Raw genomic sequence first — 45123 nt, forward strand, 5'->3', positions numbered from 1 at the left:
GACGAAGACGAGCCAGTGCCCGGCGGAGGCCGTCTGCTGCGTCGCGGGCCGGGGGCTTGCGGGGGCGTCGGTGAGGAGGGAGGGCTGCGGTTCGCGGCTGCCGCCGCTCCTACGGGACTCCGTGCCAGTTTCGGTGGGTTCGCGGCTGCCGCCGCTCGTGGCGGATGCGAGGTGCGCGCTCGTTTGCGTTGCGGCGTCGAAGCGGGCGCGCAACGCGGCGAGGATGCGCTCGGGTTGAACGGTCTCGCGCACCGACAGCGCCTGCTGTTCCATGAAGGCAAGCGAGGTGTGACGCCAGTTTTCGCGCCGCGTGGTGGGCCAGCCCTCGTCGGCGAAGCGGCCGATTGCCTCGTCGCGCACGCGGGCGAGCCAGGGCAGCTTCGCGCCCGCAAGGCCGGCGGCGATCTCGCGATGGCGTCCGAGCCAGAAATCGACGGCGCTCATGGCCGTGCTCCCGGGGCGCCGCTGGCACGCTCGCCGCCCTTCGCCGTGTCGATCCAGCCGTAGCCGTGCTCTTCGAGTTCCAGCGCAAGCTCGCGCCCGCCCGAGCGCACGATGCGGCCCTGCGACAGCACGTGCACCTGGTCGGGGACGATGTAGTCGAGCAGGCGCTGGTAGTGGGTGATGACGATCATCGAGCGCTCGGGCGAGCGCAGGCGATTTACGCCGTCGGCGACGATCTTCAGCGCGTCGATGTCCAGGCCCGAGTCGGTTTCGTCGAGCACGGCGAGCTTCGGCTCGAGGAGCGCCATCTGCAGGATCTCGTTGCGCTTCTTCTCGCCGCCGGAGAAGCCCTCGTTCACCGAGCGCTGCATGAAGGCCTGGTCCAACTGCACCAGCTTGGACTTCTCCCGGGCCAGCTGGAGGAAGTCCATGGCGTCCAGCTCCTCCTGACCCTCGGTGCGCCGCCGGGCGTTGAGCGCCGTGCGCAGGAAGTGCAGGTTGCCCACGCCCGGAATCTCCACCGGGTACTGGAAGGCCATGAAGACGCCCGCGTGCGCCCGCGCCTCCGGCTGCATGGACAGCAGATCCTTCCCGTCGAAGAGCACCTCGCCCTTCGTCACCTCGTACGTCTCGCGGCCGGAGAGCACCTGCGACAGCGTGCTCTTCCCCGAGCCGTTGGGGCCCATGATGGCGTGCACCTCGCCGGGCATGAGCTCCAGGTCGATTCCCTTGAGGACCTCGCGGCCCGCCACGCGCACGTGCAGACCCTTGATGCTGAGCAGCGGCTTCATCCCACGCTCCCTTCCAGACTCACGCTGAGCAGCTTCTGCGCCTCCACGGCGAATTCCATGGGCAGCTCCTTGAAGACCTGCCGGCAGAAGCCATTGACGATCATCGATACGGCGTCTTCCTTCGAAATGCCCCGCTGCTGGCAGTAGAAGAGCTGGTCCTCGCCAATCTTCGACGTGGACGCCTCGTGCTCCACCTGCGCCGAGGAGTTCTTCACCTCGATGTACGGCAGCGTGTGGGCCCCGCATTGGCTCCCCAGCAGCAGCGAATCGCACTGGGTGTAGTTGCGCGCGCCCTCGGCGCTCTTGAGCACCTTCACCAGGCCCCGGTAGGTGTTCTGCCCGCGGCCCGCGGAAATCCCCTTGGAGACGATGGTGCTCTTCGAGTTGCGGCCGATGTGGATCATCTTCGTCCCCGTGTCCGCCTGCTGCCGGTGGTTGGCGAGCGCCACCGAGTAGAACTCGCCCACCGAGTCATCCCCCTTGAGGATGACGCTGGGGTACTTCCACGTGACGGCCGAGCCCGTCTCCACCTGCGTCCAGGAAATCTTCGAGCGGTGGTGGGCGATGCCGCGCTTGGTGACGAAGTTGTAGATGCCGCCGCGGCCCTCCTCGTCACCGGGGTACCAGTTCTGCACGGTGGAGTACTTGATGGTGGCCCCGTCCAGCGCGACGAGCTCCACCACGGCGGCGTGGAGCTGGTTGGTGTCGCGCATGGGCGCGGTGCAGCCCTCGAGGTAGCTCACGGAGGCGCCCTCGTCGGCGACGATGAGGGTGCGCTCGAACTGGCCGGTGTTCTCCGCGTTGATGCGGAAGTAGGTGGACAGCTCCATGGGGCAGCGCACGCCCTTGGGCACATAGACGAACGAGCCGTCGCTGAACACCGCCGAGTTGAGCGCCGCGAAGAAGTTGTCCGAGTGCGGCACCACCGTGCCCAGGTACTTCTTCACCAGCTCCGGGTGCTCGCGCACCGCCTCGGAGAAGGAGCAGAAGATGACGCCGGCCTTGGCCAGCTTGTCCTTGAAGGTGGTGGCCACCGACACCGAGTCGAACACGGCGTCCACCGCCACGTTCTGCATCAGCTTCTGCTCGTGCAGCGGGATGCCGAGCTTCTCGTACGTCTTGAGGATCTCGGGGTCCACCTGGTCCAGGCTGTCCAGCTTCGGCTTCTTCTTGGGGGCCGAGTAGTAGATGATGTCCTGGTAGTTGATGGGCGAGTACTCCGCCTTCTGCCAGCGCGGCTCCTTCATGGTGAGCCAGTGCCGGTAGGCGCGCAGCCGCCACTCGAGCATGAAGTCCGGCTCGCCCTTCTTGGCGGAGATGAGGCGGATGATGTCCTCGTCGAGGCCGGGGGGAATGGCCTCGGACTCCACGTCGGTGACGAAGCCGGCCTCGTACTGCCGTTTGGTGAGCTCCTGGATGCTCTGCGTGCTCATGAGTGGGCACCTCCGGCCGTGGTGGGGATGGGGTTCGGGTTCTGGGGGGGGGCGGCCGGGCGGGCGGGCACCCCGAGGCCCACGAGTCGAGGCGCCGGCGCGCACAGGTCCGCCAGCGTCAGCCGCCCGAGCGCGTCCTGGATGGTGCGGTTGATGACGCGCCAGTGGCCGCGCACCCGGCACACCGTCTCCAGCTCGCAGGTGCCGCTGGGCGCATGGGCGCCCTGGGCGCCACACTCGGTGAGGGAGACGGGGCCCTCGAGCGCGGAGATGATCTCCGTGAGGGGGATGTGCTCGGCGGGCCGGGACAGGCCGTAGCCGCCGCTGGCGCCACGGTGGGACACCAGCAGGCCGGCACCCTGCAGGCCCTTGAGCACCTTGCTCACCGAGGGCAGGGGCACACCGGTACCGGCCGCCAACTCCCTCGCCGTGCGCGTCTCACTCCCGGCGCGCGCCAGCTCGGTCAGCAGCACGATGCCGTAGTCGGTCATCTTGCTCATCCGGAGCATTCGGAATCTCTCCAGCCATCCGGCGCCCCCCGCTGTGGGGGCGCCTGTGCGTGTTGGCTCTTTAAACAGGACTAAGTTGGTCCGCATTAAAAATCGTGCCGTCAGCGCCCGGCGTGCTGGCTGCCCGGCGACTGGGAGTGAAGGGGCGGGAGTGGCCGCTCGCCTTCCTCGTGAGGACGGCCCCGGCGTACCACCTGGGAGGTACAGACACGGCGGCCGCCCTGGCGCATCTTGCGCGCCGACCGCTGGCCCTGGCCGGTGCGTCCCGGGACGGGCCTTCGAGAGGGGGAGAGGCCCGTCCCGGCGCCGTCTCCACCTTCCAGCACGCTCCCCCCTTTCATCGAGAAGACATGAACAGGTTTTTCGCAGGGGCCGTCCTCGCGCTGTCCATCCTGACTGGCTGCGGCGGTGACGACGACACTCCAGGAAATGGAAACACGGGAGGAGGCTCTGGCACCGGGCAGACGTGCAGCGCCTCGAACTGCACGGGCTGCTGCTTCAACAATGTCTGCCAGACGGGCAACACCGCCTCCGCCTGTGGCAAGGCGGGAGCCGCATGCTCGGCCTGTGGCTCCCTCCAGGTGTGCAGGACGGACCAGACGTGCGGCGTGGATCCGAACAGCGTCTGGCGCGTGCAGCCCGTCTCGGCCCGCATCACCTCCAGCAACAATGGCTCGTCCTGGGATGGCGATGCCTCCGCGCCGGATGTCGTCGTCGCGATGCGGTGCCCGGGCTCCACCACCTCCACCCAGACTCCCGAGGTGGAGAGCTACACCCCGGCGTGGACCACCGGCGGCTGCACCGCCAAGGCGAGCCAGCTCCTGGCCGAGCCGTGGGTGTTCCAGCTCTGGGACATCGACTTCAGCAGCGATGACACCATCACCGACTCCCTGGCGCTCCGAATCACCGAGGAGCACCTCACCGCGGGTACGGTCAACATCAATGCCTCGGGTGGGATGACGTCCATGACCCTCCAGTTGCAGAAGCAGCCCTGACGGCGGCGGATTCCGCACGAGCGTGGACGGGCATGGGATTCCAGGCCCGCCCATGCCACCGGACAGGCGCCTACTGCCGTTCCGCCAGCAAGAGGAGCGCGGCCTTGGAGACGAGCTCCGCCCTGTTCTCCACCTCCAGCTTCTTGCGGATGTTCTTCAGGTGCGTGTTCATCGTGTGCTGCTTGATGTTCAGGTGCACGGCGATGGACTCATAGAGCCAGTCCTGGAGCACATAGCCGACGATCTCGACCTCACGCCGGGTGAGCCGCGGCGGCAGCCAGGCCGTGGGCACGGGGAGCGAAGACGAGGGTTCTTCGAGCACCAGCGTCCACAGCCGTTGGCCCTGCTGTTCCGGCATCCGGATGAACGTCACCTTCAAGGCTCGGTCCTCGCGCACGCACGCCCAGCTGTCCGCCCCGGGCTCGCCGTCTTCCTCCAGGCGCCCGAGCCAGACCAGCCGCTCCACCCACTCTCTCGGGAGGCCCGAGGGGCCGAGCTCGGAGGGGGTGAACCACTCCTCCAGCAACGCGGTGACCCGGTCCGTGCGCAGCACCTCCACGAGGGCCGGGGTGAGCACGAGGCACTCCAGATTCCGCTGGTGCAGCAGCGCATCCGGGAACGGGCGGCCCTTCACCACGCCTCCGAGCATCCGGCAGTTACGAACCGTCCGCGCCAGGGAGGGCGTCAACCCTTGCAGGAGCGCCCGCTCGCGATCGGAGAATTCCAGGGCGTGCTCGCGGTAGATCGTCAATCCCCCGTGCCAGCCCTGTCTCATGTCCAGCCGCACCGACATGAGATGCTCCAGGGGGGTGTGCAGCTTTCGGCAGAGCTGGTAGGGCAAGCTGCGCACCAACACTGCGCGCGGACCCATCTCCGAGTCCCGGAACACCACGTTGGGCAGGTGTGACACCGTGCCACGCACGAAGTCACCGCCCGCCATCTCCCGATACCGGGCCAGGAACGCGGCCAGCCGGTCCGTCGTCACCCATTCATAACCGGCGGGGCGAGCCTGGTTGGACATGCACCACGCCGCGTGCTCCGCCGGGAGCAGTTGGAACAGCGCGCCCTCCATCCGGGACAGCACCACCGGAAGCTCCAGGGCGCTGGCCAGTGCCGCCTTCAGCTCCAGGGTGAGTGCCCGCTCGCGCGAGTCGAGATCCATGGATGTTCGTTCCTCCTCGGCGTTCATTCATCAGGATGTGTCCGATGATGAACGCCGAGGAGCCCCGGGTCTCTCCCTCCTGGGGAGTAGAACCCCTCCCCGTCCCGGCTACTCCACGAGGAGCCGCTTCACCGGGGCCGGATCCACCGCGACCATCAACGGCCGGGTGAAGCTGCTGAACGAGACGAGCGCCTGCCCGGGCGCGAGACTGGACACCTTGTTCCAGAGGCTCTCGTCGATGGTGCCCGCCGTCTTCTGCATCCGGGAGATGACCGCGCTGTCGGTGATCTTGTGGATGATGAAGTTGTTGAGCAGGCCCAGCACCTCGCTGGGAAGGTGCTGGGGCAGCTGGGTGACGAAGACGAGCCCCAACCACCGCTTGCGGCCACGCTTGGCGATCCGGGCCACCTGCTCGAACAGCACGGGCATCTGCGAGATGCGGCTGGCCGACAGGAACTCGTGCGCCTCCTCGATGATGATGAGCACCGGCGTGATGGCCTGTCCCTGCTCACTGGCCCGCTGGTAGCGCGCCTCCTGCATCTCCTGCAGCCCGCGGAGGATGTCCGCGATGACGAGGTTGTTGAGCTGCGGCGAGTCCGTATCCGACAAGTCGATCACCGACACCCGCCCCGGAGTCAGCATCGAGCCGTAGTCCACCCCGGGTGCCGAGCCGACATCGAACAGCTTGAGGCGGCGCAGGGAGTGGAGCTTGCTGGCCAGCGCCTTCCAGCTGATCTCGTTCCGGCTCGCATGGGCCATCACCCGGCCCATCACCCGGCCGAAGTGGTTCTTGAACTCGCTGTACAGCGGAGGAATGCTCGGCTGGACCGGCTCCGCGCCCTCCGCCTCGGCGCCCTCCCCCGCTTCCGAGGAGCTGCTCGACTTCCGGGACGAGGACTTCGAGCGGCTCCGGGTCTCCGCCTTCCCCTCGTCACTCAGGCTGTAGATATAGGTGCTCACGACGTCCAGCAGGTGCTGGATGGTCATGCGCGGATAGCCCGTGGACAGCTCGTCGAGTTCCAACACCTGCTGACGCTCCTCGGCGGTCCTCGGGTAGATGCCCAGCTCCTCCAGCAACAGCTTCGTGACGTCGTAGGCCTTGTGGAAACGCTCCTGCTGGGCCTCGGACAGGCCGAGGATCTCCGAGATGGCGTAGGGCGAGAGGCTCGAGAAGTTCAGCGCGAAGGGGTGCAGGTTCCTGTGCTTGGGATTGCGGCTGTCCCGGCCCATCAGGTGGTGGATGTGCAGCTCCTTCACCCCCTCGGGATTCTGCTTGCGGCGCCTGAGCGCCTCTCTCATCGCCGGGTCATCGGTGGGCTTGTCCACATGCGTGTATTCGCCCTCCACGTCGAAGACGATGGTGGCGATTCCCGCCTGCTGCGCCCGGTGGATGAGCGTCGCGACGGTCGTGGACTTGCCTCCGCCCGTCGTTCCGATGATGCCCGTGTGGCGGGGCAGGACGGACTTGTCCATGGGATCGAAGCGGGCTTCCATGTTCTTGTAGCCCACCACCATTCCCAGACGCAGGTCCCCCTTCATGCCGAGCACACGCTCGCTCTCCGCTTCATCGAGCAGGAAGACGGGGCTCTTCGGCCGGGGCCGGCGGCCCGGAGGCACCAGCTTCCCGTCGAGCTCCTCGCCGAGGATCTCGATCTCGGCACGCCCGTGGTAGTCGAAGGTATAGGTGAGCTTCTTGCCCTGGACCACCACGCCCACGGCGATGGTGGAGCTGGCGGAGACGGCATCCGGCTCGGCGAAGGGGCCACGGACCACCAGGCCCAGGTAGTTGTGCTTGTCCTCCTTGGACTTCACCCGCACGAGCGTCTGGGACGCCAACTTGTGGAGATCATCCCGCGTCATCAGGACGGTGACGAGGTTGTCCTGGCTCGAGCCGCTGTCGAAGTGGGTGAAGCCCACCGCCTGCTCGAGCTCGGGATCCAGCGTCTCGTTCACCCGGTGGGCGTCCTGCTGAAGCTCCTCGAACGCTCCGAACACCTCCTCCGGGAGCTCCCGGACGATCTCATTGGCCGGAACGTCCTTCTCCGGAACCGGTGGTGCCTTCTGCTCCACCGGCGTGGCGGGACGAGCACGCTCGCCACGAGTCGCGTCCGCCGCCGGAGGTGCCGCGGCCATCGTGGGAGCCGGCTGCGATGGACGCGCGGGCACACCACGCGCGGGGCCCGTCCCGGAAGAAGGTGACGGAGTGCCCTGGGCCGGCGTCTGCGAACCGGGAGCCGGCGGCCGGACGACGTTGGAACCTGGAGGAGCCGTGGGACGGGCAGGCACGGTCCGGGGAGCCGTGGTGGCCGGCGGAGTGGGCGCCCTGGGGGTGTTCGAAGGAGACGCCGGGCGGGTCGCGCCGTTGGAAGGCACACCCGTGCCCGGAGACTTCGGAGTCTTGTCATCAGCCATGTGTCTGGTTCTCCCGTCAGCGTCCGCCGAGGAGGTGATGCTTCGAGCCCGCGCGCGTGTAGGCGTCGTTCACCAGGCCCAGGAAGGTTTCCGAACCGAAGACGCCACGGCATGAGGCGTCCGCGACATCGAGGAGCATCGGGAAGCCCCGATCGGGCCGCACGATGCTGTCGGCCAGAGCCAGGTGGGCCGCGATGTGCACGTGCTCCCGGTGCGCGTAGAAGAGCCGCGGCGGAGTCTGCTCCGAGGCCCGGAACAGTCCGATGAAGACCTCCGGGCAGTACTCCTTCACGAAGGCGAGCGCCTCCTCCCCCATCCGGCCGTCGTAGTGCCACCGCCGGACGAAGTAGCTGCTGTCCTCCTCGAGCGTATGGAGGATGGCGTACTCGCCTGGCTTCAACGCACTGCCAATCGTCAGGTATCCCTCCTCGTCCAGTTCCCGGGGCACGAACACGAACTTCTTGTGGTGCCGGATGAGCCGCTTCATCACGTCGAGCGAGGCACTCAACAAAGGCCTGTAATTGGCGCCGGAGAGCATCTCCCGCGAGCAGGGATTGCCCGGTCCGATGAGCCATTCCGCCTGCGACCTGTCCAGGAGGAGGGCCCGCTCGGCATAGGCCCGGATGTAGCGGCGCATCAGCATGGACAGGTCGTCCCGCATACCGCGCTCGTGCCGCCGCTTCAGACAGTCCTGCACCACCTTCATCGTGTCCGGGGTGCGCGCGCTCACGTCCTTGCGGTACAGGCGCTGGGAGAAGGTGCCGGATACGCCCCCGTAGCCCACGATGGCCACGGCAATCTGGGTAATGCCCAGCGCCAGGCTGTCATGGAACGCGGCGATGCTACTCACCGCCTCCACCCGTCCCGTGAAGAGCCGACTCTCGAAAATGGTCTTCAACCTGTCGGGACTGGCTTCATAGACACCCGCCTCGGGAATCCGGGTCTGCCGCTTGAGGTCGGGAAAGACTTCCTGGCGGATGGTGGCGCGGATGTGCGCTTCCGCGGTCTCCGCACTGGAAACCTGCGTGCGGATGCGGGAGATCAATCGCTCGACCTCCCACCCCTTCTCCCAGGTGCGCAAATCGAGCGTGGTGGAGAGATCCTCCCCCAGGCTCTTCCGGTAATCCTCATCTCCGATGAATCCCCTCTCTCCATCTGGCGGATTGCCGTCTTCCATCGTTACCGCTCCTCCGTGGGCGTGAGCTTCAGAAAGAAGGGACGGCGCGAGGGTTCCCGCGCCAACAACAACCGGACGTAGGCCCGGGCCTCTCTCACCGGGAGCCCGAATCGCGAGGCCAGCTCGTGCTCCGCCTCCTGCCGGCCGAGGTCCCGCACCAGGGGAAGTGCTTCCCGAGCAGGAGCCAGCAGCTCATAGGTGAGGCGATCCGCCCGCAGCTCCGACTCCATGGCCTTGCCCGTGCAGGGGTCGCCCGAGGCATTGCGCTCGATGAACCGGACCTGGACGCCGGAAGGAATCCGCTGGAGCGTCAGGAACAGGGACTCGTGGGGAGCACTGGCGTCCGTGCGATCGAGGGCAGGACGGATATCCTCCCCCAGGGTACGAAATGCGCGGGCCCGAGGCAGATGGTGATCGAGCACGAAGTGCGCCACTTCGTGCACCAGGGTGAAGCGTTGCTGGAGCTCTTTGTCCTTCTCGTCGTAGAAGAGAGCTCCCCAGCCCGCATGCGCTACCATGCACCCATGCAGACGGCGGCTCGTGCGCGGCAACCCACCATGCGCGCGCCCCTTCGAGTCCAGCCAGTCTCGCGCCATGCCGCAGGTGAGACCCGGCATGGCCAACAGGCGAATGGGAAGCACCACGCTGATCTTCTTGGACAGCTCGCTCAGCGACGGGAAGGACGGCAGACGGCATGCGTCCACGGCTTCCTGCAGCCAGGTCTCAATCATGAGTTCGTCTCGTCGTCCTCGTCGGTGTGATCTCTCGCCGCGAGCAGGAAGGACTCCTCACCCTCCTCCTCCGCGTCCCGGCGCTCGGGAAGGACATCCAGGAACTCGACGTGCCGGATCACGGCCGCGAGCCGGTGGGGTTCCACCTCGAAACGCTTGCCGATCTCCTCCAGGTGCTCGGCGAAGTGCTCCTCGCTGGGACGCCGGCACAGGGACAACCACGCGAGCGTGTCCGGCGAGCAGCCCAGTTCCTCCGCGAGCGCCTCGGCGGACTTGTTCTCGTACTTGCGGTACTGCTCGAAGACATAGCCGAGCGTCCAGTCGTGCTGCCCGCTGCTCCGGGCCGCGACCGCGAGCCACTTAGGATTCGTCATCGGACTCCTCCTTTCCACCACGCTCCAGTGACTGCCCAAAACGCTCCAGCAACTTCATGAGGCGGTCCCGATGCCGCTTCACCTCGCGCTTCAGCTCGTCCCTCGGTAGCGGACCCAGTTCCAGTTCCTCCGCCAGCCGCTTGGTCGAGCCCTCTCCCATCAGGATGCGCCTGACGGCCTTCCGATCCCGCTCACTCTTCAGGACCTGGCGCTTTTCGAGCCGTTCCATGATGCGCTTCGCCTCCACGGAGTTCTCCACCACCTCCTTCGGAGACGTCGCCCTACGTTCGACATCACTGCCGTATTTTTGATTTCTCCGCTCCCGTGCGTCCGCCGCACGACGCTTGTCCAACGCCCGGTATTTGGCGGCCTGCGTCAGGTAGGCACCCAGACGACCCTTTCCCGGGTCATACCGCTTGGGATTGGTGAGGTAACTGAAGACCACATCGACCGCACACTGATTGGCGTCGTCCTCGTCACAGCCCAGATGCTTCGTCAAGACGTCGACGATCTGGTCCACGTACGTCTTGAAGACCTCGGTGGAAACCACGGGATCCTTCCGGAGCACACGCTCATGCAGAAGCTTCTCGTCCGTCGGTGGTGGTTGGCTCATCCCCTCTCCTCGCCAGGACTCATTCGCCCATGCGTTCATTGTGTCGCACCCCCTTCTTCGGTACCGGACCCCTGAAGTTCGACGGACGAGGTCTACGCGCGGCGGGAGAGGTTGGGGGAGATGGATCCCGCTGTCTGTACCCCTCCAGTGGTATGGACAAACGGCTGTTTCGGCGTTCCACGACACAAGCTTGCTGCCGTGGAGGCACCCGGCACGTACTTCCTGAGTGGTACAGACGCCGCCGCCGTCGTGACGCATCTTGCGCGTCGAGCACTGACAGGCACTGGTGCGCTCGAGGCGAACCGGAGCCCATCGGCAGCACATGGCCATGCTCCAGAGCAATGGCCAGGAGAACCCACATGCGCAAAGTAGGAACGACGTCGAGAGGTGGAGCCTTTTCCCAGAGTGAGATCGATGTCGTCTGGCAGAAGGGCACGGTTGTGACAGGCAAGCCCGCCGAGCAGTACAGAAAAGACGCGTGTGGCGCGTTGATGAAGAAGGACCAGTACGGCAACACCAGCAGTCCGATGGGCTGGGAAATCGATCACAGGAAGCCAGTCGCCAAAGGAGGCGGTGACGAACTGTCCAATCTCCAGCCTCTCCAGTGGGAGAACAATCGGCACAAGAGCGACGATTATCCGAACTGGACCTGTGCGGTTCGCGGGTGATGCGGATGAACCAGTTCCATTCGACAGGGTGGGTCGTCGTCGCCTTGCTGCTCCTGGCGGGCTGTTCATCCAGCTCGGCCCAGGTGACGGTCCTGCTTCGACGGGGGATATCGTCAAACACCGTGGCGAAGGTACAGGTCACGGTGAACGCCCCCGGAGAGGACGCCGTCACGAAGGACCTCACCGGGTCCTCGATTCAGTGGAGCGGGATCCTCTCCGGTCTCGCGGAAGGCACCGACAGGACCTTCGATGCCGTCGCGTTGGATGCCGGTGGGGCTCGGCTGTACACGGGCCGGGCGGCAGGCGTCGTCCTCGCGGACGGTGAGGACACACTCGTCTTCATCACCTTGGATGAGCTCACGGCCTCGACCGCGACCCAGCCCGAGGCACCCATCCTCACCTCCCTGACAGCACACCCGGCGGAAGTCCGCGCGGGCAGCACCGTCACGCTCCGCGCCACGGCCCGAGACCGGAATCCAGGTGACACCATCCGCCTGGAATGGACCGCGCCCGGTGGCGCCTTCTCGTCCCTCGCGGATGGCGCCATCTCCTGGACGGCGCCATCTTCCGGGGCCTCACTGCAGCTGGGTTGCACGGCGAGCGACACACAGGGGCTGAGCTCCTCCCTCTCCATTCCCATCAGCGTCCGCGCGGTCAGCAGTGCGGGGAGCGGTAGCGGCGGGAGGGTCTGCTGCAAGCACTGTGGAGGAAGCAGCAAGCCGTGCGGCGATAGCTGCATCAACTCCAGCTACACGTGCTCCAAACCCGCGGGATGTGCCTGCTACTGACAGCGAAGAGGGGGCACTGCCGCCACCCTCTTCGCGCTCTCAGCTTGGTTATCGACTCAAAGCCGCCCGGCAGATGAGCGCCGGCCGGCCCTCCACCCCGAGTTTGTCGAAGATGTTCTGCAGATGCTTCTTCACCGTTGCCAGCGCGAGGCCCAGGTGGTCGGCGATGAGTTGGTTGTCCCAACCCTGGAGCACATGGCTCACCACCTCGACTTCCCGCTCCGTGAGCAGCCGACGCCATGCCTCGGGAACCGGGATGGCACGCGGCAGTTCCTGGAACTCCAATGCCCAGAACTGTTGGCCACCCCGTATCGGCAGCCGGGTGAAGGTCACCCGCAGGTCCTCTCCCGCCAGGCCCCGCTCCTCACCCGCTCGCTCCCAGACGTCCAGGCCGGTTCCCCCGGCGCCTCCCCTGGCCGTCAGCATAGCGAGCCGCTCCACCAGCACCGTGGGAAGAGCCGAAGGACCCACCCGCTCGGACGGACGGAACCACTTCTCCAGCAACGCGGTGGTGGGCGGCGTCCGCAGTTCCTCGAGGAAGGGCTCGGCCCGCACGATGCACCTGGCTCCCCGGTGCTGGAAGAACGCGTCCAGCACCTGACCGCGCGCCGCCACCTCGCCGTACATCCGGCAATTGCGCACCGTCTGGGTCAGCAAGCGCGTCAGGCCCTGGAGACGCGCCTGCTCCCGTTTGGAGAATGGCCGGCGCCGCTCCCGGTAGAAGGTGAGGCCTCCATGGGCCCCGCCCTTCACGTCCAGCAACACCGACATCACGTGCTCCAGCGGCATGCCCAGCTCGCGGCAGTACTGGTACCACCGGCTGCGCTCCAGCACCTTGCGCCGCGGCACCATCTCCACGTCCCGCAACACCACGTTGGGCCTGCGCACCACCGCGCTGCGCACGAAGTCATGCTCGGCCAGCTCGGGGTAGTGGGCGAGGAACGGAGCCGGCATCTTCGTCACCCACCAGTCGTAATCCCCCGGCCGGCCCGGCCTGGAGACGCACAGCGCCATGTAGTCCGCCGGCAGCAGCCGGAGCAGCACGGCCTCGGCATTGGCGAACACCTCCGAGAGGTCCAGGGAACTGGTCAAAGCCTCCACCAGCTGGGAGGTGAGTGTCCGTTCACGTGACTCGCGATTCATCCGGTTGCTCCGTGGCAGGGGGTGGATGGGATACCCCTTTCCGTACAGACCTCGGGGCACCGCCGTCTCCCCCCCGTTCGGGGGGGTTGACACACCGGGCGGGGAAGACAGCGCCACGGCGCCCGCCGGATTCACGTGGAGAACAGATGCGGCCCCCCGTGCTGGCCGCTTCCACGCCCCCGCCTCAGGCTCCTCCTCCAGGAGGAAGCCATGAACGAGATGAGCTATCGGACGGCGCTGGTGACGGGGGCCTCCAGCGGCCTCGGACGCGGTCTGGCGTTGTGGTTGGGCAAGCGGGGCGTGAAGGTGTACGCCGCCGCCCGGCGCCGCGCCCACCTGGAGGAACTCGCGCAGGAGGCCCGGGCGGCCGGTGCCCACGTCGAGCCCGTGGAATTGGATGTCTCCCACGCGGATGCCACGCTCGAGCGCATCCGCGCACTGGACGAGGCCTGTGGTGGACTGGACCTGGTGGTGGCCAACGCGGGCGTGGGCGGACAGACGAACGCCCGGGACTTTCCCTGGGAGCACGCGAGGAAGGTCATCGACGTGAACGTCACCGGCGCCGCCGCCACGCTGTCCGCCGTGCTGCCGCGCATGGTGGAGCGCAACCGCGGGCACCTGGTGGGCGTCTCCAGCCTCGCCAGCTGCCGGGGCCTTCCCCAGAACGCGGCCTACTCGGCCTCCAAGGCCTTCCTCAACACCTTCCTGGAGAGCCTGCGCGTGGACCTGCGGGGCACCCAGGTGCGCGTCACCTGCATCAAGCCCGGCTTCGTGAAGACCGAGATGACCGCCCACATCCAGCACACCATGCCCTTCCTCCTCGAGGCGGACGCGGCCGTGGAGTTGATGGGCCAGGCCATCCTGCGCGCCGAGGCCGAGTACGGCTTCCCCTGGCAGATGGCCCGCGCCGTCGGCGTAGCGAAGTTCGTGCCCAACCTCCTCTTCGACGCCGTCGCGAGCAAGGTGCTCCGAGCCCCGCGCGGATGATTCCTCTCCCGCCCGGTCCCGCCAGGGCAGCAGGCAGGGGGCATGTCCCGAGGAAGAGGCGGACCGTCACAAGTCATTTTACTCAACGTGGGCATCAGCTCACACAAACGGACCCCCGGGCGATGCAAGCCATTGCCCGGGGGGGCGAGGGGGGCGAGCCAACGAGAGTCGACATGCGGGAACACGCGCTTCAGGTGAATGACAACTCGCACGAACTGGACGTGACCCAGGACTGGGGCTCGCCGTGGCGGGCTCCCCTGATGGAAGGATTGGACCTGGCCCATGCGCGGATTCTGGGCGGGGACATCCCCCGAGGCATGCACACCCTGCTCTCGTCCCTCGGTCATGCGCGCGCCACGCTCGTCCCGGAGGACTGGCGGCGCTTCTGCATCGAGACGTGCCGCCTCCACCCCGTGCATTCCCTCGTCCGGCAGGAGCCGTTCACCCGCCGGGGCTTCGAGAAGCCTCGCCGCTACGCCGGTGATGCGGTGATGCTCGACTTCGTCTACGAGGACCATGCACCCGAGCGCCTCGGCACCACGCCCACCGGGGTGGAGCTCAACCGGTTCTTGTGCGCGCAGACGAGCACCGCCTCCCTCCGGGGGCGCAGGGACTATCTGGCGCGGTTCATCGACAGCGTGTCGGAGGAGCGAGCCGATGCCCGCATCCTCTCCGTGGCGTGCGGCCACCTGCGCGAGTCCCGGCGCTCGCGGGCCGTGCAGCAGCGGCGGGTGGGCGAGTTCCTCGCGGTGGATCAGGATCCGCGGAGCCTGGGAGTGATCGACAGCGAGCTCGGACACCTGGGCGTCAAGCCAATAGCCGGCTCCGTGAAGGACATCCTGCGCAACCAGTTGCGCTTCGAGGACATGGACCTCGTCTACGCGTCCGGGCTCTACGACTACCTCCCGCAGCCCATCGCCATCCGCCTGACGGCCCAGCTCTTCTCCATGCTGCGCCCCGGTGGACGGCTGCTGCTGGCCAACTACGCCGACCCGCACAAGGACTCCGCCTTCAAGGCGTACATGGAGGCCTGCATGGACTGGTGGCTCATCTACCGCGACGAGTCCGAGGTGGCGGCCTGGATGAGCGACATTCCCAGGAGCCAGCTCCGCCGGCAGGCGCTCTTCCGGGACGAGACCGAGAACCTCATCTACCTCGAGCTCACCCGCCGCTGAGCCCACGCGCCCCGCTCACTCCCAGGAGATCTCCAGATCCAGACTGAGCGGCCCCGTGGCCCGGGCGCGGGCCTCCACGTTCTTCAACCCCAGCATGGACCCGAGGGTGATGGCCCCGCCCTCGTGGTACGCGAGGGGCGTGAAGGTGCATTGGACGCTGAGGACTCCTCGCTTGGGCCCCTTCCAGACCACCGTCGGCACCGAGTAGGCCATGGAGACCTTGTAGAGCTCCTCCAGGGTGCGCACCAGGCGCATGGGGTCCGTCGCGGACACCAGTTGCGCGGACCGGCCCACCACGGACGTCATGTAGAGCTCCACGGTCCGCTTCGCGATGTACCGCAGCACCTCCGCGTAGCCGCCCAGGCTGGCGCTCAACTGCCCCGCCGCGGCGCCCAGCATCAGCACGAGCGCGCGCGTGGGGTAGTTGAAGAACTCCACGAACTCCCGCTCCCCGCTCGCCTCCAGGCAGCGCTTCACCATCGCCTCGCCGCCGATCTCCCGCACGGCCGTCAACGTGGCCAGGAACAGGATGCCGCGCGTGGTGTACTCCGGCGTCGCCAGGGGCACCCGGCTCTCCAGATCCTGCTGCGCATCATACGAGGGGCCCCGGCCCTCACCCGTCTCATCGCTCATTCATCGGCCTCAAGCGTCCTCGGAGGTCCCCTCGCCCTCAGCCCGGGAGTCTACCCCTGGTGGCTACGTCTCCCTGTCGCTCACACAGCCCTTTGTATTTGCAGGGCACTTGCAGATCCTCGGACCGTTCGGGTCGCTCAGCGCCGCGCAGCTCTCGGCCTTCGGGGGGCAGTCCCCCAGGGTGGTACACAGCTGCACGCAGACCTTGTCCGTCGGGTGGCAGAGCTCGGACTCGAGGCAGTCCTCGGCCCCGGAGCACGTCAGGTCATAGCCCCCCGAGCCACAGGCCGCCAGCACCACGCCCGCCGCGCTCAGCGCGACGAGCCTCCACGTCATCTCCCGAAGCCACATTCCCGGCGTCCTCCTGAGGGGTGGCCGAAGGAAAATCGGCCTGTCACCGGGTGTCAACGTGGGCACGGACGGGCGAGGCGCGCCAGCCGGGCGGGAGTGCGCTAGAAGGCGGGCGACTTCATTCGTGGAGGAAGTACGCATGCGCCGCTCCGCCGTCCCGATGCTGCTCGCCGCACTCACCGTGCTGGGAGCCGCTTGTGAGAAGAAGGCCCCCCCCGCGCCCTCTTCCCCGCCCGCCTCCGCGCCGGCCGCGGCCTCCACCGGGGCTCCCCCGGCGAACACGGACACCCTCCTCCTGGGCCAGGTGGGCAGCCTCACCGGCAGCGAGGCCACCTTCGGCGTCTCCGCGCGCAACGGCATCTCCATGGCCATCGCGGAGGCCAATGCCGCCGGCGGGGTGAAGGGCAAGAGGCTGGAGCTGCGCGTCTACGACAGCCAGGGCAGGCCCGAGGAGGCCGCCCAGGCCGCCACGCGCCTCATCACCCAGGACAAGGTCGCCGTCATCCTCGGCGAGGCCGCCTCCACCAACTCCATGGCCATGGCCGAGAAGGCCCAGGCGGCCGGCGTGCCGATGATCACCCCCACCTCCACCAACCCCGCCGTCACCCGCCGGGGTGACTACATCTTCCGCGTCTGCTTCATCGACCCCTTCCAGGGCTACGTCATGGCGAAGTTCGCCCGCGAGAACCTGAAGCTCAACCGGGTGGCCGTGCTGCAGGACAACAAGAGCGACTACTCGGTGGGACTGACGAACGTGTTCAGCCGCAAGTTCTCCGAGATGGGCGGCGCCATCGTCGCCACCGAGAGCTACTCCAAGGGCGACACGGACTTCCGCGCGCAGATCACCGCCTTCAAGCAGGCCCGGCCCGAGGCCCTCTTCGTGCCCGGCTACTACACGGACGTGGGCCTCATCGCCCGGCAGGCGCGCGAGCTGGGGCTGAACGTGCCCCTGCTCGGCGGCGATGGCTGGGAGTCCGACAAGCTCTTCGAGCTGGGCGGCAGCGCGATCGAGGGCAGCTACTACTCCAACCACTACTCGGTGGATAACCCGGATACTCGCGTGCAGGAGTTCATCACGAAGTACAAGGCCACCTATGGCGCCGTGCCGGACAGCGTGGCCGCCCTCGCCTATGACGCCGCCTCGCTCGCCATCGACGCGATGAAGCGCGCGCCCGACCTGTCGGGTGCCTCCATCCGCGACGCCATCGCGGCCACCCGCGACTTCCCCGGCGTGGGCGGTACCATCAACCTCGACAAGAATCGCGACGCCGTGAAGCAGGCCGTCATCCTCAAGGTCGAGGGCGGGAAGACGAAGTTCGTCACCACCGTGAAGCCTTGACCGCCCCGCGTGCCCAGGAGACGGCCGGGCGGGCGCCTCCCACGCCGTCTCCGGCGGAAACGGGCTCCCGCTTGCCCCTGACGTGCCTCGCACCACCCTGACGGTAGGGGGTTCCTCGCCCCCGCGTCCTTGCCTGGAGAAACAGACGTGATTCAACACATCCTCGTCGCCATCGATGGCTCGCAGACCTCTCGCAAGGCGGCGCGCTTCGCCCATGACCTGGCGCAGCAGACCGGCTCGCGCATCACCCTCCTCTTCGTCCTCGAGCCCCCTCGCATGCTCGCCCTCGGCTTCCTCGACTCGGAGCTCATCGCCGGGCCCCAGCGCACCCCCGAGGAGATGGACGCCGTCCGCCGCATGCTCGATGAGGTCGCCGCCGATCTCCCCAAGGCCCAGGTGGAGAAGATCGTGGAGATCGGCCGCCCCGCCGACACCATCGTCTCCATGGCCGACAAGCTCGGCGCCGACCACATCGTCATCGGCGCTCGCGGCCTCAACCCCGGTGGCAAGTGGTTGCTCGGCTCCGTCAGCGACCGCGTCGTTCAGCACGCTGGGCGGCCGGTCACCGTGGTGCACTGAAACACGGGGGTTCGCTGACCCTCACCCCAGTAAGGCCGGGGTCAGCGCTTCACGCGCTTCATCGTGTCCTGGATGAGGTCCACGTACTGCCGGTTCTTCGGGTTGAGCTTGAAGGCCTTGCGGTACGCATCCTCCGCCTGCGCCCACTGTCCCTCGCCGCGCGACACCTCGCCCGTGAAGAACCACGCCTCCTCGCACGCCGCATCCTGCTTCACCACGTCCAGCAGCTCCTGCAGCGCCAGCTTCCCGTGGGCCTCCGGCTTCATCAGGTAGCGCGCCCACGCCCGGTAGGCCCGGTACAACGGCTTGGGGTCGATGTCGCACGCGTACTCGAAGTACTCGAAGGCGCCCGCGTAGTTCTCCGCCTTCAGCCGCTTGCGCGCCTCCTCGTACTGGGTGCTCGCGTCCAGCAGATCCGTCCGGATGCGGAACTGCTCCGCCGTCGACGGCCGCCCCGTCCCCACCTTCTTCTCCCGCGCCGCCGCCCGCCGCTTGCGCCACAGCGCCGCCTGCTCCGCCTCCGACAGCGCCCCGTACGCCCTCGCGTACCCCACCAGCAGCCCCTCCGCCTTCTCCTTCAAATCCGCCGTCTGGAAGCGCAACGGCGAGAACTTGTCCGACAGCGCCAGGAACGCCTTGCGCAGCGCCACCGGCTGCACGTCCTCCGGCACGCCCAGCAGATCGAACGGATCCTGGCTCCGGTGCGACATGAAGGCGCTCAGCAGCGCGTTCTTCACCGCCTCGTCCTCGTCCGAGAACGGCAGTCCCGTGGCCGCCGCGACCAGGGCCGCGGGGTCCACCGTCTCGAGCGAGCCCGGCATGGGCGTGAGCGCGGGGCCCGGCATGGGCATGGGCTGCGCGGCCACCGCCGAGGGCGCCGGAGGCGGACGCTTGTCCACCTCCTCCGCGAAGTCCGCCAGGCCCAGCAGGCAGAAGGCATACAGCCGCCGCAGCGCCGAGTCCGTGTCCAGCCCCGAGCGCTGCTGCAGCTCCGTGAACGTGGGCCGGAAGCGCAGCGCCTGGAAGAGCCGCGCGTCCTTGGAGGACAGCCTCGGCCCCTCCACGCCCGGCACCTGCGCGAAGCGCCGGTCATCCGTGAAGGTGAAGTGCGTGGCCACCTCGTCGAAGGGCATCATCGTGGAGATGCCCGTGAGGATGAGCTGCGAGGTGTTCATCCGCACGCTGGTGTCCGGCGGCTCGATGTCGGCGATCAGCCGGAAGCGCGCGTCCGTCCACCGGAAGCAGTCCAGCAGCTTCATCGCCATGTTCGCCTGCATCTGCTTGTACAGGTCGAACGGGCTGATGAGCCCCTTCTGCACCAGCAGGCCCCCGATGGGCACCTCCGTCTGGACGCTCTCGGCGAGCCCCTTCTGGTAGTCCGCCTCGGACAGCTTGCCCTTCTCCACCAGGAACTTGCCCAGCGTCTCGTGCAGCAGGTTGCTGGAGCACGCCACCGGCGCGCCATCCTCGAAGGTGATGCGCTTCTCGCGCTGGCGCACCTTCAGCTCCAGCGTGCACGTGCGCTCCTCGATGGCCAGCGCGTGCAGCAGCAGGGGAAACGGCGTCTCGGCGAGCGCCCCCTCGCGCTGCCTCAGGACCTGGGCGGGGGTCGGAAACATGGAACTCTCAGCTTAGCAGGGTTACTCGTTGTCGGACGCCATACCCGGGTCGTCGTAGAAGCCGTAGCCGTCCGGCGAGGGCTCGGGCGCCGTCACCCGGCTCAACACGGAGATGCCGAGGGCGAGCACCACCACCAGTGCGACCCCGTAGGCCAGGGGCCGGCTGGGGCGCGCCCGCCAGGCCCACAGCCGCTCGCGCCGGCGCTGGAAGCCGGGGGCGGCCACGTACTCCTTCCAGGCCTCCTCGCGCATGAGCGCCGCATCCGCGTCCCGGCCGCTCTTGTCCAATGCCTGGGCCAGCAGTACCCGCCCCTCCACCGTCCCCTGCCGCGCGTCGCGCAGGCGCTGGAGGGACTCGATGGCGCCCTTCGTGTCCCCGCGCGCCAGCCGGAAACGCCCGCGCTCCAGGTCCACCGCCCCCATCTGGTAGCCCGGCTCCTGCTTCGCCGCCTCGTCCAGCAGCAGCTCACCCCGCGCCGCGTCACCCGCCCCCAGGTACGCCACCCCCAGCAGGAACAGCGTCCCCACGTCGTCGTCGCCCGCCTCCAGGTTCGGCTTGAGCACCTCCACCGCCGCCGCGTACTTCCCCCGCCGCACCCACAGGTCCGCCAGCTCGTAGCGCGCCCGCCGGTCATGGGGGTTGGACTGCAACAGCCGCTGCAGCTTGGAGGCCCGCTGCCACCGGCCGATGGCCCGCAGCGGGCTGGGGAGGATGCCCACCGTGTAGCGATCCGCCACGATCACCAGCGCCAGCACCGCCAGGGCGGACAGCACCGGGCTGCCCGTCAGCGAGGAGAGGAGGATCCACAACAGCCAGCTCATGCTCATGGGCGGTGCTCATATCAGGTGGGCGCACGCCGCCCCATGGGTGTGGCGTGGCGTTTCGCCACAGAGGCGTTCCGCCACGCTCCCCCGCCCTCTCGGAGAGCAGGCACGCCCCACCACATGCTTGTCGTTGCAACGAGTCCCGGGGAGGCACGGGCAGGCGCGGGGCCGGAATTCGCGGCCGGGAATCAAAGTGACATAAGCTGAACACTCGAATGACCGCTGGCTCCGACTTTGCACAAGGGGCGCCCCGGCCATTCCCCACCCCCGAGTCCCCCGTGGCACCTATGCGAAATCACGTACCGCCACTCCCCACCGAGCGCCGGAGCCTCGCGCCGCTGCTGCTCGCGCTCGCGGTGCTGCTGACGTCCGGCAGCGCCCGGGCCCAGGCACCCACCAACAACGCGGCCCCCAAGCTGCGTTACACGGCCGACCTGTACGGCAACTTCGCGCTGATCGGCAACACACTCGGCCAGGACTGCCGCAGCACCACGCCGCGGCCGCTCACCGGCAGGACGCCGCCGAACGACTTCGTCTACGGCGAGCGGAGCTGCTCCGGGCGTGACACCTCGCCGGACTTCTTCTGGACCCTGAACGACTGGACGCTCGAGAGCACCGGGGCCGCCACCAGTCCCTACCTCCCGCCCGACGGCAGCGCGCCGGCGCCGGCCAATCCCCTGCAGGCCCGCAGCCAGGCGGTGCTCACCCTGCCCTCCGGGGCCCGGGTGGTGTACGCGCGCCTCTACTGGGCGGCCACCCGCTTCAACTCGTCCGCCGGTGACAAGATCGCCGCGCCGGACCTGACCGCCACGGTGTCGCGCTCGGGCGTGGCCGGCTTCGAGAAGTTCCTCACCGCCGACGACTACGCCTTCCAGCAGGACCCGGGCGCGGAGTACCAGTACCAGTCCACCGCGGACATCACGGACCTGGTGAAGGCGTACGGCGCGGGCGTCTACCAGGTCAGCGACGTGCAGGCCATCCCCTTCGACACCACGACGGGCGAGTACCTCTTCGACGCCTGGTGGATGGTGGTCTTCTACGAGGAGCCGGGCTCCATCACCAAGCGGCACCTGAAGCTCTTCGACAGCATGCGCGTGGTGGCGGGCACGCCCGGCACCACCGTCTCGCTGACGGGCTTCCACGTGCCCACGTACGCCCAGGACGCCAAGCTGGGCGTCATCGCCTTCGAGGGTGATGACCCGGCGCCGGACGTCAACGACACGTTCGAGTTCAACGGCACGGTGCTCAGCAACGACCTCAACCCGGCCAACAACTTCTTCAACAGCACGCGCTCGTGGACCAAGACCAAGACGAGCGTGCGCACCGACACGCCGCTGACCGGCGTGCCCACCGGCTCCGACGGAGAGCTGGACACCCTGCCCATCAGCCACCGGTATGACCGGCCCCAGCTCACCGGTACGCCCGGCAGCTTGTCCGGCATGGACCTGGACGTGGTGGACGTCACGGTGGCCGCGGGCGCCAAGACCGCCACGGTGAAGGTCAACACCAGCGGAGACAAGTTCTGGCTGGGCGGCTTCATCACCTCCATCACCACCCAGGCCCCGGACTTCACCCACACCCTCAAGTCCGTGCGCAACACCACCCGCACCGACGGCACGGTGCGCCCCGGCGACGTGCTCGAGTACACCATCACCACCCGCAACGTGGGTGATGACCACTCGCGCGACACGGTGCTCACGGATCCGCTGCCCACGCTGCTCGACTACGTGCCGGAGTCCATCCGGATCCTCACGGTGGCGGCGAGCGACACCGCCACGCCCGGTGCCCGCACGGACGCCAAGGGGGATGACACCGCCTTCTACGACTCCGCCACCCACTCCATCACCGTGTACCTGGGCGCGGGTGCCACGGCCTCCACGGGCGGCACCCTCCGGGGCATCGTGGCCCCGGGGGATGTGGGCGAGAGCACCAGCATCTCCTTCCAGATGCGGGTCAAGACCACCACCACGGGCAAGGTGGAGAACCAGGCCTTCATCACCGCGGGTGGCCTGCTGGGCATCGACCCGGTGACGACGCCCTCGCGCAGCCCGGCCGGCAGCGGCCCCACGCGCATCGAGGTGGCCATCGTCCCGACGCCCGTCATCACCGCGCCGGCCAATGGCTCCATCACCAACGACAACACGCCCACGTACACCGGCACGTCCCTGCCGGGCACCACGGTCACCGTGAGGAACGCGGGCGGCACGGTGCTGTGCAGCGCGACCACGGACTCCTCCGGCAACTGGACCTGCACGGGCACCACGCCGCTGGGCGAGGGCCCCCACACCGTCAACGCGATCGCCACGGACGGCACGGGCACCCCGAGCCAGCCGGCGAGCACCACCTTCACGGTGGACACGGTGGCGCCCAATCCGCCCGTCATCACCTACCCCGCCTCGGGCGCCGTGCTCACCCTCCAGCGGCCCCTGTTCACCGGTACCGCCGAGCCCAACGCCACGGTCATCGTGAGCGTGGATGGCAAGGTGATCGGCCGGGTGGTGGCGGACAGCACGGGCAAGTGGTCGTTCCCGGCGCCGACTCCGCTCGAGGACGGTCCGCACACCGTCAGTGCCACGGCGAAGGACGCGGCGGGCAACACCAGCTCCGCCACCAGCGTCCCCTTCACCATCGACGCGAAGCCGCCGGATACGCGCATCCTCACCGTCACCCCGCCGGATGCCGAGACGCCCAGCACCACCATCTCCTTCACCTTTGATGCCCCGGGCCGCTTCGACATCGGCAGCTACGACTGCAGCCTCGATGGCCGGACCTTCGTGACGTGCAGCAGCCCGAAGGCCTACGCGGATCTGACCGACGGCCGTCACACCTTCGCCGTGCGCGCCCGCACCTATAGCGGCGTCGTGGATCCCACGCCAGCCACCTACACCTGGTTCGTCGGCGTCGACACCGACAAGGACGGCATCGCCGACAGCATCGAGACGGCCACCGGCACGGATCCGAACGATGATGACTCGGACGACGACGGCATCACGGACGGCAACGAGGACGCCAACCGCGACGGCTACGTGGATCCGGGCGAGACCGACCCGCGCAACAGGGACACCGATGGTGACGGCCTCCAGGACGGCACCGAGAAGGGCCTGACCGCGCCCCAGGGTACGGGCACCAACATGACGGTGTTCATCCCGGATGCGGACCCCACCACCACGACGGACCCGCTCGACTCCGACACCGACGACGGCGGCGTGTCCGATGGCGTGGAGGACATCAACCACAACGGCCGCATCGACCCGGGCGAGCGCAACCCCAACGACCCCGCGGACGACAAGGTGGGCGCGAAGGACACCGACGGCGACGGCATCCCCGACGATGTCGAGACGGCCACCGGCACCAGCCCCACCGACGACGACTCGGATGACGACGGCATCACGGACGGCAACGAGGACACCGACCATGACGGTATCGTGGACCCGGGCGAGACCAACCCGCGCAAGGCCGACTCGGACAACGATGGCCTGCAGGACGGCACCGAGAAGGGCCTGACCACTCCCCAGGGCACGGGCACCAACCTGTCCGTCTTCCAGCCGGACACGCACCCGGCCAGCACCACCCACCCGCTCGACGACGACACGGACGACGACGGCCTGCTGGACGGCACCGAGGACGCCGACCACGACGGCGCCGTGGACCCGGCCGAGACCGATCCGAAGCAGCGCGATACGGACGGCGACGGCCTCCAGGACGGCACCGAGCTGGGCCTGGCCGCGCCCCAGGGCACGGGCACCAACGCGTCCATCTTCCAGAAGGACGAGGACCCCGCCACCCAGACGGATCCGCTCGAGGTGGACACCGACGGCGGCAGCGTGTCCGACGGCCTCGAGGACGCGAACCACAACGGCAAGATCGACCCGGGCGAGCGCAACCCGCTCGACCCCGCGGATGACCTGACCGTCACCGACACCGACAAGGATGGCATCCCCGACAGCGTCGAGACGGCCTCCGGCACGGATCCGAACGATGACGACTCCGACGACGACGGCATCCTGGACGGCAACGAGGACGCCGACCACGACGGCGTGGTGGACCCGGGCGAGACCAACCCGCGCAACAACGACACCGACAACGACGGCGTCCAGGATGGCACCGAGAAGGGCCTGACCGCGCCCCAGGGCACGGGCACCAACGCGACCCTCTTCCAGCCGGACACGGATGGCTCCAGCACCACCAACCCGCTCGACGACGACTCGGATGACGACGGCCTGCTGGACGGCAGCGAGGACGCCGACCGCGACGGCGCCGTGGACGCCACCGAGACCGACCCGCGCAAGGCGGACACGGACGGCGATGGCCTGCAGGACGGCACCGAGAAGGGCCTCTCCTCTCCCCAGGGCCTGGGCACCGACCTGGCGGTCTTCATCCCGGATGCGCACCCGGCCACCCGGACGGACCCGCTCGAGGCGGACACCGATGGCGGCAGCGTGTCCGACGGCGTCGAGGACGTGAACCACAACGGCCGCGTCGACCCGGGCGAGCGCAACCCGCTCGACCCCACGGACGACGTCGACACCGACGGTGACGGCATCCCCGACAGCGTCGAGACGGCCACGGGCACCGACCCGACGAAGGCCGACACGGACGGCGACGGCATCCCCGATGGTGTCGAGGACAAGGACCACGACGGCGTCGTGGACCCGGACGAGACCGATCCGCGCAAGACCGACTCGGACGGCGACGGCATCCCCGATGGCACCGAGGACAAGGACCACGACGGTGTCGTGGATCCGGGCGAGACGGATCCGCGCAAGACCGACTCGGACGGCGACGGCATCCCCGACGGTGTCGAGGACACGGACCACGACGGTGTCGTGGACCCGGGCGAGACGGATCCGACGAAGACCGACTCGGACAACGACGGCCTGCCGGATGGCATCGAGGACAAGAACCACAACGGCGTCGTGGACGCGGGCGAGACCGACCCGAGGAACCCCGACACGGATGGTGGCGGCGTGCTCGATGGCGCCGAGGACAAGAACCACAACGGCGTCGTGGACGCGGGCGAGACCGACCCGCTCGACCCCGAGGATGACGACGCGAGCCGGGACACGGACGGCGACGGCATCCCCGACGTGACCGAGAAGGAGCTCGGCCTCGACCCGAACGACAACGACAGCGATGACGACGGCGTGCCCGATGGCCAGGACGGCATCACCGACACGGATGGGGACGGCCGCATCGACGCGCTCGACCCGGACAGCGACAACGACGGCATCAAGGACGGCACCGAGCTCGGTGTGACGCGGGCCAACGCTCCCGCGGGCACCAACACCAGCTCGCCCAACTTCGTGCCCGACGAGGACCCGGCCACCACCACCGACCCGAAGAAGGCCGACACCGACGGTGACGGGCTGACGGACGGCGCCGAGGACAAGAACCACGATGGCCGGCTGAGCTCGGGCGAGACCGACCCGAACGACACGGACACCGACGACGGTGGCCTGTCCGACGGTGACGAGGTGAAGGCCAACACCAACCCGCTGGACGACACGGACGACTTCATCATCGCCGGCCGTGGCTGCAGCACCTCGGGGGGTGGCTCTCCGCTGGTGTGGCTGGCGGCGCTGGTGCTGCTCGCCATGCCCGTCCTGCGGCGCACCTCGCGCCGTGGCGCGGCGGTGACGGGTGGAGTGCTGGGCCTCATGGGCGTGCTGGCCGCTCCGGCGGCGGACGCCCAGGGTCCCACGCCGTCCCCGCTGTCGCAGTCCATCGACGTGCAGCGCTACAAGCCCGGCCCCGGTGCCACCGACATCCTCGGCGTCCATGGCGCCCGGGTGGACGGCCACCTGGGCTGGCACCTGGCGGCCTCGCTCAACTACGCGAGCAACCCGCTGGGCTTCCTGGATCCGCGTCAGGACGACTTCGTCTACTCCATCGTCGCCAACCAGGTGACGGTGGACCTGATGGGCTCCATCTCGCTGTGGGACCGGTTCGAGCTGGGTGTGGCCGTGCCCGTCACGTACCAGTCCTCGGAGAGCGGCGCCTCCATCACGCCGGCCTTCCAGAACGGCGTGAGCGGCGCGGGCGTGGGTGACCTGCGGCTGGTGCCCAAGGCCCACCTGCTGACCGCGGGTGGGTTCGACCTGGGCGTGGTGGTGCCCGTGCTGCTGCCCAGCGCGGGTGGCCAGGGCTTCCGCGGCGGCGCGGGTGTGAGCGCCCGTCCGCAGCTGGTGGGCGAGTGGGGCAATGGCAACGGACTGCGGCTGGTGGCCAACCTCGGCGCCAACCTCCAGCCCGAGCAGCAGGTGCGCAACCTGCGCACGGGCACCGAGCTGATGTACGCGATCGGTGCCCAGGTGCCCCTCACGGAGAAGCTCGCGGTGCGCGCCAACCTGGCGGGTGCCTTCGGGTTGAACGACCAGGACATGGAGGGGCGTCCGCTGGAGCTCCTCGCGGCGGTGCAGTACCGCATCACCCCCGGACTGGCGGCCCACGTGGGCGGTGGCCCGGGCCTCACGCGCGGCTACGGCACCCCGGGCTTCCGCCTCTTCGCCGGGGTGGATTGGACGCAGCCCGGTGAGCGCGCTCCGGCCGCTCCGCCCCCGCCCGCCGACACGGACTCGGATGGCGTCACGGACGACAAGGATCAGTGCGCCCAGGGCCCCGAGGACATGGACGGCTTCCAGGACGACGACGGCTGCGCGGACCCGGACAACGACGGGGACGGCATCCCGGACACGAGCGACCAGTGCCGCGATCAGCCCGAGACCGTGAACGGCTTCCAGGACGAGGACGGCTGCCCGGACAAGGTGCCGGTGGACTCGGACAAGGACGGCCTGACGGATGACCAGGACAAGTGCCCGGCCCAGCCCGAGGACAAGGACGGCTTCCAGGACGAGGACGGCTGCCAGGACAGTGACAACGACAAGGACGGCGTGCCGGACTGGGAGGACCAGTGCCCCATGCAGCCCGAGGTCATCAACGGGGTGAAGGACGAGGATGGCTGCCCCGACGAGGGCAAGTCCAAGGTGCGCCTGGAGGCCAAGCGCATCGTCATCCTGGACAAGGTGTACTTCGCCACCAACAAGGACGTCATCCTGCCCAAGTCGTTCGACCTGCTGAACCAGGTGGCGTCGGTGCTGCGCGCCAATCCGCAGATCGAGCTGCTGCGCGTGGAAGGCCACACGGACAACCAGGGCAAGCCCGCCAAGAACCAGGACCTGTCGGAGCGCCGCGCGGCCAACGTGCGCGCCTTCCTCATCAAGGAGGGCGTGGCGGCGGAGCGCCTCGAGTCGGTGGGCTACGGCCAGACGAAGCCGGTGGACACGAACAAGACGGCGGCGGGCCGTGAGAACAACCGCCGCGTCGAGTTCAACATCCTGAAGGTCGCTGGCGAGGACGCCGAGCAGCCGAAGTAACGGAGCACCCGGCCCCGGCCGGACACACGCGGCGCGAGCAGGCGAACGCCCTGCTCGCGCCGTTTCCGTTTCGAGTCCCCTCTCCCTCTGGGAGAGGGTTAGGGTGAGGGTCTTCCCCGAGGAGCGCACCGTGCCCCCCACCCTCCGCCCGCTCGTCCTGCCCCTGCTCGTCCCCGTGTTGCTGGCGGCGGCGCCTCCCAAGGCCACACCCGCCATGCCCCGCCTGGAGGATGCCGTGCCCGATACCTTCACTGGCGTGGAGCGCGTGGTGGCGGTGGGAGACGTGCACGGGGACGTGGACGCACTGAAGGAAGTGCTGCGGCTGGCGAAGCTCATCGACGAGAAGGGCCGGTGGAGTGGCGGCAAGGCCCACCTGGTGCAGACGGGGGACATCCCGGACCGCGGGGAGCGCACGCGGGAGGCCTTCGAGCTGCTGATGCGGCTGGAGGGCGAGGCGCGCGCGGCGGGAGGCCGGGTGCACGCGCTGCTGGGCAACCACGAGGCGATGAACATGCTCGGGGACCTGCGCTACGTGGCGCCGGGAGAGATGGCCTCGTTCGCGGACCAGAGCCCCGAGCCGGATGCGTCCGGCGCACCGCGAGGAGCCAACGGGCACCGCGAGGCGTATGGGCTCCAGGGGCGCTATGGCCGGTGGCTGCGCACGCATGCCGCGGTGGTGCGCATCAATGACACGCTCTTCGTGCACGGCGGAGTGGCCCCGGAGGTGCCGGCGAAGACGCTGCCCGAGCTCAACCGGTGGGTGCGGCAGGACCTGTTCCCCGGCAACCCACCGGGAGGAGCGAAGGACCCGCAGGGGCCGTTGTGGTTCCGCGGCTACGCGCTGGGGCAGGAGGAGGAAGCGGCCCGCGCGCTCGAGGCGGTGCTGCAACGCTTCGGCGCGAAGCGAATGGTGATGGGACACACCACGGACCGCGATGGGAAGATCCGCACGCGGCTCGATGGGAAGGCGGTGTTCATCGACACCGGGCTGAGCACCGGCTACGGCCGTCACCTCTCGGCGCTGGAGCTGCGAGGCGGCAAGGTGACCGCCCTCTATGCCGACGGCCGCGTGGAGCTGGTGGCCCCCGAGGCGGCGAAGGCGGGCAAGGTCAGCCCCTGACCCAGCACCGTCCGATGAAGACACCGAGCCCTACAGAAGCCGCGCGCTGATGGCGCTGTGCACGTCCGCGCCCGCCTCGGTGAGCACGAGCCTCGAGCCCTCGAGCCGTGCCAGGCCGTGCTGCACCAACCGGGAGATCTCCTTCCGGCGCGGCTCCGGATCCTGCCCGTAGCGCGTGCACACCGCCTCCCAGTCCACCCCGGAGCGCAGCCGCAGCCCCATGGCCAGGCGCTCCTCGAAGAGCTCCAGGGGGCTCAGCTCCTCGCGGCTGGACTCCGGAAGCTTCCCCTCCTCCGCGGCGCGCATGTACGCGTCCGAGCCGCGCAGGTCCACGTAGCGGTAGCCCGCGGGCCGCTCGCCGGGCCCGGAGGTGAGCAGCATGCCCGTGGCGCCCACGCCCAGCGCGAGGTACTCGCCTCCCGTCCAGTAGAGCGCGTTGTGCCGCGAGCCGTACCCGGGCCGGGCGTGGTTGGAGATCTCATAACGCACCAACCCGTGCTCGCCGTAGGCGTCGCGGATGGCCTTCGTCATCTCCACCACCTCCTCGTCCGGAGGCAGCACCACCTCGCCCTTGTCGAGCTGCCGGGACAGCGGCGTGGCCACCGCCAGCGACTCGCGGTCCACCGTCAGCGCGTAGGTGGACAGGTGCTCGGGCCCGAGCGCCGCCGCCCGGCGCGCATCCGACTCCGCCTGGGCCCGCGTCTGCCCGTGCACCCCGTAGATGAAGTCCATGGACACCACGTCGAAGCCCGCGCGCCGTGCCGTCTCGTACGCCGCCACCGCCTCCGTGCCGGTGTGCTCGCGCCCCAGCGACTTCAGCAGCGAATCCTCGAAGGACTGCACGCCCAGCGAGACGCGGTTGACGCCCGCCGCCCGGTAGCCGGCGAAGCGCTCGGCGTCCGCGACACTCGGGTTGGCCTCCAGGGAGATCTCCGCCCCCGGCGCCACCTTCAGCCGCGCCGCCACGCCCTCCAGCACGAGCGCCACCCAGCGCGGATGCCAGAGGGACGGCGTCCCGCCGCCGAGGAAGATGGACTCCAGCGTGCGCTCGCGCAGCGAGGGCTCCGCCGCCAGCCGCGTGTCCAGCTCCGCCAGCACCGCGCGCGCATAGCGCTCCTCGGGCACCTGGCGCACCACGGCCACCGCGAAGTCGCAGTAGGGGCATTTGGAGAGACAGTACGGGAAGTGCACGTACAGCCCGAATCGCGCCGCTGCCGTTCCCGTGAGGGGGTCGATGGGGCCCGCGAAGTCCATGGGGCGCTACTTCGCCCCCCGGAGCTGCGCGAGCTGCGCCTCCAGCTTCGCCACCTTCATCTTGTAGCTGGCGGCCGACTCCAACGCCGTCTCCGCCGCCATCAGCTTGCGCTTCATCGCCGCCACGTCCTCCTTGAGCTGGTCGCGCTCGGCGAGCACCTCTTCCGCGGCCGGGCCTCCCTGGGTGCGCGCGGCCTCCAGGGCGCCCTCCAGCATCTTCACCCGCTGCCGCAGCCGCTCCGCCTGCTCCTCGGCCTCGTGGGCCCGGCTGTCGGCGTCCAGCTCCTCCACGTCGAGCGCCTCCTCCGCCGCGCGCACGTCCTGCTGCTCCTCCACCTGCTGCCGCACGCGCCCCAGCTCGGCCTCCACGTCCGCCAGCGCGCGCGCCATGTCCTGGCGGTCCGCCTCCACCGTCCCCAGCTCCGCCCGCAGCGCCGCCACCTGCGTCTCGGCCTGCTCCGCCGCTTCCGTCAGCGCCGCCGCGTCCGCCTCCATCCGGTCGCGCAGCTGCACCGCCTCCGTCTCGCTCAGCGCCAGCGACTCGCGCAGCGACGTCAGCTCCGCCTCCGCCGCCTCCAGCCGGGGCGGCAGCTGCGCCAGCTCGGCCAGTGCCGTGTCGCGCTCGGACTCCAGCTGCGCCACCCGCGCCTTCAGCCCCACCGTCTCCGCCTCGACGAGCTCCCGCTCCCGCAGGGCCGCCTCCAGCTGCTCGTGGGTGCTCTCCAGCTCGGCCAGGTTGGCCTGGTACTGCTCGCGCACCGCCTCCAGCGCCCCCTGCATCTCGGCGCGCTCCGCCGCCAGCTCCCCCACCCGGTCCTGCGCCAGCGACAGGGCCTCCTTCGCCCCGACGAGCTCCTCGGCCAGCGCCGCCCGCGAGTCCCGCTCGTGCTTCAGCTCCCCGGTGAGGCGCGACAGCTCCGCCTCCACCTCGGCCAGCGCCCGCGACAGGTCCCTGCGCTCCTCCTCCACCGTCTGCAGCTCGCCCTCCAGCTGCGCCACCCGCGCCTCGGCCACTCCCGTGCGCGCCGCCTCGCGAGACAGCGCCGCGGAGGTCTGCTCCAGCTTCGCGGGCGCGTCCTTCAGCGTGGCGAGCTGCTCACGCGCCTCCGCCACCTGCGTGCGCAGCGAGGCCTCGGACACGCGCAGCGACTGGAGCTCCGACTCACGCTCGGCGTACAGCGCCCGCGCACGGGCCAGCGTCTCCGCCTTCTGCTTCAGCACCGAGCGGAAGTGCTCGACCTTGTCCTCCGGGGCACCGCCCAGGGGCAGGCGCGGCTCGGGAGGCTCGGCGAAGGGGTCCGCCGCGCCCACCGGACGGGCGGGAATGGGCGGAGGCTCCGGGGCCCTGGCCGAGGACTGCACCGACGGCAGCGACATGGCGGGCCGGAAGGCGGCCGGCGCTGCGGGCGCTCCTCTCCGGGGAGGCAACGGCGGGGGCACACCGGGGGTGGCCGGACGCGCCGCCATCTCCCCTTCCAGGCTCTCCCTCAGCTGCGAGAGCGGATCCAGCTCCTCTGACGACGACCCCATGGGTGCCGAGGTTAACCCCCGGACCTCCTCTTCTCCACAGCGCTCCACACGCCACGAGCACTCCGCCCTCCCGGCTGGTCTCCAGGCTCACAACAGGGTCGCGGCCCCCGCTTCCAGGCGTTAGGGACTGGTCGGAAGGGTCCCCGGCTTGCCTTGCCTCCTCACACTGCCGGTGTCAGGTTCGAACGTTCCATGGCTCAGCGCTACACACTTTCCAACGGACTCACCGTCGTCTTCGAGGAGCAGCACGCCGCCCGGGTGGCCGCCTTCCAGGTGTGGGTGAAGGCCGGCAGCGCCGACGAGCGCCCCGACCAGGCGGGCCTCGCGCACCTGCACGAGCACATGCTCTTCAAGGGCACGGCCCGCCGCGGCCCCGGAGAGGTCGCCCGCGACGTGGAGGCCCATGGCGGGGAGATCAACGCCTGGACGTCCTTCGACCAGACGGTCTACCACATCGTCATCGCCAGCCAGTTCGCCCGCATGGGCCTGGACATCCTCGGCGACGCCATCCGCTCCTCCGCCTTCGACGCGGACGAGCTGGCCCGCGAAATCGAGGTGGTCTGCGAGGAGATCAAACGCAGCCAGGACACCCCGGCCCGGCGTGCCTCGAGGGATCTCTTCTCCACCGCCTACCAGGAGCACCCCTACCGCTTCCCCGTCATCGGCACGGCGGAGAGCGTGCGGAGCTTCTCGCGGGACAAGGTGCTCGAGTTCTACCGGCGGCACTACACGCCGAGGAACCTGGTGCTGTCGGCCGCGGGGGACTTCACCGAGGCGGAGCTGCGCCAGTGGGTGGAGGAGCTCTTCGGCGGTGACTGGGGCCGGCCCTACGAGGGAGGCGTGACGCGCGCGCGCGAGCCCGAGGTGGCCCGCCGCCGCGTGCTGCTGCGTCCGGACGAGGTGAAGGAGGTCTACTTCAACCTCGCCTTCCCCATTCCCCAGGCGGACCACCCGGACGTGCCCGCGCTGGATGCGCTGGCGATGCTGGCCGGCCAGGGCGAGGCCTCGCGGCTGGTGCTGGAGGTCAAGCGCAAGCGCAGCCTCGTCAACGACATCCACGCGTACGCCTACACCCCGAGGGACCCGGGCCTCTTCTCCGCCAGCTTCACGCTGCCGCCGGCGAAGCTGACGCAGGCGCTCGAGGAGACGGTGCGGGTGCTGAGCACGCTGCGCACGAGCCTGGTGCCCGCGGACGAGCTGGCCACGGTGAAGGCCCTCATCGAGGCCGAGGCCGTCTACCAGCGCGAGACGGTGCAGGGCCTGGCGCGCAAGATGGGCCACTACCAGTCCTCCATGGGGGACCTGGAGGCGGAGGCGCGCTACTACGAGGCCATCGCCCGGCTCACCCCCGAGCGCATCCGCGAGGTGGCCGAGCGCTACCTGCGCTTCGACCGGACCATCGTCACCGGGCTGCTGCCCCCGGGCACCGCCTTCGGCGCGGAGCAGACCGAGGAGATTCTCGACCGCGTGTCCCGCGAGACCCCCGCCGCGCCGGCCGAGCGCCGCGCGCCCAGGGCCGTGCCCGGCGGGCCCGCGCTGCAGGTGGGCCGCACCGTGCCCGCCTCTCCCGGGAAGATCGTCGAGGAGCGGCTGCCGTCCGGAGCGCGCGTCCTCGTGCGCGAGGAGCGGGCCGTGCCCCTCTTCGCCATGCGCGCCGCCTTCGAGGGCGGCCTGCGCTACGAGACGCAGGAGAACAACGGCATCACCACGCTGCTCGGCCGCAGCCTCACCCGGGGCACGCCCTCGCACGACGCGGAGGAGATCTCCCACCTCATCGACAGCTTCGCCGGCTCGCTGTCGGGCCAGGGCGGGCGCAACTCGGTGGGCCTGCGCGGCGAGTTCCTCTCGCGCCACTTCCAGGACGCCTTCCGCCTCTTCGCCGACTGCCTCCTGAACCCCAGCTTCCCCGAGGCCGAGGTGGCCCGCGAGCGCGCCCTGCTGTTGCAGGACATCCTCACGCGCGAGGACAAGCCCAGTGGCGTGGCGTTCGATCTCTTCGGCCGCACCCTCTTCCGCACGCACCCCTACCGGCTGTCCTCGCTGGGCGAGCAGGCCTCGGTGGAGAAGCTGGGGCCGGACGCGCTGCGCGCCTACCACGCGGCGTACATGGACCCGTCGCAGCTCACCCTGACAGTGGTGGGCGACGTGAGGACGGACGAGGTGCTCGCCCTGGCGCACGAGGCCTTCGGCGCCTCCCGGGGCCGCGCGGCGCCTCCGCCCCAGGTGCGGCCCGAGCCGCCGCCCGACTCCCCGCGCTCGGCCAAGAAGCAGCTGGCGCGCGCGCAGTCCCACCTGGTGCTGGGCTTCCAGGGCGTGCGGGTGAACGACCCACGGCGGCACGCGCTGGAGGTGCTCTCCACGCTGCTCAGCGGGCAGGGCGGGCGCCTCTTCGTGGAGCTGCGCGACAAGCGCTCCATGGCCTACAGCGTGAGCAGCTTCTCCATCGAGGGCGTGGATCCGGGCTACTTCGCCGTCTACATGGGCACCAGCCCGGAGAAGGTGGAGGCCGCGCTCGCCGGCATCCGCGAGGAGCTGGCCCGGGTGCGCGACGAGCCCATCCCCGAGGCGGAGCTCGCCCGCGCGAAGCAGCACCTCATCGGCACGCATGAGATTGGCCTGCAGCGCAACGGGGCGCGCGCCGCGCTGCTCGCGCTGGATGCCTGCTACGGCCTGGGCCAGGAGAACTTCCTGCACTACGCCGAGCGCGTGGCGGCGGTGACGGCCGAGGACGTGCGCACGGTGGCCCGCCAGCTCATCGACTTCGAGCGCGGCGTGCTGGCCCACGTCGGCCCCTGAGCCGGGCCCCGGCTGCCCCGCAAAAACAAATCCCCTCTCCCACGTGCTGGGGAGAGGGGATGAAGTCACCGGGCTTCACCGGGCCCCCGAGGGAGGCCCGGCTCCACCGGAGCTACGGCTGGGCGCAGGCCTCGGCGTTCTCGTGGCGGCACTCGTGCAGGTTGCGCGGCACCTCCATCCAGTAGATGTCCGGGGTGACGTTGGCCTTGTCGCGCAGCTTCTCCGTCTTGGGTGCGTCACCCGGGCTCGTCACCGCCACTTCGAAGCGGATGCCGCCCGTCTTCGACAGCGAGACGATGGGCGCGCCCTCGCTCGGAGGAGCGGTCGTCCCACGGCCCTTGCTGTCGATGAAGCCCAGGCCCATGCGGAAGCCCTCGGCCATGTCCGGCAGACCGGTGATGGCGTCCGCCTGCCACGAGTAGGACATGTCACCCGAACCAGACAGCGAGCAGGCCGAGCCGCTCTTGCCCGCGGCCGGAGAGAACGAGGGCCAGAAGACGACGCCCGCGAGCACCGTCGCGCCCGCCGCCGTGCGCTCCAACAGCGAGTTGTTGTAGCGGATGAACCAACCCGGATCCTCGGCGTTGGCGCGCTTGAGACCCAGCATCTTGGCCGTCGGGATGTAGCGCTGCTTGAAGCCCGAGGCGTCCGGCGCCAGGTACTCGTAGGCCGAGTCCGGAATGGTCACGTCCACCAGCGCGCACCTGGCACCCGTGGGGCAGGTGTAGCCACTCGTCTTGTCCGACACGCGCAGCTTGTCGAACGCGATCGCGCCGGCCTCGTCGCTGAACTTGCGCTGCCAGCCGCCGTACGCGTGGAAGCCGAAGAAGCGGTTGGTCGCCGCCGTCTTCTTCTCCTCGTCGCTCAGCTTCAGGTCCGGGTGCTCGCTCGTGTTGAGGTTGAGGTGGTCTCCCGTCCACTTCGTGCCGGTGCTCTTGGCGAACGACTCCGTCTTGAACGTCTTCTCGGAGCCCGTCCAGGGCGTCGGGTACGTGGTGGAGCCCAGCGCCGCGGCGGGGCAGCTGATGGCGAGGTTCGTCAGCTCCAGGCGCGAGCTGGAGCACGCATCCCCCAGACCGGTGACCCACTCCTCCTTGTTCTCCTTGAGCACGCCCAGCTCGTACTTGAGCGTGGTGGTGCGCTTCTGGCCGTTGACCTCGCCCACCAGCGTGGCGGACACGTTGCACTTGAGGCGGATGCAGGCCAGCAGATCGTCCGGTCCGCAGTCCGAGCCCGTCGTGGTGCGCAGGTGCTGCCGGTCGCCGGTGCCCATGAAGCTGCGCAGCCAGCCCGTCTCCGGCTGCAGGACGTTGGAGGGAATGTTGAAGAAGGGCGCCTTCTCATGGGCGTTCTGCGGCCCGAAGGCGGACCCGTCCTCACGCTGCATCTCCAGCGAGCGGGCGCCGAACCAGTTGTCCACCCGGCCCGAGGCGTCCAGCGTGCCCGGCTTCTTGAAGCGGAACGTCCACGCCTGGCCGCCCATGTCGCCGACGACCATGGTGTCGAAGAAGCCGTCCAGGTCGCGCTCCACGCTCTCCGCCTTGCCGATGTCCACCAGCGCCGGAGAGGCCGCCACGGGCATCATCTGGTTGAGCACGTCGTTGTACGGGCTCGAGGCCTTGAAGCCCGGCTGGGCCTCCGCGGACCACAGCATCTTGCCCGTCCACGCGTCCACCATGTACACGCCGCGGCCGCGCGTCAGGTCCGAGCTGTAGCCACCGTTGAGCACGGCCACCCAGCGCTCCTCCCACCCGCGATCGCCGTTCTTGCCGGAGGTGGCCGCGAGGCGCACCGGTCCGATGGGAGGCGGCTTGGGCGCGAAGTTGGACCAGGACTGGCCCATGCTGGCCGACTGCGGATCACACGCGTTGGGGAACATCCAGCGGAAGGGCTTGGAGCCCGGATCCGACGGAGCCTCCAGGCTCTTGAGCATCAGGTACGGGTCCGTCATGTCCAGCGCCACGTAGCGCTGGCCACCGCCCCGCTCGGTGATGATGGCGATGGAGCGGAACTCGTCGGCCTGCTTGGTGCCGTCCTTGTCGGACTCGGCGTCGGCCGTCGTCTTGAGCCCACCGTCCGCCCAGATGTCGCGCACCATGGGCGTGCCATCCACGTAGTACTCGTGCTTGGCGCCCACCATCAGGCTCAGCTTGGGCAGCAGATCCGGCGGGATGAAGGCCCAGATCTCCTCGCCCGTGCCCACGGTGTACGTGGTGCCGAAGCCCTTCTTGCCCGAGGCGACGTCCCCCTCGGAGCCCACGGGCTCACCCACGTGGATGGCGTGGAGCATGCCGCCGTTGGAGCCCACCAGCGCGATGCGGGGACGTTCGAACGTGTTCCTCTGGAAGTCGCCATAGGCGCCATTGCGCGCGCCCTTGGTGCTCGCCGCCAGGGGAGTGGGCTGGTAGCAGGGCTTGGCACCGCCCGCCACCGCGCACCGCGGCTCGGACGTCACCGAGGCGGAGAAGTCCTCGTAGAGCGTGGACACGCACTGGCCATTGAGGCCCAGCGAGCACAGGAACGGCTCACCCGGCGCCTCCACCGTCACCGGCGTGGAGTGGAAGATGTCCGCGAGCTTGCAGGACTTCGTCTCGCCCGGCTTGTTGTCCGCGCACGGCCGCTCCTCGTTCTTGTTGGAGTCACCGTCGTAGTCGAAGACGTCCACGCCGCGCACGAAGCGGATGAGCGTCTCGGCACACGTCTTCTGCTGCGCGACGGTGCCATCCCACGGCCCCAGTCCCGCCTTGGCGTAGAGCGTGCTGCAGAAGGTGTCACCGCCCGCCATCACGTACTTCTGCAGCTCGGCGATGTTGTCCGTGTGGAACTCGATGGGCGGGTTGTCCGCCACGTCGAACTTCCCGTTGTTGTCCCGGTCGATCATCGTGAAGATGCAGCGGCCCAACGTGTGATCCGGCTTGGCCGCGCCGATGGGCCGCCAGGTGGGATCGCACTTCGCGACGGCCGAGCGCTTGCCGACCGTCTCGCCCAGGTTCCAGAAGGGCTTGGCCTTCACGCCGCCCTCCACCTTGCCATCCCCCACGGGGGTGGCCGTGGCCTGCTTCACCCACTCGCCCTCGGTGTTCTCCTGGACGATGTTGATGGGCTCGAAGCTCTTCGGGTTCGGCACCCCCGGGGACAGGTACTCGATGCCATCGCTGTCCACGAAGAAGGTGTCGTCGCAGTCCTTGTCCTTGTTCAGGTCGAAGTCGTCCCCACCCGTGCTCTTGGCCTTGGAGGCGTCGCAGCCCTGGGCGAACTCGCTGAAGTAGAAGAAGCGGTAGAGGTGACCCTCGTACGGCCGGTTGCGGCGCGGGATGAAGCGGGGCACGAACACGGAGGACTGCGCACCGGAGGCCTGCACGCCGGAGATGTTGGCGGCGGCGAACGAGGTGGACAGCTGCCGGATGTCGCCGAGGGCGTCCAGGATGGCGGTGCGCAGCTGCACGGCGTCGTTGGCCTGGTAGAAGTTGCCCTTGCCGGCCCGCGCGATGCTCTGGAGCATGGCGCTGTTGTCGCCGTAACCGATGGTGTACGTGCGCATCGACTGCACGCCCGCCATGTCGTCGCGCAGGTCCATGTTGGCCAGGAAGAAGGCCACGTCATCCATGAAGTTCTTGTTGCCCACACCGTGGCCAACCGGCCAGTTGTAGTCGGTGTAGTCGCAGTCCGCCTTGGTGAAGTACTCGTCCGGGGTCGGATCCACGTTGTCCACCTTCACGAACTGGTCGCAGTAGTTGATGCCACCGACGTCCGGGTTGAGCTCGGGGTCGATCGGCTCGAACTTGACCGGCTTGCCCTCCAGCAGGCCCGTGCGGGCGCCGTGCTTGACGCCCTTCTCGATGAGCAGCTGCATCATCTTCGTGATGGGCACCGAGTTGTCGTACTTGGGCGCGCCGTCCGTCAGCACGATGACGGAGCTGACCTGGCAGCCGAAGCACACGGACTTGCGGCCACTGAGCTGATCCTCCCAGGGCTGGCCCGGCAGGTACTTGAAGGTGACGGGGTCCGTATAGGGCGGCTTGACCCACTCCTTGGCGTCCACGCCCCAGAAGGCGCCCGGCTTGCCGGTGTACGGGTCATCGTAGGTACCGCCGTTGCAGCAGCCCGGCCAGCCGAAGTCGCCGGGGTTGAGGGGCTGCTTGAACCAGTTCTCCCACTTGTTGTCCGACTTCTGCGAGGAGAAGTAGCCACCCAGCGCGAACAGCGCCTCGCCGATGGAGCGCTCGTTGTTGCGGAAGACCACCTTGTTCACGGCGTTGGTCAGCACGGGCCGGTTGAGGCCCGTCGCCGAGGCCGTGTCCTTGATCTCCGGGAAGGAGTCGTCGCAGCTCGGACGCAGCGGCTCCATGATGAGCGCGGGGTCGAACCAACCGTGGTCCTCACCGAAGGTGGCCACGCCCATGCGCACGTTGGGAGCGATGCGGATGACGTCCTTGAGCACCTTGCGCGCCACCACGAACTTGGGCGGACGCACGTTGAGCACGCGGCCGCTCAGCACCCACTTGCGGAACGCCTCGGGACGCAGCGGCGGCTCGTCCAGCGCCTTGACGGGGCCGGCCTGGCCCGGGTTCGTGGCCTGGGTCTTGGCGGTCACGATCGGACCACGCCACCAGCCCTTGGTCGCCAGACACGCCCGGCACTCGGTCATGATGGGCGAGTCGACGGCGCCATAGGGGTAGTCCGTCGTGTTCCACCCCACGCTGCCGTAGCAGGCCGACAGGGCATCCCCATAGCTGTTCAGGGGGCCGTTGAAGTCATTGCCGTTGATGGTGCCGGCACCCGGGCCTTCCTTCACGTTCCAGTTGAGGCGCCGGCCGCGCGAGAAATAGAAGCGGTTCGGGTCGAAGAACGGCGACGCCAGGGCGCCGTCGGAGTCGTAGACGATGGAGCCGTTCTTCGCCGTGTCGGCGCTGCCCCTGTCGAACCAGCTCATCGCGGCGACGAGCGCTGGATCCTCGCAGCCCGTGTCCATGGCGAGACCGGCCGAGCCCTCGCCACCGTGATCTCCCTTGGCGGGGGTGGCGCTCTTGATCTTGTTGGCCGCGTACCAGCCCGGCGTGAAGACCTCGGGCAGATCCTGGGGGTAGTCCTGCATGGACTCGTTGTTGCCCAGCAGGAACATGGCGCTCGGAGGGCTGGAAGGCACCTCGAAGAAGTCCTTGTCGCCGCCCTGCGAGGGGTTGATCATCGCGTCACCGATGGCCAGCGCGCTCGTGCAGCACGCGGCCTTCGGAGGCGTGTCCACCTCACCCGAGCGGCTCTCCCTGGCCAGCAGTCCCACGGCCCCCGCAACCACTACGCCCGCGGCCACGCCGACTCCGCGGACCGATGGCTTCCGCAGGGCACGTCGCATGGTATCGAAGTCGATGCGCATCATGAAAGGCTCCTAGAGACCGAACCGAACCACGAATTCCACTTCGGTCCCACGACCGTTTTCGTCCACACAGTGGACCGTAATCTTATGCGGAACGCCACCCAAGGTGGTTTTTCCGACAGTATTGGACAGATCTCTCAGCGCCCGCCGGTCACCACCCGCCCTCCCCTCGACGGCCGTGATGCCCGCCACTGACATCTGACCGATGTGGCCGCTGCGCGCACATCGGGAGTCCTCGGGGACGGTGCCGGCGTCGGAGCAGTTGGTGGCGCCCGGCGCGTTGAGGTCCACGTTGACGGCGGAGAGCTCCACGGGCGCGCCATCCAGGAGGCTGAAGCGCGAGAGCATGTACTGACGGCCCGCGTCGGCGCACGCGAGCAGCTCATCGCCGGAGCGCTCGTTGCGGGCCGCGCCCAGCTCACTGTGGGAAAAGGAAACGGCGGCGGCGGCCAGCAGGCTGATGACCGCCAGCAACACCACCACGAGCAACAGCACGGAACCGCGTCTGCCGAGGCGTTTCTTCATGGCAAGTCCTCCTAGCCTCCAGCGCAATTGAAGTCATCCTTGGGAAGGGCGCCCTTGCAGGCGTCCGGAGTCGTAGCGTCCAGCGTATAGACGGGCACCGGCATCTCCGAGGAGCGCATGTTACGCACGTGCACCGACATCTCGGAGACGATGCGGCGGAAACCATAGTCCTTGGGCTTGGGGATGGGGTCCTCGGGCACGGGGACGAGCACCCCGCTGGAGGTGGTCAGCTTGCTGCCGAAGGAGGGAATCTGGTTCATCGCCTGGGGATTGGCGGCCGAGTCGCGGGTGGAGCTGCGGGCCACCAGGCCCACCACCACGGCGCGGATGTTGGCCGGGTTGTCGTTGGCGCGCCGCGGATCGTCCAGGGGCGTCTCGTAATCCGGCGCCGGGTGGAGCGTGTCGTCGTACTTGGTGGGGATGAAGTAGGCGCCGTTGCCGCGCAGGAAGGAGACGCGCAGCGCCTCGATGTCCTCGGCCACCGGCTCGCCGAACGAGTTGGGGTCCGACTCGGCCAGCCCGTGACGGCGGAACAGGTAGGGCCGGGCCGGGGTGCCGGGGTTGCCATCCTCGTCGATGAGCTGGATGGAGTAGTCGTAGACGTCGATCTTGAAGACGTACACGCTCAGCGAGCCGGCGCCAGAGCCGAAACAGCTGGAGGAGAAGTCGTTGAGCCGGGGGAACTTGCCGGTGGCCGCCTCCAGCGACAGGTTGGTGGCGCCCTTGGCGGCATCCAAGCTCAGCTGCGCGTAGGTCCAGGAGAGCGCGCCCGGGCACACCACCTGGAGGATCTGCCCCTTGCGCAGGGACTCGGGCAGCCCGCTGCCGCCCAGGGTGATGCTCGAGGACGTCATGGTGGAGGCGAAGGCGTTGAAGGCCGGGTTGCGCATCCGGAAGACGAGCCGGTCCGAGCGGTTGACGGCGCCGACCGATTCCCGCGACCAGTTGTCCGGGAAGTCGAAGGCGAGCGGCGGCTCGATGCCATAGCCGGCCATGCGCAGGTTGCGCACCACCATCATGTGCGTCTGGCGCAACGAGGCCTGCCCGCCCCGGATGCCCGCCTGCGTGTAGAAGGACTGGGTGTAGCCGAGGAAGGCCGCGGAGACCGCGAGCACCGTGAGGAACGTCACGGCCGAGCCCACCATGAGCTCGATGAGGGTGAATCCACGCTGGCGCCGCATCACACGCCTCCCATCTGGATGCGCATCGTCTGGGTCGTCACGACGCGCGGCTCCCCCGCATCCATGTAGAGCACCTTGACCCAGACCTGCATGCGCTGCACCCCGTCACGCACGAACTCCGTGCGGACGATGTAGAAGCGCTGGTAGACGGTCTCGTTGCGGCCATCCACCTTGTCCTCGTCCTTGAAGACGGGCCGCTGCAGACCGCCGAACGCGGCGCCTCCCAGGCGCAACATCAGCTCGCCGTGCATGCACGCGACATAGGCGTTGTATTCACCCGTGCCCGGCTTGCTCAGCTTGTCGGTCTTGTCCAGCGGATCACTCGCGCACAAGGCGTCGTTGTTGGCCAGCCGGGGATCATCGAAGTTCCACAGTTGGATCTGCTCGGCCAGGTCGTTGGCCACATCCGTGGCCTGCATGAGCCTGCGGGCCTGGCCGGTGGCGCCCCGCGCCTGGATGAGCGCACCGAGCAGACCGGCGAGGCCCACCAGGAACACGACCGCGGCGATGAGGGATTCGATCGTCGTGAAGCCGTGGCGTGGGCGGAAGGAAGCACGTCGCAGCATGGCAATCACCTCGAGGCCGAGAAGGTCCGGACGAGACCGGTGTTGGTGATGACGATGGCCTGCGCGTTCTCCAGACCGCCGCCGCCCACCGGAAGGAAGGCGATGGAGGCCGCGCCATCCGAAGACGGCTTGCCCACGGCATCGGCGAACGTCACCGCGCCATCCGGCTCGAAGAAGATGACGCCCCGGATGGGCTTGGTGGAGCCATCCCCGGAGCAGAAGGTGCAGGGCTTCTCGCTGGGAACGAAGCAGAAGGGCGGCGGGAAGATGTCGGTACTCGTCGACGGCTGGCCCCTGGCGAGGCCGATGCGGCCGGCCAGCAGCGAGGTGCAGCCCTTGTGCGCCACGCGGCCCACGGCCTCGATGAAGCCGCCCGAGAGCACGCGCACCGAGGGGTTGAAGTTGCCCGAGTCGAACAGCGGGAACTCCGAGCCGGAGGGCGCGGGCGCACCGGGCTTCAGGTCGTTCAGGTCCTTCCAGTCGGGCTTGGCCGCCATCGCATCGGCCAGGTTGGACCAGGGGTCCACCACCACCCAATAGCGGATGGGGTTGCCCAGCGTGGGTCCATCCGCGTTGAGCAACACCGCCACGCGCTGGTTGCGGCCATACGCGTGCGAGCGGGCACTGGAGATGACGGCGGCGAACTCGAGCGCGCCACCTGTCAGACGCGTGCGCTGCGGCAACACCTCCAACGCGGCGTACGCGAGCGCGGCCAGGACGGCGACAATGCCCGTGACGGTCGCCATCTCGATGAGGGAGAAACCGGTATTGCGGCGGGTTCGCTTCATAAGGGAGTCCATCATCCGGCGCCCCCGAGCAGAGCCCCACTCCATCCAGACACCGGGCGCACAAAAAAGAGGCTGAGCTTCGAGGGCACTACCGAGGGCACTACCGAAGGCACTACATGGTCCTTGGTGGAGCAGCTTACCGCAAATTCCGACGAGGGATCATCGCATCCTCCGCTCCCTTACGGGACGAGCAACGGAGCAGACCCACCGACTCGGAAATTTCTTTCCCCGCTGCAGGCATCCCGGCATCTTCGGGAAAGCAACGCCAGACGCGAGAAGGGCCACATGACGGGGACGTATCAGACACTCACGGTGGATCTGCCGGAAACGGAGTCGGAGGCCGCCCAGGACTTGCTGCACGAGCTGGGCGCCATGGGACTGGAGGTGAGGGACCGGGAAGGCCCCACCATGCCGGGAGTGCGGGCCCCCGCCGAGGGAGAGGCCATCCTCGTGGCCTACTTCGAGGACGCGGACACGGCCGAGCAGGCGCGCGCGGAGATGCACGAGGCCTACCCCTCGGCGCGGCTGCAGCTGGCCGAGGAGCAGCAACAGGACTGGAGCAATGCGTGGAAGGCCCACATCAAGTCCGTGCAGGTGGGACGGCTGTGGGTGGGCCCCCCCTGGGAGGCGCAGAACGCCCCCGCCGACAAGGTGCGCCTCGTCATCGAGCCGAAGATGGCTTTCGGCACCGGCGACCACCCCACCACCTCGCTGTGTCTGGGTGCGGTGGATGAATACATGAGCACCCATCCGGGTGCGAATGTGCTGGATGTGGGTACAGGAACGGGCGTGCTGGCCATTGCCGCGAAGAAGCTGGGCGCCGGACGGGTGGTGGGCACGGACAACGATCCGGTGTCGGTGGAGCTGGCGAGGGAGAACGCCGTGGACAACGGCACCCCGGACGTGGAGCTGTCGGGCAAGGAGCTGACGGCGGTGGAGGGCACCTTCGACCTGGTGGTGGCCAACATCCTCGCCAACACGCTCATCGAGCTGGCGCCCCTCATCGCCCCGAAGGTGAAGGACAGGCTGCTGATGGCCGGCGTGCTCGCGCATCAGAAGGCGGAGGTGGAGGCGGCCTACGTGAACCTCGGACTGGTGCCAGAGCCGGGTGCCCAACAGGGCGAGTGGGTGCGGCTGGACTTCCACCGCGCGAAATGAACATCCGGCCCGACGGAGGGTTAGAGTCTCCCCATGCTGAAACCACAAACCCAGGCGCTGTTCGACGAGTACATCTCCGCCCACCAGCACCCCACCAACCGGCTCACCCACAAGGTCGCCATCCCCCTCATCGTCCTGCACATCGTCGCCATGCTGGACTGGGTGCGGCTGGCGTCCGTCCCCGCCCTGCCCGGGGGCTCGCTCACCCTCGCCTTCGTGGCGTGGCTGCTCGCCACCGTCTGGTTCGTGCGCGCTGATTTCAAGCTGGGACTCATCGTCTCCGTCGCCGCGGCCCTGTGCATCCCGCTCGGCCGCATGCTGCCTCGCGAGGCCGTCGTCGCCATCGCCGTCTTCGGCTGGCTCGTCCAGCTCGCCGGCCACGCCGTCTGGGAGAAGAAGTCTCCCTCCTTCTTCACCAACCTCGTCCACGCCCTCGTCGGGCCCCTGTTCTTCGTCGCCCTGTTGACCGGGGACTACAAGCTGGCGCCCCAGGCGCAGGCGGCTCCGCAGACGGCACGGTGAGCCTCGGGGTGCTCCTCGGGTAGACCCTCACCCCGGCCCTCTCCCAGAGGGCTCATACTTACCCAGAATCAGCCTTGGGAGAGGAGAGGCGGTGGAGATGCATGCGGTAGATGGTTTCCGCATGCTGAAGCTTCTCCCAGCCACGCCAGAGCGTGCGCCAACCGGGCTCGCCGTCGCCCTTACGGCCG

Annotated in this window: 33 protein-coding genes and 1 pseudogene; 12 read left to right on the top strand and 22 right to left on the bottom strand. The window is 68.9% G+C overall.

Annotated features, from left to right (window positions below; translation table 11 throughout):
* The 4 genes and pseudogenes from VFZ09_RS50525 to VFZ09_RS50540 all read right to left on the bottom strand — a co-directional run.
* Positions 1-444 (bottom strand): annotated as a pseudogene (locus VFZ09_RS50525) (hypothetical protein); the annotation flags it as partial.
* Entirely contained in the window at positions 441-1343 is a 903-nt protein-coding gene (sufC, locus tag VFZ09_RS50530) for a Fe-S cluster assembly ATPase SufC (RefSeq protein WP_414640822.1), read from the bottom strand. The gene sufC and the pseudogene VFZ09_RS50525, both read right to left, overlap by 4 nt.
* A complete protein-coding gene (gene sufB, locus VFZ09_RS50535) occupies positions 1232-2668 on the bottom strand; it encodes a Fe-S cluster assembly protein SufB (RefSeq protein WP_329735063.1) in 1437 nt (478 codons plus the stop codon). Before sufB ends, sufC begins: the two co-directional genes overlap by 112 nt.
* Entirely contained in the window at positions 2665-3177 is a 513-nt protein-coding gene (locus VFZ09_RS50540) for an SUF system Fe-S cluster assembly regulator (protein WP_329735064.1), read from the bottom strand. The genes sufB and VFZ09_RS50540 overlap by 4 nt, the downstream gene beginning before the upstream one ends.
* 350 nt (positions 3178-3527) lie before the next feature.
* Here VFZ09_RS50540 and VFZ09_RS50545 point away from each other — a divergent pair, with 350 nt between their 5' ends.
* On the top strand, positions 3528-4172 hold the full coding sequence (locus tag VFZ09_RS50545; protein ID WP_329735065.1) for a hypothetical protein: 645 nt from the start codon (positions 3528-3530) through the stop codon (positions 4170-4172).
* A gap of 70 nt (positions 4173-4242) precedes the next feature.
* Here the strand turns inward: VFZ09_RS50545 and VFZ09_RS50550 are convergent, their stop codons facing one another.
* The 6 genes from VFZ09_RS50550 to VFZ09_RS50575 form a co-directional block, all read right to left on the bottom strand.
* Entirely contained in the window at positions 4243-5334 is a 1092-nt protein-coding gene (locus VFZ09_RS50550) for a helix-turn-helix transcriptional regulator (protein WP_329735066.1), read from the bottom strand.
* Between the two features lie 108 nt (positions 5335-5442).
* Positions 5443-7467, bottom strand: a complete 2025-nt coding sequence (locus VFZ09_RS50555; RefSeq protein ID WP_329735067.1) for an ATP-binding protein — start codon at positions 7465-7467, stop codon at positions 5443-5445.
* A 295-nt stretch (positions 7468-7762) separates the two neighbouring features.
* Positions 7763-8923, bottom strand: coding sequence for a hypothetical protein (locus VFZ09_RS50560; protein WP_329735068.1), 1161 nt, complete (start codon positions 8921-8923; stop codon positions 7763-7765).
* A 2-nt stretch (positions 8924-8925) separates the two neighbouring features.
* A complete protein-coding gene (locus VFZ09_RS50565) occupies positions 8926-9654 on the bottom strand; it encodes an ImmA/IrrE family metallo-endopeptidase (RefSeq protein ID WP_329735069.1) in 729 nt (242 codons plus the stop codon).
* Positions 9651-10028, bottom strand: coding sequence for a hypothetical protein (locus VFZ09_RS50570; RefSeq protein WP_329735070.1), 378 nt, complete (start codon positions 10026-10028; stop codon positions 9651-9653). Before VFZ09_RS50570 ends, VFZ09_RS50565 begins: the two co-directional genes overlap by 4 nt.
* A complete protein-coding gene (locus VFZ09_RS50575; RefSeq protein WP_329735071.1) occupies positions 10015-10641 on the bottom strand; it encodes an RNA polymerase sigma factor in 627 nt (208 codons plus the stop codon). The genes VFZ09_RS50570 and VFZ09_RS50575 overlap by 14 nt, the downstream gene beginning before the upstream one ends.
* 359 nt (positions 10642-11000) lie before the next feature.
* Here VFZ09_RS50575 and VFZ09_RS50580 point away from each other — a divergent pair, with 359 nt between their 5' ends.
* Together VFZ09_RS50580 and VFZ09_RS50585 are read left to right on the top strand one after the other, a co-directional pair.
* Positions 11001-11309 (top strand): HNH endonuclease signature motif containing protein, encoded by a 309-nt coding sequence (locus tag VFZ09_RS50580; protein ID WP_329735072.1) that lies wholly within the window; start codon positions 11001-11003, stop codon positions 11307-11309.
* A gap of 122 nt (positions 11310-11431) precedes the next feature.
* A complete protein-coding gene (locus VFZ09_RS50585) occupies positions 11432-12097 on the top strand; it encodes a hypothetical protein (RefSeq protein ID WP_329735073.1) in 666 nt (221 codons plus the stop codon).
* 48 nt (positions 12098-12145) lie between these two features.
* Here the strand turns inward: VFZ09_RS50585 and VFZ09_RS50590 are convergent, their stop codons facing one another.
* Positions 12146-13240: a helix-turn-helix transcriptional regulator gene (locus VFZ09_RS50590; protein WP_329735074.1), complete on the bottom strand. Its 1095-nt coding sequence runs from the start codon at positions 13238-13240 to the stop codon at positions 12146-12148.
* A gap of 210 nt (positions 13241-13450) precedes the next feature.
* Between VFZ09_RS50590 and VFZ09_RS50595 the strand changes: the two genes are divergently transcribed.
* Positions 13451-14227 carry an SDR family NAD(P)-dependent oxidoreductase gene (locus tag VFZ09_RS50595; protein ID WP_329735075.1) on the top strand — a complete coding sequence of 259 codons (777 nt, stop codon included), beginning with the start codon at positions 13451-13453 and terminating at the stop codon, positions 14225-14227.
* Between the two features lie 173 nt (positions 14228-14400).
* A complete protein-coding gene (locus tag VFZ09_RS50600; RefSeq protein ID WP_329735076.1) occupies positions 14401-15402 on the top strand; it encodes a class I SAM-dependent methyltransferase in 1002 nt (333 codons plus the stop codon).
* A 15-nt stretch (positions 15403-15417) separates the two neighbouring features.
* Here the strand turns inward: VFZ09_RS50600 and VFZ09_RS50605 are convergent, their stop codons facing one another.
* Both VFZ09_RS50605 and VFZ09_RS50610 read right to left on the bottom strand, forming a co-directional pair.
* Entirely contained in the window at positions 15418-16035 is a 618-nt protein-coding gene (locus VFZ09_RS50605) for a TIGR02265 family protein (protein ID WP_329735077.1), read from the bottom strand.
* A 63-nt stretch (positions 16036-16098) separates the two neighbouring features.
* Positions 16099-16386, bottom strand: coding sequence for a hypothetical protein (locus VFZ09_RS50610; protein WP_329735078.1), 288 nt, complete (start codon positions 16384-16386; stop codon positions 16099-16101).
* 139 nt (positions 16387-16525) lie between these two features.
* Between VFZ09_RS50610 and VFZ09_RS50615 the strand changes: the two genes are divergently transcribed.
* A complete protein-coding gene (locus tag VFZ09_RS50615; RefSeq protein ID WP_329735079.1) occupies positions 16526-17725 on the top strand; it encodes an ABC transporter substrate-binding protein in 1200 nt (399 codons plus the stop codon).
* 147 nt (positions 17726-17872) lie between these two features.
* Positions 17873-18304: a universal stress protein gene (locus VFZ09_RS50620; RefSeq protein WP_329735080.1), complete on the top strand. Its 432-nt coding sequence runs from the start codon at positions 17873-17875 to the stop codon at positions 18302-18304.
* 41 nt (positions 18305-18345) lie between these two features.
* Here the strand turns inward: VFZ09_RS50620 and VFZ09_RS50625 are convergent, their stop codons facing one another.
* Positions 18346-19923 (bottom strand): DUF4388 domain-containing protein, encoded by a 1578-nt coding sequence (locus VFZ09_RS50625; RefSeq protein ID WP_329735081.1) that lies wholly within the window; start codon positions 19921-19923, stop codon positions 18346-18348.
* A gap of 21 nt (positions 19924-19944) precedes the next feature.
* On the bottom strand, positions 19945-20751 hold the full coding sequence (locus VFZ09_RS50630; RefSeq protein WP_329735082.1) for a tetratricopeptide repeat protein: 807 nt from the start codon (positions 20749-20751) through the stop codon (positions 19945-19947).
* A 284-nt stretch (positions 20752-21035) separates the two neighbouring features.
* Here VFZ09_RS50630 and VFZ09_RS50635 point away from each other — a divergent pair, with 284 nt between their 5' ends.
* Positions 21036-28121: an Ig-like domain-containing protein gene (locus VFZ09_RS50635; protein ID WP_329735083.1), complete on the top strand. Its 7086-nt coding sequence runs from the start codon at positions 21036-21038 to the stop codon at positions 28119-28121.
* A 103-nt stretch (positions 28122-28224) separates the two neighbouring features.
* Positions 28225-29241, top strand: coding sequence for a metallophosphoesterase (locus VFZ09_RS50640; RefSeq protein ID WP_329735084.1), 1017 nt, complete (start codon positions 28225-28227; stop codon positions 29239-29241).
* Positions 29242-29271: 30 nt separating this feature from the next.
* On the opposite strand, the gene hemW is transcribed toward VFZ09_RS50640, so the two are convergent.
* On the bottom strand, positions 29272-30495 hold the full coding sequence (gene hemW, locus VFZ09_RS50645) for a radical SAM family heme chaperone HemW (RefSeq protein ID WP_329735085.1): 1224 nt from the start codon (positions 30493-30495) through the stop codon (positions 29272-29274).
* Positions 30496-30501: 6 nt separating this feature from the next.
* Complete coding sequence (locus tag VFZ09_RS50650) at positions 30502-32025, bottom strand: hypothetical protein (RefSeq protein WP_329735086.1); 1524 nt, start codon at positions 32023-32025, stop codon at positions 30502-30504.
* Positions 32026-32217: 192 nt separating this feature from the next.
* Between VFZ09_RS50650 and VFZ09_RS50655 the strand changes: the two genes are divergently transcribed.
* Positions 32218-34821, top strand: coding sequence for a pitrilysin family protein (locus tag VFZ09_RS50655; protein ID WP_329735087.1), 2604 nt, complete (start codon positions 32218-32220; stop codon positions 34819-34821).
* A 112-nt stretch (positions 34822-34933) separates the two neighbouring features.
* On the opposite strand, the gene VFZ09_RS50660 is transcribed toward VFZ09_RS50655, so the two are convergent.
* The 5 genes from VFZ09_RS50660 to VFZ09_RS50680 are packed head-to-tail and all read right to left on the bottom strand — an operon-like array spanning position 34934 to position 43255.
* Complete coding sequence (locus VFZ09_RS50660) at positions 34934-40198, bottom strand: hypothetical protein (protein WP_329735088.1); 5265 nt, start codon at positions 40196-40198, stop codon at positions 34934-34936.
* A 9-nt stretch (positions 40199-40207) separates the two neighbouring features.
* Entirely contained in the window at positions 40208-40720 is a 513-nt protein-coding gene (locus VFZ09_RS50665; RefSeq protein WP_329735089.1) for a hypothetical protein, read from the bottom strand.
* Positions 40721-40731: 11 nt separating this feature from the next.
* Positions 40732-41901: a prepilin-type N-terminal cleavage/methylation domain-containing protein gene (locus VFZ09_RS50670; RefSeq protein WP_329735090.1), complete on the bottom strand. Its 1170-nt coding sequence runs from the start codon at positions 41899-41901 to the stop codon at positions 40732-40734.
* On the bottom strand, positions 41901-42467 hold the full coding sequence (locus VFZ09_RS50675) for a hypothetical protein (RefSeq protein ID WP_329735091.1): 567 nt from the start codon (positions 42465-42467) through the stop codon (positions 41901-41903). The genes VFZ09_RS50670 and VFZ09_RS50675 overlap by 1 nt, the downstream gene beginning before the upstream one ends.
* Positions 42468-42472: 5 nt before the next feature.
* Positions 42473-43255 (bottom strand): prepilin-type N-terminal cleavage/methylation domain-containing protein, encoded by a 783-nt coding sequence (locus tag VFZ09_RS50680; protein ID WP_329735092.1) that lies wholly within the window; start codon positions 43253-43255, stop codon positions 42473-42475.
* A gap of 285 nt (positions 43256-43540) precedes the next feature.
* On the opposite strand from VFZ09_RS50680, the gene prmA reads away from it, so the two are divergent.
* Together prmA and VFZ09_RS50690 are read left to right on the top strand one after the other, a co-directional pair.
* Complete coding sequence (gene prmA, locus VFZ09_RS50685; RefSeq protein WP_329735093.1) at positions 43541-44413, top strand: 50S ribosomal protein L11 methyltransferase; 873 nt, start codon at positions 43541-43543, stop codon at positions 44411-44413.
* 33 nt (positions 44414-44446) lie between these two features.
* Positions 44447-44935, top strand: a complete 489-nt coding sequence (locus VFZ09_RS50690) for a DUF962 domain-containing protein (RefSeq protein WP_329735094.1) — start codon at positions 44447-44449, stop codon at positions 44933-44935.
* The last annotated feature ends 188 nt before the right edge of the window (positions 44936-45123 follow it).

This window comes from Archangium sp. (assembly GCF_036277355.1).
GTDB lineage: Bacteria > Myxococcota > Myxococcia > Myxococcales > Myxococcaceae > Archangium.

Coding starts and splice junctions, on each gene's coding strand:
- VFZ09_RS50655 (WP_329735087.1), top strand. CDS start 32,218: ATGGCTCAGCGCTACACACTTTCCAACGGACTCACCGTCGTCTTCGAG.
- VFZ09_RS50665 (WP_329735089.1), bottom strand. CDS start 40,720: ATGAAGAAACGCCTCGGCAGACGCGGTTCCGTGCTGTTGCTCGTGGTG.
- VFZ09_RS50595 (WP_329735075.1), top strand. CDS start 13,451: ATGAACGAGATGAGCTATCGGACGGCGCTGGTGACGGGGGCCTCCAGC.
- VFZ09_RS50625 (WP_329735081.1), bottom strand. CDS start 19,923: ATGTTTCCGACCCCCGCCCAGGTCCTGAGGCAGCGCGAGGGGGCGCTC.
- VFZ09_RS50670 (WP_329735090.1), bottom strand. CDS start 41,901: ATGCGGCGCCAGCGTGGATTCACCCTCATCGAGCTCATGGTGGGCTCG.
- VFZ09_RS50580 (WP_329735072.1), top strand. CDS start 11,001: ATGCGCAAAGTAGGAACGACGTCGAGAGGTGGAGCCTTTTCCCAGAGT.
- VFZ09_RS50630 (WP_329735082.1), bottom strand. CDS start 20,751: ATGAGCATGAGCTGGCTGTTGTGGATCCTCCTCTCCTCGCTGACGGGC.
- VFZ09_RS50650 (WP_329735086.1), bottom strand. CDS start 32,025: ATGGGGTCGTCGTCAGAGGAGCTGGATCCGCTCTCGCAGCTGAGGGAG.
- prmA (WP_329735093.1), top strand. CDS start 43,541: ATGACGGGGACGTATCAGACACTCACGGTGGATCTGCCGGAAACGGAG.
- VFZ09_RS50675 (WP_329735091.1), bottom strand. CDS start 42,467: ATGCTGCGACGTGCTTCCTTCCGCCCACGCCACGGCTTCACGACGATC.
- VFZ09_RS50680 (WP_329735092.1), bottom strand. CDS start 43,255: ATGAAGCGAACCCGCCGCAATACCGGTTTCTCCCTCATCGAGATGGCG.
- VFZ09_RS50540 (WP_329735064.1), bottom strand. CDS start 3,177: ATGCTCCGGATGAGCAAGATGACCGACTACGGCATCGTGCTGCTGACC.
- VFZ09_RS50615 (WP_329735079.1), top strand. CDS start 16,526: ATGCGCCGCTCCGCCGTCCCGATGCTGCTCGCCGCACTCACCGTGCTG.
- VFZ09_RS50660 (WP_329735088.1), bottom strand. CDS start 40,198: ATGATGCGCATCGACTTCGATACCATGCGACGTGCCCTGCGGAAGCCA.
- VFZ09_RS50690 (WP_329735094.1), top strand. CDS start 44,447: ATGCTGAAACCACAAACCCAGGCGCTGTTCGACGAGTACATCTCCGCC.
- VFZ09_RS50550 (WP_329735066.1), bottom strand. CDS start 5,334: ATGGATCTCGACTCGCGCGAGCGGGCACTCACCCTGGAGCTGAAGGCG.
- VFZ09_RS50560 (WP_329735068.1), bottom strand. CDS start 8,923: ATGGAAGACGGCAATCCGCCAGATGGAGAGAGGGGATTCATCGGAGAT.
- VFZ09_RS50565 (WP_329735069.1), bottom strand. CDS start 9,654: ATGATTGAGACCTGGCTGCAGGAAGCCGTGGACGCATGCCGTCTGCCG.
- VFZ09_RS50635 (WP_329735083.1), top strand. CDS start 21,036: ATGCGAAATCACGTACCGCCACTCCCCACCGAGCGCCGGAGCCTCGCG.
- VFZ09_RS50590 (WP_329735074.1), bottom strand. CDS start 13,240: ATGAATCGCGAGTCACGTGAACGGACACTCACCTCCCAGCTGGTGGAG.
- VFZ09_RS50575 (WP_329735071.1), bottom strand. CDS start 10,641: ATGAGCCAACCACCACCGACGGACGAGAAGCTTCTGCATGAGCGTGTG.
- VFZ09_RS50600 (WP_329735076.1), top strand. CDS start 14,401: ATGCGGGAACACGCGCTTCAGGTGAATGACAACTCGCACGAACTGGAC.
- VFZ09_RS50605 (WP_329735077.1), bottom strand. CDS start 16,035: ATGAGCGATGAGACGGGTGAGGGCCGGGGCCCCTCGTATGATGCGCAG.
- VFZ09_RS50610 (WP_329735078.1), bottom strand. CDS start 16,386: ATGTGGCTTCGGGAGATGACGTGGAGGCTCGTCGCGCTGAGCGCGGCG.
- sufB (WP_329735063.1), bottom strand. CDS start 2,668: ATGAGCACGCAGAGCATCCAGGAGCTCACCAAACGGCAGTACGAGGCC.
- VFZ09_RS50545 (WP_329735065.1), top strand. CDS start 3,528: ATGAACAGGTTTTTCGCAGGGGCCGTCCTCGCGCTGTCCATCCTGACT.
- hemW (WP_329735085.1), bottom strand. CDS start 30,495: ATGGACTTCGCGGGCCCCATCGACCCCCTCACGGGAACGGCAGCGGCG.
- VFZ09_RS50555 (WP_329735067.1), bottom strand. CDS start 7,467: ATGGCCGCGGCACCTCCGGCGGCGGACGCGACTCGTGGCGAGCGTGCT.
- VFZ09_RS50570 (WP_329735070.1), bottom strand. CDS start 10,028: ATGACGAATCCTAAGTGGCTCGCGGTCGCGGCCCGGAGCAGCGGGCAG.